Source organism: Microbacterium sp. CH-015 (genome assembly GCF_049707015.1).
Taxonomy (GTDB): Bacteria; Actinomycetota; Actinomycetes; order Actinomycetales; family Microbacteriaceae; genus Microbacterium; species Microbacterium aurum.
In genome coordinates this window covers 1-56,401 of record NZ_JBNAFJ010000013.1, presented here as the reverse complement: position 1 = coordinate 56,401, position 56,401 = coordinate 1, and the positions used below count along the sequence as shown (strand labels likewise).

Annotated in this window: 53 protein-coding genes (1 of these 53 cut by a window edge); 29 read left to right on the top strand and 24 right to left on the bottom strand. The window is 69.2% G+C overall.

Annotated elements, in window-relative coordinates:
- Positions 1 to 193, top strand: partial view of a hypothetical protein gene (locus tag ACPYN4_RS14335; RefSeq protein WP_424446739.1) — the end only. The gene continues 1,103 nt to the left of window position 1, outside the view; the window shows 193 of its 1,296 coding nt (coding positions 1,104-1,296); its start codon lies beyond the left edge, outside the window; it ends in the stop codon at positions 191 to 193.
- A gap of 10 nt (positions 194 to 203) precedes the next feature.
- Here ACPYN4_RS14335 and ACPYN4_RS14330 read toward each other — a convergent pair whose 3' ends face one another.
- The 3 genes from ACPYN4_RS14330 to ACPYN4_RS14320 are packed head-to-tail and all read right to left on the bottom strand — an operon-like array spanning position 204 to position 5,097.
- Positions 204 to 2,768: a DEAD/DEAH box helicase gene (locus tag ACPYN4_RS14330; protein WP_239279733.1), complete on the bottom strand. Its 2,565-nt coding sequence runs from the start codon at positions 2,766 to 2,768 to the stop codon at positions 204 to 206.
- 3 nt (positions 2,769 to 2,771) lie between these two features.
- Positions 2,772 to 4,775 (bottom strand): site-specific DNA-methyltransferase, encoded by a 2,004-nt coding sequence (locus tag ACPYN4_RS14325; protein ID WP_239279734.1) that lies wholly within the window; start codon positions 4,773 to 4,775, stop codon positions 2,772 to 2,774.
- 40 nt (positions 4,776 to 4,815) lie between these two features.
- Positions 4,816 to 5,097, bottom strand: coding sequence for a helix-turn-helix domain-containing protein (locus ACPYN4_RS14320; RefSeq protein WP_239279735.1), 282 nt, complete (start codon positions 5,095 to 5,097; stop codon positions 4,816 to 4,818).
- Between the two features lie 62 nt (positions 5,098 to 5,159).
- Here ACPYN4_RS14320 and ACPYN4_RS14315 point away from each other — a divergent pair, with 62 nt between their 5' ends.
- Positions 5,160 to 5,537, top strand: coding sequence for a hypothetical protein (locus tag ACPYN4_RS14315; RefSeq protein ID WP_239279736.1), 378 nt, complete (start codon positions 5,160 to 5,162; stop codon positions 5,535 to 5,537).
- 89 nt (positions 5,538 to 5,626) lie between these two features.
- Here ACPYN4_RS14315 and ACPYN4_RS14310 read toward each other — a convergent pair whose 3' ends face one another.
- The 4 genes from ACPYN4_RS14310 to ACPYN4_RS14295 form a co-directional block, all read right to left on the bottom strand.
- Positions 5,627 to 6,415 (bottom strand): zinc-ribbon domain-containing protein, encoded by a 789-nt coding sequence (locus ACPYN4_RS14310; protein WP_424446740.1) that lies wholly within the window; start codon positions 6,413 to 6,415, stop codon positions 5,627 to 5,629.
- A gap of 503 nt (positions 6,416 to 6,918) precedes the next feature.
- Positions 6,919 to 7,968 carry a TniB family NTP-binding protein gene (locus ACPYN4_RS14305; RefSeq protein ID WP_239279737.1) on the bottom strand — a complete coding sequence of 350 codons (1,050 nt, stop codon included), beginning with the start codon at positions 7,966 to 7,968 and terminating at the stop codon, positions 6,919 to 6,921.
- Positions 7,965 to 10,004, bottom strand: a complete 2,040-nt coding sequence (locus ACPYN4_RS14300) for a Mu transposase C-terminal domain-containing protein (protein WP_424446736.1) — start codon at positions 10,002 to 10,004, stop codon at positions 7,965 to 7,967. Before ACPYN4_RS14300 ends, ACPYN4_RS14305 begins: the two co-directional genes overlap by 4 nt.
- Positions 9,997 to 10,824, bottom strand: coding sequence for a TnsA-like heteromeric transposase endonuclease subunit (locus ACPYN4_RS14295; RefSeq protein WP_239279739.1), 828 nt, complete (start codon positions 10,822 to 10,824; stop codon positions 9,997 to 9,999). Before ACPYN4_RS14295 ends, ACPYN4_RS14300 begins: the two co-directional genes overlap by 8 nt.
- 186 nt (positions 10,825 to 11,010) lie before the next feature.
- Here ACPYN4_RS14295 and ACPYN4_RS14290 point away from each other — a divergent pair, with 186 nt between their 5' ends.
- Both ACPYN4_RS14290 and ACPYN4_RS14285 read left to right on the top strand, forming a co-directional pair.
- Positions 11,011 to 11,391, top strand: a complete 381-nt coding sequence (locus tag ACPYN4_RS14290; RefSeq protein WP_424446735.1) for an ArsR/SmtB family transcription factor — start codon at positions 11,011 to 11,013, stop codon at positions 11,389 to 11,391.
- 1 nt (position 11,392) lies between these two features.
- Positions 11,393 to 12,361: an SRPBCC family protein gene (locus ACPYN4_RS14285; protein WP_424446734.1), complete on the top strand. Its 969-nt coding sequence runs from the start codon at positions 11,393 to 11,395 to the stop codon at positions 12,359 to 12,361.
- Positions 12,362 to 12,688: 327 nt separating this feature from the next.
- On the opposite strand, the gene ACPYN4_RS14280 is transcribed toward ACPYN4_RS14285, so the two are convergent.
- Complete coding sequence (locus ACPYN4_RS14280; protein ID WP_424446733.1) at positions 12,689 to 14,053, bottom strand: NAD(P)/FAD-dependent oxidoreductase; 1,365 nt, start codon at positions 14,051 to 14,053, stop codon at positions 12,689 to 12,691.
- 107 nt (positions 14,054 to 14,160) lie between these two features.
- On the opposite strand from ACPYN4_RS14280, the gene ACPYN4_RS14275 reads away from it, so the two are divergent.
- On the top strand, positions 14,161 to 14,484 hold the full coding sequence (locus ACPYN4_RS14275; protein WP_239279743.1) for a YtxH domain-containing protein: 324 nt from the start codon (positions 14,161 to 14,163) through the stop codon (positions 14,482 to 14,484).
- Positions 14,485 to 14,625: 141 nt separating this feature from the next.
- On the opposite strand, the gene ACPYN4_RS14270 is transcribed toward ACPYN4_RS14275, so the two are convergent.
- On the bottom strand, positions 14,626 to 15,228 hold the full coding sequence (locus ACPYN4_RS14270; protein ID WP_239279744.1) for a zinc-binding alcohol dehydrogenase: 603 nt from the start codon (positions 15,226 to 15,228) through the stop codon (positions 14,626 to 14,628).
- Positions 15,229 to 15,296: 68 nt separating this feature from the next.
- Here ACPYN4_RS14270 and purM point away from each other — a divergent pair, with 68 nt between their 5' ends.
- From purM to ACPYN4_RS14255, 3 genes are all read left to right on the top strand, one after another.
- Entirely contained in the window at positions 15,297 to 16,421 is a 1,125-nt protein-coding gene (gene purM, locus ACPYN4_RS14265; RefSeq protein ID WP_424446732.1) for a phosphoribosylformylglycinamidine cyclo-ligase, read from the top strand.
- 27 nt (positions 16,422 to 16,448) lie between these two features.
- Positions 16,449 to 17,930 (top strand): amidophosphoribosyltransferase, encoded by a 1,482-nt coding sequence (gene purF, locus ACPYN4_RS14260; protein ID WP_424446731.1) that lies wholly within the window; start codon positions 16,449 to 16,451, stop codon positions 17,928 to 17,930.
- A gap of 133 nt (positions 17,931 to 18,063) precedes the next feature.
- A complete protein-coding gene (locus tag ACPYN4_RS14255) occupies positions 18,064 to 18,627 on the top strand; it encodes a hypothetical protein (RefSeq protein WP_424446730.1) in 564 nt (187 codons plus the stop codon).
- A 39-nt stretch (positions 18,628 to 18,666) separates the two neighbouring features.
- On the opposite strand, the gene ACPYN4_RS14250 is transcribed toward ACPYN4_RS14255, so the two are convergent.
- Complete coding sequence (locus ACPYN4_RS14250; RefSeq protein WP_076691886.1) at positions 18,667 to 18,846, bottom strand: DUF3073 family protein; 180 nt, start codon at positions 18,844 to 18,846, stop codon at positions 18,667 to 18,669.
- Positions 18,847 to 19,025: 179 nt separating this feature from the next.
- On the opposite strand from ACPYN4_RS14250, the gene ACPYN4_RS14245 reads away from it, so the two are divergent.
- Positions 19,026 to 19,553 carry a universal stress protein gene (locus ACPYN4_RS14245; RefSeq protein ID WP_281652800.1) on the top strand — a complete coding sequence of 176 codons (528 nt, stop codon included), beginning with the start codon at positions 19,026 to 19,028 and terminating at the stop codon, positions 19,551 to 19,553.
- Between the two features lie 12 nt (positions 19,554 to 19,565).
- Here the strand turns inward: ACPYN4_RS14245 and ACPYN4_RS14240 are convergent, their stop codons facing one another.
- Positions 19,566 to 20,189 (bottom strand): PadR family transcriptional regulator, encoded by a 624-nt coding sequence (locus ACPYN4_RS14240; RefSeq protein WP_076691884.1) that lies wholly within the window; start codon positions 20,187 to 20,189, stop codon positions 19,566 to 19,568.
- Positions 20,190 to 20,191: 2 nt separating this feature from the next.
- Positions 20,192 to 21,088, bottom strand: coding sequence for a DUF4097 family beta strand repeat-containing protein (locus tag ACPYN4_RS14235; protein WP_239279750.1), 897 nt, complete (start codon positions 21,086 to 21,088; stop codon positions 20,192 to 20,194).
- 137 nt (positions 21,089 to 21,225) lie between these two features.
- Between ACPYN4_RS14235 and ACPYN4_RS14230 the strand changes: the two genes are divergently transcribed.
- Positions 21,226 to 21,987 carry a MerR family transcriptional regulator gene (locus tag ACPYN4_RS14230; protein ID WP_424446729.1) on the top strand — a complete coding sequence of 254 codons (762 nt, stop codon included), beginning with the start codon at positions 21,226 to 21,228 and terminating at the stop codon, positions 21,985 to 21,987.
- Between the two features lie 78 nt (positions 21,988 to 22,065).
- Here ACPYN4_RS14230 and ACPYN4_RS14225 read toward each other — a convergent pair whose 3' ends face one another.
- Positions 22,066 to 22,227 carry a hypothetical protein gene (locus tag ACPYN4_RS14225; protein WP_424446728.1) on the bottom strand — a complete coding sequence of 54 codons (162 nt, stop codon included), beginning with the start codon at positions 22,225 to 22,227 and terminating at the stop codon, positions 22,066 to 22,068.
- Positions 22,228 to 22,345: 118 nt separating this feature from the next.
- On the opposite strand from ACPYN4_RS14225, the gene ACPYN4_RS14220 reads away from it, so the two are divergent.
- The 4 genes from ACPYN4_RS14220 to crcB are packed head-to-tail and all read left to right on the top strand — an operon-like array spanning position 22,346 to position 24,420.
- A complete protein-coding gene (locus ACPYN4_RS14220) occupies positions 22,346 to 22,615 on the top strand; it encodes a DUF7218 family protein (RefSeq protein ID WP_424446727.1) in 270 nt (89 codons plus the stop codon).
- 10 nt (positions 22,616 to 22,625) lie between these two features.
- Positions 22,626 to 23,588, top strand: a complete 963-nt coding sequence (locus ACPYN4_RS14215; RefSeq protein WP_424446726.1) for a DNA topoisomerase IB — start codon at positions 22,626 to 22,628, stop codon at positions 23,586 to 23,588.
- Between the two features lie 20 nt (positions 23,589 to 23,608).
- Positions 23,609 to 24,046 carry a fluoride efflux transporter FluC gene (locus ACPYN4_RS14210; protein WP_424446725.1) on the top strand — a complete coding sequence of 146 codons (438 nt, stop codon included), beginning with the start codon at positions 23,609 to 23,611 and terminating at the stop codon, positions 24,044 to 24,046.
- Positions 24,043 to 24,420: a fluoride efflux transporter CrcB gene (gene crcB, locus ACPYN4_RS14205; protein WP_424446724.1), complete on the top strand. Its 378-nt coding sequence runs from the start codon at positions 24,043 to 24,045 to the stop codon at positions 24,418 to 24,420. Before ACPYN4_RS14210 ends, crcB begins: the two co-directional genes overlap by 4 nt.
- Positions 24,421 to 24,436: 16 nt before the next feature.
- On the opposite strand, the gene ACPYN4_RS14200 is transcribed toward crcB, so the two are convergent.
- From ACPYN4_RS14200 to ACPYN4_RS14190, 3 genes are read right to left on the bottom strand one after another with little or no spacing between them, the layout of a single operon-like run.
- Complete coding sequence (locus ACPYN4_RS14200) at positions 24,437 to 24,994, bottom strand: GAD-like domain-containing protein (protein WP_424446723.1); 558 nt, start codon at positions 24,992 to 24,994, stop codon at positions 24,437 to 24,439.
- Positions 24,995 to 25,004: 10 nt separating this feature from the next.
- Positions 25,005 to 25,646 (bottom strand): polymorphic toxin type 15 domain-containing protein, encoded by a 642-nt coding sequence (locus tag ACPYN4_RS14195; protein ID WP_287271962.1) that lies wholly within the window; start codon positions 25,644 to 25,646, stop codon positions 25,005 to 25,007.
- Positions 25,643 to 26,344 (bottom strand): hypothetical protein, encoded by a 702-nt coding sequence (locus ACPYN4_RS14190; protein WP_239279760.1) that lies wholly within the window; start codon positions 26,342 to 26,344, stop codon positions 25,643 to 25,645. Before ACPYN4_RS14190 ends, ACPYN4_RS14195 begins: the two co-directional genes overlap by 4 nt.
- A 190-nt stretch (positions 26,345 to 26,534) precedes the next feature.
- Between ACPYN4_RS14190 and ACPYN4_RS14185 the strand changes: the two genes are divergently transcribed.
- The 3 genes from ACPYN4_RS14185 (at position 26,535) to ACPYN4_RS14175 (ending at position 32,995) form a co-directional block, all read left to right on the top strand.
- Positions 26,535 to 29,723 carry an efflux RND transporter permease subunit gene (locus tag ACPYN4_RS14185; protein ID WP_424446722.1) on the top strand — a complete coding sequence of 1,063 codons (3,189 nt, stop codon included), beginning with the start codon at positions 26,535 to 26,537 and terminating at the stop codon, positions 29,721 to 29,723.
- A 300-nt stretch (positions 29,724 to 30,023) separates the two neighbouring features.
- Positions 30,024 to 32,207, top strand: coding sequence for a DEAD/DEAH box helicase (locus ACPYN4_RS14180; RefSeq protein ID WP_287271966.1), 2,184 nt, complete (start codon positions 30,024 to 30,026; stop codon positions 32,205 to 32,207).
- Positions 32,208 to 32,350: 143 nt separating this feature from the next.
- The gene (locus ACPYN4_RS14175; RefSeq protein ID WP_287271968.1) at positions 32,351 to 32,995 is read left to right on the top strand and encodes a hypothetical protein; all 645 of its coding nucleotides are present in this window, start codon (positions 32,351 to 32,353) and stop codon (positions 32,993 to 32,995) included.
- 37 nt (positions 32,996 to 33,032) lie between these two features.
- On the opposite strand, the gene ACPYN4_RS14170 is transcribed toward ACPYN4_RS14175, so the two are convergent.
- Positions 33,033 to 34,118, bottom strand: coding sequence for an Rv2578c family radical SAM protein (locus ACPYN4_RS14170; RefSeq protein WP_424446721.1), 1,086 nt, complete (start codon positions 34,116 to 34,118; stop codon positions 33,033 to 33,035).
- A 130-nt stretch (positions 34,119 to 34,248) separates the two neighbouring features.
- Here ACPYN4_RS14170 and ACPYN4_RS14165 point away from each other — a divergent pair, with 130 nt between their 5' ends.
- Positions 34,249 to 35,412 (top strand): acyl-CoA dehydrogenase family protein, encoded by a 1,164-nt coding sequence (locus tag ACPYN4_RS14165; RefSeq protein WP_424446720.1) that lies wholly within the window; start codon positions 34,249 to 34,251, stop codon positions 35,410 to 35,412.
- A gap of 117 nt (positions 35,413 to 35,529) precedes the next feature.
- Here the strand turns inward: ACPYN4_RS14165 and ACPYN4_RS14160 are convergent, their stop codons facing one another.
- From ACPYN4_RS14160 to ACPYN4_RS14130, 7 genes are all read right to left on the bottom strand, one after another.
- Positions 35,530 to 36,096 carry an ECF transporter S component gene (locus ACPYN4_RS14160; RefSeq protein WP_281652508.1) on the bottom strand — a complete coding sequence of 189 codons (567 nt, stop codon included), beginning with the start codon at positions 36,094 to 36,096 and terminating at the stop codon, positions 35,530 to 35,532.
- Positions 36,096 to 36,977, bottom strand: a complete 882-nt coding sequence (locus ACPYN4_RS14155) for a siderophore-interacting protein (RefSeq protein ID WP_424446719.1) — start codon at positions 36,975 to 36,977, stop codon at positions 36,096 to 36,098. The genes ACPYN4_RS14160 and ACPYN4_RS14155 overlap by 1 nt, the downstream gene beginning before the upstream one ends.
- A gap of 11 nt (positions 36,978 to 36,988) precedes the next feature.
- Positions 36,989 to 37,798, bottom strand: coding sequence for an energy-coupling factor transporter transmembrane component T family protein (locus ACPYN4_RS14150; protein WP_424446718.1), 810 nt, complete (start codon positions 37,796 to 37,798; stop codon positions 36,989 to 36,991).
- A complete protein-coding gene (locus tag ACPYN4_RS14145) occupies positions 37,795 to 39,801 on the bottom strand; it encodes an ABC transporter ATP-binding protein (RefSeq protein WP_424446717.1) in 2,007 nt (668 codons plus the stop codon). The genes ACPYN4_RS14150 and ACPYN4_RS14145 overlap by 4 nt, the downstream gene beginning before the upstream one ends.
- A gap of 335 nt (positions 39,802 to 40,136) precedes the next feature.
- Positions 40,137 to 40,694, bottom strand: coding sequence for an ECF transporter S component (locus tag ACPYN4_RS14140; protein WP_239281955.1), 558 nt, complete (start codon positions 40,692 to 40,694; stop codon positions 40,137 to 40,139).
- Positions 40,695 to 40,752: 58 nt separating this feature from the next.
- Positions 40,753 to 41,718 carry a pirin family protein gene (locus ACPYN4_RS14135; protein WP_239281956.1) on the bottom strand — a complete coding sequence of 322 codons (966 nt, stop codon included), beginning with the start codon at positions 41,716 to 41,718 and terminating at the stop codon, positions 40,753 to 40,755.
- Positions 41,715 to 42,089, bottom strand: a complete 375-nt coding sequence (locus ACPYN4_RS14130) for a GNAT family N-acetyltransferase (RefSeq protein ID WP_239281958.1) — start codon at positions 42,087 to 42,089, stop codon at positions 41,715 to 41,717. The genes ACPYN4_RS14135 and ACPYN4_RS14130 overlap by 4 nt, the downstream gene beginning before the upstream one ends.
- 192 nt (positions 42,090 to 42,281) lie before the next feature.
- On the opposite strand from ACPYN4_RS14130, the gene ACPYN4_RS14125 reads away from it, so the two are divergent.
- The 11 genes from ACPYN4_RS14125 to ACPYN4_RS14075 all read left to right on the top strand — a co-directional run bounded on the left by ACPYN4_RS14125 (position 42,282) and on the right by ACPYN4_RS14075 (position 55,909).
- On the top strand, positions 42,282 to 44,567 hold the full coding sequence (locus tag ACPYN4_RS14125; RefSeq protein ID WP_424446716.1) for a carbon starvation CstA family protein: 2,286 nt from the start codon (positions 42,282 to 42,284) through the stop codon (positions 44,565 to 44,567).
- Between the two features lie 12 nt (positions 44,568 to 44,579).
- Positions 44,580 to 44,864, top strand: coding sequence for a YbdD/YjiX family protein (locus tag ACPYN4_RS14120; protein ID WP_424446715.1), 285 nt, complete (start codon positions 44,580 to 44,582; stop codon positions 44,862 to 44,864).
- A 40-nt stretch (positions 44,865 to 44,904) separates the two neighbouring features.
- Positions 44,905 to 46,164 (top strand): sensor histidine kinase, encoded by a 1,260-nt coding sequence (locus ACPYN4_RS14115; RefSeq protein WP_239281962.1) that lies wholly within the window; start codon positions 44,905 to 44,907, stop codon positions 46,162 to 46,164.
- Positions 46,161 to 46,889 (top strand): LytR/AlgR family response regulator transcription factor, encoded by a 729-nt coding sequence (locus ACPYN4_RS14110; protein ID WP_424446714.1) that lies wholly within the window; start codon positions 46,161 to 46,163, stop codon positions 46,887 to 46,889. The genes ACPYN4_RS14115 and ACPYN4_RS14110 overlap by 4 nt, the downstream gene beginning before the upstream one ends.
- A complete protein-coding gene (locus ACPYN4_RS14105; RefSeq protein WP_239281964.1) occupies positions 46,886 to 47,296 on the top strand; it encodes a heavy metal transporter in 411 nt (136 codons plus the stop codon). The genes ACPYN4_RS14110 and ACPYN4_RS14105 overlap by 4 nt, the downstream gene beginning before the upstream one ends.
- Positions 47,293 to 48,750: a cation acetate symporter gene (locus tag ACPYN4_RS14100; RefSeq protein ID WP_424446713.1), complete on the top strand. Its 1,458-nt coding sequence runs from the start codon at positions 47,293 to 47,295 to the stop codon at positions 48,748 to 48,750. Before ACPYN4_RS14105 ends, ACPYN4_RS14100 begins: the two co-directional genes overlap by 4 nt.
- A 68-nt stretch (positions 48,751 to 48,818) precedes the next feature.
- Entirely contained in the window at positions 48,819 to 49,997 is a 1,179-nt protein-coding gene (locus ACPYN4_RS14095; RefSeq protein WP_424446712.1) for a glycoside hydrolase family 3 N-terminal domain-containing protein, read from the top strand.
- 285 nt (positions 49,998 to 50,282) lie between these two features.
- On the top strand, positions 50,283 to 52,835 hold the full coding sequence (locus ACPYN4_RS14090) for a DEAD/DEAH box helicase (protein WP_424446711.1): 2,553 nt from the start codon (positions 50,283 to 50,285) through the stop codon (positions 52,833 to 52,835).
- A gap of 166 nt (positions 52,836 to 53,001) precedes the next feature.
- A complete protein-coding gene (locus ACPYN4_RS14085; RefSeq protein ID WP_424446710.1) occupies positions 53,002 to 53,397 on the top strand; it encodes a type II toxin-antitoxin system VapC family toxin in 396 nt (131 codons plus the stop codon).
- 469 nt (positions 53,398 to 53,866) lie between these two features.
- Positions 53,867 to 54,388, top strand: coding sequence for a hypothetical protein (locus ACPYN4_RS14080; protein WP_424446709.1), 522 nt, complete (start codon positions 53,867 to 53,869; stop codon positions 54,386 to 54,388).
- Positions 54,389 to 54,766: 378 nt separating this feature from the next.
- Positions 54,767 to 55,909, top strand: coding sequence for a PIN domain-containing protein (locus tag ACPYN4_RS14075; RefSeq protein ID WP_424446708.1), 1,143 nt, complete (start codon positions 54,767 to 54,769; stop codon positions 55,907 to 55,909).
- Positions 55,910 to 56,401: the final 492 nt, after the last annotated feature.

Below are 56,401 nucleotides of genomic sequence, written 5' to 3'. Positions count from 1 at the left end.
GGCCAATGCTCTGCCGAGCGTTCTGCCGCACGACGCCGACAGCTTCCTAGACTTCTACGACGCGCGACGCGATCTGCTCATTGCGCGAATCAAGGACAAGCTGCAGACGCAGGTTCGCACGGCGCCGACGTTCGAGTCGCGGCGCTCGACTGACATCGACGCAGAGCTTGGAGAGGGTGACCTCGACGATTGAGGGGCTGCGTTCAGTACGCGATCCCGTGCGACCGGAAGATGGCCTCAACGCTCTCGCCGGCATCCAGGGCAGCGCGCACGGTGGTGCGCGTCGCGGCGTCATGAACGGATAGCAAGAGCGTCTTCCCCTCGATCTGCGTGATGGGCCAAATCGCGCGGTACTCGACCGCGTGGTCGTCGGCATAGTCGAGATAGCCCCGCAGCTTGTCGGCTGAGTCCCCGAAGTGAATGCCGTGCGGATCGATGATCGTCGGTCGGATGCCGCCACCGACATCGTGGAACGTCACGAAATCGGGGAAGAGTCGGGCCCAAGACCCTGTTCCGCTGTCGCGGTAGGGGATGCACAGCGCTCGGTCGCCGCCAGTCGGGTTACGGTACCAAGCCACGAGGGTGGGTTCCTCGAGTTCGGTTGTGAGCACCTTCCGCTCGAGCCCGTCGGTCGCAGTTGGCTTCTTCCAATAGCGACCGTCGCCGTCCTGATAGAGGTGCTTCGGCCAGCGGTTTGCTTCATCGTCACGGATGTCGGCGCGGAGTTGTGTGTCGGATGAGTCGGGCTCCATCCGGATCGATACTGCGTCCTCGATCGTTCCGTCGACGATGATGCCCGGGCGCTGTGCCGGCTCCTTCGCTTCCGCCTGGATGCGTGCGTAACGCGACCGGTCAGCCTCAGGGAGAAGGGAGATCGCCTTCGCATGCTGCTTGAACCAATCAGCAACGAGTGATGCCGCCGCGGTCTCGACGTTGTCCACGACGTGTTCGGTGAGCGCGAGGGCTGCGACCGTGATCTTCGCTTCGATCGGGTCCTCGTCGGGATCTCTATCGACGAGGTAGGCCCAATACGCCTCGGCAGTGCCGTCCTTGAGCGCGCGGCTCGCACGCTTGAAGACATCATCGATGTTCTTGGCGTCGAGGCGGGTGCCGGTCACGAGTCGCTCGCCGTCGATGACCGACCCGTCGATCGAGGTCAGCAGTTCGAACACCGACGCGCTAGACACCGCCTCGCGCTTTGACTCGAGTTCGCCGGATGCGTCGAGCTTCCCTCGTTCATCGTCGAGCTTGCCATTGAGGAACGCTCGAGCGTGGGCGGCGGCGTTCGGCCGGACCCCATCGTTCTCGAGAAGTGTCGCCAGCGCATGGAGGCGCCGCACATCCGGTGCGGATGACTGAGAGGGGACCACATAGGTGGGCAGTTCAGCGAGCACCTTCAACGCCGCCTCCATCCCGCTGGGCGCGTGATAGTCAAGGGTCAGGCGCACGACCTCTGCGGTTGCGCCCGCCTCCCCTCCGGCGAACTGGCCAACGACCTGCATGACTGTCTTTCGGTCGAACCGCGGGAGGTACGCCTGGACACGGTTCAGCGACTCATCTGACGCGATCCGCCTGGCGAGCGGCTGACGAACGATCCGACCGATCAGCTGCGCGATCGGCGTGTAGTCAACCGACGCGCGGAGCGAGACGAGCACCTCCGCGCGAGGACAGTCCCAACCGGTCGTGATCGCATTCTTCGCCAGCACGACACGCACGTGAGTCGCATCCTGGATGTCCTGCGGGGGCATGTAGCGCACCGCCCGATGCGGTCCGAGATCGATCGGGGCACGTTCGGCGAACGTGTGCACGATGTTTGACGCGACGAGCCCGGGCCACTCCTGGGTGATGGCATCGATCACTGCTCGCACGAGCTCAAGGAACTCGCCATCGTCGGAACGCTGATCGGGGAGCTGGACGACAAGCGCCGGCTTCACCGCTGCCTCCCCCTGCTGCTCCGCGTAGGACGCCCAACGCTGCTCGAACTCGAGTGTCTTCTGCACCGCCAGACGAACGAACGTCGTGTCCGCGGTGACCTCTCCCTGCACGGCTGCCGGCGCGAGCACTATCCGGTCCTTGACGAGCCCGGAGTCACGCACCTTCTCGATCGGAACGACGTAGTTCTTTCGGAACCGATTCTGCTGCTCGAGTGCCTTGTTCAGTCGTTGTGCGGTGGCCGAGATCCCGACGAACACGGGGATCGGGACCTCGCCGTTGATGATCTTGCTCACGACGGTCGGAGAGCCGCCCGGCTTCTCCGTCACTCCGTAATGCGCCTCATCGACGACCACCAGGAAGCGGCTCCCGCGCAATCGCACGGTGTTGGCGATGGTCTCCCAGATCGTGTGTCGCTGATTGTCGGACCGTTTCGTGATGCGCGCAGACGCCGAGGCGGCCTGTGTGTTGAGGAAGTAGATGGCGCCTGCCTCGAAGTACTCCTCGTCAAACGAGGCGCCCTGCCCGATAAGGCGAATGTCGCTGATCTTCTCGCTGGCCTCCTGCATCTTGCGCGCCGTCTGGGCGTTGAGGCTCGGATCGTTCGTCACCCACAGGATGGTGGTTCCCTCGATGGGATCCGTGAAGTCAGACCCGAAGATCAGCTGCTCAATGATCGACGTGGCGATCACAGTCTTCCCGGCTCCCGTTGCCGCCTCCAACACGACCGCGCCGAGCAACTCCGAGTCGTTGTCGTAGCGCGCTTGCGCCTTCTTGATCTCCGTGATGAGCGCCTCTGATGCGGTGCGCTGAAAGTCGAGGAGGTGGAACTTCACGCCTCAGCCCTTCCCATTGATCTCGAAGGAGCGCAAGTAGTCGGCATACAGCCTCGTCGTCTCGAGCCGCAGATCGGGCGGCAGGTAGGCCACGGCTTCCTGAAACTCACTCTCCGAGTCCGTAACCACGAACACGTGCCGCAGGTCGCGATCATGCACCGCAATCAGTTCAGCGAACGCCCGCGCGTGGGCAGGTGCGAACAACACTCCGTAGACCGCACCGCTCGGGAGCGCCCAGAGCGCGTCTCCCCTTCGCCGCACAACCGGTCCGAACCCGCCAGCCTTCAGCCACAACAGCGGTGCTACCGCGTCGAACCGGCGCCCGAGCGCAACGAGGTTCTCGTCCTCGTACGTGAGCTTGAAGAACGCGACGTTCTCGTCGTGTCCGTCTGAGAAGACTGAGCCGTCGGCTCGGACGCCCGATACAACAGTCTCGATGCGAGGTCGGGTGACCTTGGCCGAGACGCCCTGCGCCTCCCACTCGGGGTCACCGGGGCGGTGGCCGCCTGCTCGCAGACCAGCGGCTGCCTTCGAGGAGAGTTCATTGTTCGTGACGACAATTGCCTGCCGCCGGCCGCCATCCTGCGCATTCAGACGCATGACGGCTTCTACGGTCGAACCCGTGCCGGCGAAGAAGTCGAGCACCACAGCCTCGGTCGATCGCTGGGTGGTGATGGAGATCCACCGCGCGAGAACGTCTACATCCTTCGGAAAGGGGAACTCCTTCGAGCCGAGCACGGAGCTCAAGTGCTGACTTGCTGAGCGCCGATCTTTGTAGAAGCTCGGCATCACGCTCCGCATCGACATATCGCGGAGCGGTGTTTTCAGTCGAGGGCGCACTCCGAACAAGACGCGGTTTGTGGCGATCATCTCGTCCATCAACTCGCGCTTGAAGCGCCACCCGTTCTCTGGGGGCTCGTAGACGACGCCCGTCGCAGGATCCGTGATCGAGTAGCGAAGGTTGGGCCTTGGCAAGCTGTTGCTCAAGTCACCAACCTTGATGGCGGTTCCGTCGCTGTCGACCTTGACGTTGTCGCCCAGCCCGGGATCGTACTTGGACTTGTTCCTGTTCCACCACGACGACAGCAGGCGCGACGCAGCTTCAGAGTCGTGCTCGGACTTCTCCCACGCTTCAGCAGCGGCGTCGAGAACGTCCTGTAGGCCGTCTTTTTCCACTTTCCAGCGCACGCCGGAATCGGTGAGAGCCGACATGTCGCGCGCGTATACGAGCATGTAGTCGATTCCGCCCGCGTGGAACCGTGAAAGTGACGACCCTCCTCCTTGCCACACGATGTTCCCGACGAAGTTCTGCTCGCCAAATACCTGATCGAGGAGCATCCGCAGCCGGTGGTGCTCGTCGTCTCCGATCGCGACGATGATCACCCCGGTGTCCGTCAATAGACGCTTTGCGTGAATGAGTCGCCGCTCCATGAACGACAGCCATTTCGAGTGCCTGTACGCGTCAGTGCTCGCAACGAACCGGTCGTTGTAGATCCAGTCATCCGCGCCGGTGTTGTAGGGCGGGTCAATGTAGATCAGATCGACCTTGCTCTCGTGGGTGTAGAGCAGCGTCTCCAGCGCATAGTAGTTCTCGCCCTCGATCACGACGTGTGTCGGCTTGTCGCCGCCCCGACTGATCTCGCCGAGCGCTTCCAGGCCGGGGTAGATCGGCACGCTGAAGTCCTTGACAACGACGAGTTCGTCGTGTGGGTGCGTTGCGGGTTCGCTTCCTTCGATCGTCTGCTTCGCCGCGTCCACTGCAATGACCGACGCGGCACCGCCCCGGGCCGAGAGCACGACGTAGTTCTGCTTGTCGGCATCGGCGCGAATTCGCACGATGTCGCCGCGCCGGGGCCTGGTTCCGGGAACCTCAAGGTCTTCGGGAAGGTGGCGCTGGAAGACGAGGCCGAAGTCCTTGTGCTCGACGAGCTTGGCCACCTCTTGAGCGATCTGCGCCCTGAGGTGAGGATCGGGGATTCGCTCGATGAGGTTGTCGACATGGGCCACGTGTTACACCGTACCGGCGCCGTTGGCGTGAGCCTGGCGGCTACCGCAGGGTCAGGTCGGGGGCGCGCGGGGGAAGCAGATCGCTCAGCTCCACGTCGAGCACTTGTGCAATCGCGAGTAGCGTCATCAGACGAGGATTGGCGGCTGAGTCCGGTCGAGACTCGCCCTTCTCGAGCTTCTGGAAGGTATACCTGCTGAGGTTCGCTTCGTATGCGACACGATCCTGGCTATATCCGCGAGTGAGGCGCTGACGTTGAATGTTCGTCCCGATCTCGCGGGCGTACGCACCCCAATCCGAGTCGGAGGACGGAACGTTGCGCACCCTTTCAGGCTGGCCGCGAGGCCTCCTCTGCAAGGCCTAACCTGTATGGCATTCTCTCGCTTATGGGATTCGACCTCGTCGATGTGCGGGCATTCCAGATGGTCGCGCGCGATCCGTTCCTTGAGATGCTGATCGGCATCGTCTCGGAGCCAAATGGGTCGTCCACAGCACGTCATGCGTACGAGGCCACCTGTGAGTGGTGGGACGAGCATCGAGAGGGACCAACGGCCACCGAGTTGCTCGACTCAATGTTCGAGCCGGACGACTGGTTGACTGTGATCGAAGACCCTGGACGGCCACGCGCCACTCAGGAGGCACAGTTGCAGCTGTTGCGGGACTGGCTCTTGCAGTACTGGACGCGGGTGGGCGCCATCAGCTTCATCTCAGGCGTCGATTCGGTCATTCGCCCTGGGAGCCCGGCGTTCGTGCAGCGCGACTAGGAGCGTCTGGTCGGAGTCACCGACCAGGGCTGCATTTGCGCTCCTGCGGCTTCTCGGCGGGCCCGGCCCTCCGCTTCCTACCTACAGGTTCACTCCGCAAGAGTGTGGGTGCTATCGCAGCATGGACACCCCGCGCCGTCTAACGCTCGCTCACGAATGGTTGCCTCCCAACGGTGCCCGCGCCGACACCGCCAGTGGATGCGGCGGTTCGATTTGGCCGCGACGTGATCGGGATCACCAGCGTTGCGGCGCACGCCGTCCCACTCGGCTGCGATGCGCGGATGAGTAGTGCGGAGATCAGTGTGTCCTGGCCATACTCTCTGGCCCGCGCAATATGGACATCCGCTCCCGGAGAGGCCGCGAACGGAGGGACTGGTCTTCCACCTGTGCCCTTCGTCGCAAGCCCAGACCGCAGTCTGCGAGATCCTATGCCCCTCCCAGGGGTCCGTTCTGGGGTCGCAGAGGCCCCAAGCCCACTCCGCGATCGCGGCTGGATTGCGCCTAATCCAAGACGGGTAGGGGGCAGTCACGTCAATGATGGCGGCAGCGTCGACGGCATCGAGTGGCTTAAAGAGAGTGGCGCATCTCGTGCGCTTGTTCTTTCTGCGGTGTGGCCGCAACCAGAGAACTATTCGCTCGATCAAGGTGTCTACGGGGCAGCCGAGAGGCGGCAGGTCCGCCGCGATGGCACCGCGCAGAGCTTCGGGCGGAAGCTTGCACCACCCCTCGACCGTCGTGGCATCGGAGAGCAGTCGAAGGACGGCAACGGTCGCTGGATAAAGCGATGCGCGGCCCACTGTCTCTCGGTCGTCGGCGACGTGAATCGGTGCGTGCTGATGGTGGCCGCGCTCCGTCAGGGATGCGTTGTCTCGTACCATCTCCCACACCCGTGCGTGGAGGCCGGTGTATCTGCGGGTCTGGGAGGCGATGCGCCGATACTCCCGTTCGGCGCGTGCCTGCGTTCGGTCGAAAACAAAGATCGGCTGTGATGTTGGTGAGGTACCTACTCCCGTCCAGACCATGACGCCGGAGTGTTTGAGGCACCAGTTCTCGCGATCATGAGGTACCTGCTCTATGTGCTCCCCAGCAGCGCAAAGCCTGCAGAGATACCGCTGCGGGTACGCTCCGTGAGGGTCGGGCTGCGCGAGCGACTGCAGTCTCGCGAAGTGGCCGACGGGGCGTCCAGCGGATACCTCCACGAGTGCCCCCGCAGCGAGTTGGTTTGCCCAGACTCGCTTCAGGTTCTGCTGTCTTGGTGTCGTGAGGCGTCTCTCGACGAGCTCAATCGGAACCCCAGACGCTTCGCATTGGCGTCTCGCGTATGAAGATGGCGACTCGTAGCGATGCCACTTCGGCCGAATGGGCCAGGCGAGATCGCCGCTCATGCGACATCGACCAAGTCGTCGATCTTGACTTTGTGTCGGACAGGGGTGGTGTGTCGCAACCCGTCCAGCACGTCAAACAGTCGTTCTCGGGTGACCATCTCGTCGGTGCGTGCCGCGTCGTCCAGAATGCTGGCAACCAGACGCTCCATGATCATCGCGAGCACGGACAGTTGGCCGCCCGCGGCATTGCGTAGGGCGTTGTCGTTGCGTGTGAGGGTGCCCGGTGAGTGGCCGCATAGGGGGAGATTGCGGTCGAAGATCGCGACCCAGCGCCTCCACAACGCCCTGTCTTCTTCCTTCTTGCCGTCAATCCTGCGGAGTTCAACCTTGTCGCACCTCATCGTGACCTGGAGGCCGTCGCCACCCCCGAACGCGGTCCTGCCTGCCAGGTCAATCCCCACCAGGAGGATGGTGGCGGCCGACTCGTTCTGCAGTGCCTTGATGATGCTTGAAGGCTCAGCGCCCCCCAGTTTGTGGGCCTCGTCGATGACCAACAGCTTGGTGCCGTGAGCGTGCAGGAGGTCTACGGCCACCCGCCGGAGCTTGTCGGTGTTGTCGTTTCGGTTCACCCCAACGGTGGGGCTGAGGAACTGGATGATTTGGCCAAGCAGCGCCTTCCCGGTGGAGTTATCCGTCATCTCGACCCACACCACGGGGACCTCTCCCCAGCGGGCGTATTCAGGGTGGCGGCGGGCATGCGCCTGCTCAATCGACCGGGCGAGGAGCAACGCCAACTCGGTCTTGCCATAGAACATCGGTGCGGAGATCATCAGCCCGCGGCGGGAGTTCTTCCGTCGCGGATTGGACGCGATGAGGCGGGTGAGGATCCTGGCGCACGTGTCCTGCTCTGGGGTGGGCACGCGCAACGTGAGGCGCAGAAAGTCATCACGCGCGAGATCGTATGTGTCGCGGACTTCAGCGGGCAGTGCAGCATATTCAGCAAACGACAGCGTTGGCGGTGAGGGTGGGAGAGCGGTGAATGCCTCGCGGAGCCCTGGCAGGGTGGTCTTGCGGTCGTGGTGAAGAACCAGAGGCTCGATGATCACGTTCCGATCTCCTTCACCGTGACGATGTCGTAGTCGGGTGAATCCCAGTCAATGTCGTTGACGTCCGCTGGGTCAGACCATCTGTCCAGGTCGATCGGCTCCGGCTCGGTCGCGGGATCCGCAGGACCGAGCGCTGCCGACGCGGCTGCCTGGGCTTTGACGTGCCGGTTGCGGGCGCGCTTGTCGCTGCGCCCTCGACGTTCGATCTCGTCAAGGAGTTCCACTCTTCGCGGCGTTTCGTCGGACTCGCCGGTGCCGAACTGTTCGACCAGCTTCACGGCGGCTTCGGCGGCCATCCACGCCACCTTGTCGTCGAGCGCGGTGTCCCAGCACTCGATCCATTCGTCGGTCTCGGGGTGGCGCACCCAGACGGCGTTGGAGTTGTAGGGGTCATAGCTGATGTCGAACTTGCGCGCCCGGGTAGAACCAGCGGCCGCACCGGTCAGTGATCGGTCTCGTAGTTCGGCGAGCAGCGGCGAGTCGTAGGTGCGGTTGTCGAGCTCGATGCCCTCGCTGCTGATCACGCGCGGCTTCGTTGGCAGTAGGGCGAAGAAGTCCTCCGCGCGGAACGGCAACTGCACGCCGGGGCCGACCTCGAACAGGGCTGCGTACATCTGGTTCGGAGTCCACTCTCGACCCGGGAACAACGGAGACTTCAACCCGCCGTGCTGCGTGTTCAGGTACACCGTCGTGATCCACGTCTCGAAGGCGAGCCGCACCGAGTCCAGCGTGAGCGTCGGCTTGTCCCGCTTGCCTCTGTTCGCGACCGAACTGCCAGTCGCGCCGGCCAGCCAGGTCGCGAAGCTCGTCGAAGTGGTTCCGAAGTTTCGCTCGACGTGCGGCTTCACAGTGGGGGTGTTCGGCGGAGCAAGCACCAGCGTGATGCCGAACGCGCGACACGCGGCCTCGAACGTCGCAGAGCGGAAGTCGGCGCCACCGTCGATGGTGATCGCGTGAGGGAAGATCCACGGCACTGCCAGCGAGTCGTCATCGAGGTAGGGGTTGACCTGCTTCATCAACGCGACCGGAAGCGTCGCCGATCCAGACAATACGGCCGCCGCCGATCCCGGGATCGCCTTGCGCCCTACGATCGCGCGAGCCAGCAGCAACGCGTGGTCGAAACCGTTCGGCGAGTCGGCGTGGATCGCCCACGCCAGAGGCACCCTACTCGCGACATCGAACAGCACGGTGGCCGTGGGGCGATACGTGTTGCCCTTGTCATCCCACACCTGCACATCCAGCAGCGTCGAGTCGATCTCACAGACCGCGCCAAGTCGGAAGGCGTTGCCGGAGAAGTGCTGACGATCCGGACTGTTCGCAGCGGTGCGCCGAGTCGTCGCCTTGTCAAAGCTGTACCGACCCGCGTCGCGCTCATTGATGTAGCCCTGCAACGTCGTGCCCTTGATATCGCAGACCGAGTCGCCCGGGTACATGCTCTCGAGCATCCGACGCACCAACAACGCGCAGTGCCGTCGAGTGGTTGTCGGCATGTCCCTGCGATCGTCGAGGACGCGGTCGATGACGGCGACCAAACGCGGGTCTGCCTTTGCGATCGCAAGCCTCCGAGTGCCCTTTCGGTGCATGCGGGCGTCGAGCCCGGCGACACCGTGCGATCGATACACGTTCCAAAAGTTGAACAGAGCCTTCCGAGAGCGAGCCAATGATGTGCCGGCCATCTCTGTGATCTTCGACGCGATCCGCTGCTCCTGTGTCGTGGCGGCAGGGTTGTACTGCGGGCGCGGTCCGATTGCAGTCGGATCCATCGGGATCCCCTGGAATGCTTCAAGCAGGTGCTTCTCCATGTCCAGCACATCGCTCGGCCAGTCGCCCGCTGAAGTCCGCAGCGGAACACCCGCATCACGTCTCGCGCTCCCCGCGTGCGCAAGTAACTCGGGAACCGAGATGACCATCCAGTCGTCGTCGGTCCCCTCGCGGCGCAGCTTGGCCTCGCTGCCGCGACGTACTCCTTCCCAAGCCCACGCCTCCCCGTCGATCTCTACGATGTCGCCGAGCCGCAGCTTGTGCTCCTCATGCATTGGTGCCGGCTCCCTCCCGGATTCGTGCCGATGTCGTGAAGATGGTGTCGCTGCTAAAGACCTTCGCGAGATCCAGGTGGAGAAGACGGCGCCACGCCAGGTTGTCGACCCAAGCGGCCGCAAGTGGTGGGCACTCGGGTGACGCGATCTCGCACAACTCCCGTCGCGTCCGCCCGTCCCTTGCGGCATCGAGGATCAGCGATTCGACTCCTGGAGCTGGTGCACAGCGTTCATGGCGCGAAGCCGACAAGCAGTCGAGGTTCCGTGTCGCAAGCGCGTCGTGACCGGCGAGTACGCGATAGTGCCAGCCGAGCGTCTCGCAGACCATCGCGGTCTCGTCGAACTGGAGACGCGTTTCGATCTTCAGCTGTTCCTGCGGGCGGACATCGAGCAGTCCGTAGCTGCCGTCTATGAGCTGCGCCAGGAAGTCAGGAACGTGCGAGTATCCGGCGAGCCGCGAACCGTGCCCAAACGCGATCGCCAGGGGCTGCGCCCACAGACGCTCGACCTGGCCGCCATAGTCGAGCCACAACAACTCCCAACGCTCCTCCTGGGACTCACACCAGACGTGACTACGCGTGCGTTGCCAGAAGTACATCGAGTTCGTGAAGCGATGCCGGACACCCTTCGACGTGCGAACACGCATTGGATCGATTGACGCCCAGTCCAGGTCTCCAACGTCGCGTCTGGCGATCGCGTACTCCTGGCGAACGGTGGAGCGACGAGAGGGGTGTTCCATCGAGCGCGGCACCCAGTGGACCTCAGTAAACGGCGAGCGACGCCGCATCGTGATCTGCTTCGCACTGTCGACCGGGCGCATCGGGACCTCCTGGCACCGGTCTATACGCAGCGACACGCGCGACACGCGCGACTCGCGGATCGAAGTGACATTCTGTGTCACCAAATCCCCGACCTATGTCAGGTAAAGAGCTCTTGTGTCACTCAAAGCGGTTCCCGACACGAGAAGGGTTGACACTCGGCATCCGCGGTCGTAACGTACAACCAAATGGTTGTACAAACTGAGTTGAGTGACGATGCGACCGACCGCGTGTTCCACGCCCTGGCCGCGGCGACGCGGCGCGACATCCTGCGGCGCACGATCGCCGCGGAGCAGTCCGTGTCGGCGCTCGCGGCGGACTACGACATGTCCTTCGCCGCGGTGCAGAAGCACGTGGCCGTGCTCGAGGCCGCCGGCCTCATCGTCAAGCGGGCCGAGGGACGCGAGCGCCTCGTCCGCGCGGACCCTGCCATGATCGCCCGCGCCCGCGCGCTGCTCGCCCGCTACGAAGAGCTCTGGCGTGCCCGCATCGACCGCCTCGATGCGCTGCTCGCCGGGCCCGACCCACACGCCACGTCCACCGACCGCACGCCCGACAAAGGAGACTGACATGCCCGTCACCGACATCACCACCGACCCCGAGAACCTCACGATGACGCTGGTGGCGGATACCGCGGCATCCGTCGATCGGCTCTGGAACGCGTTCACCGACCCGCGCCAGCTCGAGCGCTTCTGGGGTCCTCCCGGCTGGCCCGCCACGTTCACCACGTTCGACCTGCGCCCCGGCGGCCGCGTCGACTACCACATGACGAGCCCGCAGGGGGAGCGCTCCGGCGGGTCGTGGGAGGTCCTGAACGTCGACGAGGGCCGCAGTTTCGAGGTGCTCGACGCGTTCGTCGGCGAGGACGGCGAGAAGCTCGACGGATTCCCGTCGATGCGCATGACGTTCACGTTCGAGCAGACGGATGCCGGGTCGCGCCTCACCAACGTGACCTACTTCCCCTCCCACGAGGCGCTCGAGCAGGTCGTCGCAATGGGCGCGGTCGAGGGCTCGCGCATGGCCATGGACCAGCTCGATGCCGTGCTGGTCTCGCTCCGCGAATACGCGCAGGGCAAGGGCACGCGCACCGAGATCCTCGACGACCAGCACGTGCGGATCACCCGGCTGATCGACGGCCCGCAGGAACTCGTCTGGCGCGCGCACCACGAGCCCGCGCTGATGGAGAAGTGGATGCTGGGTCCCGACGGCTGGCAGATGGTCGAGTGCACCGTCGGCGACACCTACCGCTACGTCTGGCAGCAGGGCGACGACGAGTCGACGCGCTTCGGCTTCGAGGGCGAGACGGTCCTCAGCGAGCCGCAGTGGCGGGAGGTCACGACCGAGAAGATGATCGGGATGAACGGCCCCGGCACGCTCAACGACATGCAGCTGTACGAGGAGGACGGCGCGACCCTCGTCACCCTCGTGATCGAGTATCCGGACAAGGAGACGCGCGACATGATCCTCGCCACCGGCATGACCGACGGCATGGAGGCCTCGTACGCGCGACTGGAGGAGACGGTGCTCGCGGCGCGCTGAGGTCGGCCGGTCGGCTGGTCGGCGGGCCGGTTCGCGGCGCCGTGCCGTGCGAAAAGCAGGCTGGATCGACATCTCCCGGGGCCGTGCGCCCGCCGGAGGTTGATTCAGCCTGCTTTTGCGACGTCGGCGGCTCGATACGGGCTGGCGAGCGGGACGGCGGCGGATCCGGGATGCGCGGCTGACGTGGTGGCCGGGAGCGGTACGCGCGGCCGAACGTGGCACGCGCGGCCGAAAGTATCGATAGCGGATGCCGATTTCGATAGCGCGAGCGGGATGCGCTCGGCCGAGGCTCGCCACGCGCCGCGGCCTCGGCTCGGGTGTCAGGCGTCAGGCGTCAGCTGAGGCGCCGGGCGCCGAACCGGTGCGGGGGGTGCGGGCGACGCGGTGCGGGCGGATCGCGGGAACGTCGCCGACGATGGGCACCGGGGTGCGCCACAGGTGCGCACCGTAGCGCGCGATGAGCCCGACCATGACGGTGAGCTTGTTGCGAGGTCCGAGCAGGCTCGCGATGTGGACGAACAGCCAGACGAACCAGGCGATCGTGCCGGTCAGCGGGATCGTCGCGCGCAGCAGGGGAATCCGCTGCAGCGGACGGATGCGGTGCAGGATCGGCAGGTTCGCGATGCCGGGCACCTCGCCGATCGCGGAGCGGCGCCCGATGATGGCGAGCTGACCCTTGTCGTAGTAGGAGAACGGCTCGCCCTCCTCGCCCGCGATCGCCCGCAGGATCTGACGCGCGACGTGCGCGCCGCCCTGGATCGCCGGCTGCGCCAACTGGGGGAGCTGTTGCGGCGTGGCAGCGACATCGCCGGCGGCGTACACGCCCGGCATCCCGAACACCTGCAGATCCTCTCCGACGCGGATGCGGTCGCCGTCGTCGAGCGGCAGACTCCACTCGCGCACCTCTTCGTGCGGGGCGACGCCGGTGGCCCAGACGGTGAGGTCGGATGCCAGTTCGGTGCCGTCGGAGAGGATCACCGAGTCCTTCCGCACCTCCTGCACCCCGGCGCCCAGCCGCAGCGCGACGTCGCGGTGGCGCAGTTGCGCCGCCGCGTAGTCCCGCAGCTTCGGGGTGAACGGCTTCAGGATCTCGCTGCGCTGCACGAGGGTGATGCGGAAGGCCGCGCCGTCGAGCTCGGGGTATGCCGGCTCGAGGCCCTGATCGCGCAGCTCGGCGAGGGCACCGGCCATCTCGACCCCTGTGGGACCGCCGCCGATGACGACGACCGAGAGGCCCTTGTGCCGCTCGGGGCGCACCGCGGCGCGCTCGAGCCGGGTGAACAGCGCATCGCGGATCGCGATCGCCTGCGACCGGGAGTAGACGGCGAACGAGTTCTCCTTCGCGCCTTTCGTCCCGTGGTAGGCCGTCGTCACGCCGGTCGTGATGACGAGGTAGTCGTACGAGAGAGTCTCGCCGTCGAACAGGCGCACGGTGCGGGCGTCGTGGTCGATCTCCATCAGGTGCTCGTGCACGACGTCGAGGTTGCGCTGACGGACCCGCAGGCTCCTCAGGAAGTGGGTGACGTCGCCGGGGTTCAGGCCTCCGGTGGCCACTTGGTAGAGCAGCGGCTGGAACGTGTTGTAGACGCGGCGGTCGACGAGTGTCACCCGGACCGGAGCCTTGCGCAGCGCGCGGGCGGCCGAGATGCCGGCGAACCCGCCCCCGATGATGACGACGTGAGGGACTGCCATGCTTCCACGCTACTCTCGCCCGCCCGGTCCTCCCCAACGTGCCGCTGTCTGTTGCGCCGGCCGGACCCCCGCGCGCCGGATCCAGCGCGCGGTGGGACAATGGACTCATGACGTCCGCGCCCGAGCACCACCTCGAGACCGTGCAGCTGCGCCGCAGCCCGCGCTACGGGGTGTTCCTCGCCGCGGGAGCAGCCCTCGGCATCCTCGCCGCCCTCATCCTCACGTTCGCCTTCCACGGCACCGATCAGGCGAGCGCCAGCACCGGCGTGGAGTACTCCTCGACCCAGGTGTTCGGGTTCCTGTGCCTGTTCGGCATCCCGGTCGGCATTGCGCTCGGCGGCGCCGTCGCCCTCCTGCTGGACCGCACCGTCGGCCGCCGCACCCGCGACGTGCGCGTCGACGTCGAGCATGTAACGACGCCGGAGGGCTGAGCCGGCGGGCTACGGCGTTTCGTCTCGCTGCGCTCGCTCAACGACCGGGGAGCGGGTCGGGTCGGGCGTTTCGTCTCGCTGCGCTCGCTCAACGACCGGGGAGCGACCGCTCAACGACCGGGGGAGCGACCGCGACCCGGGCTAGGCGATGTCGGCGATGACCGGGCCGATGGCGGCGTCGAAGGCCGCGATGTCGCCGCGCAGCCCGTCGGTCACCGCGACGGTGAGCGCGCCGATCCACCACACCCCGCGCTGGGTCAACGGCAGCACCTGCACGTTGAGCTCGAACGAGTGCGCGCGCCGTCCCACGGCGCGCTCGTGCTCGGCGATCGCGCTGGCGTACGCACGGTAGGACGCTCCCGTGCCCAGGCCCGCCCGATAGCGCGCGTGGGCCGCTCGGGCGAACGCCACGGCATCCGCCCCGTGCGGCGCGATCGCCGCCTGCAGCTCCGCGAAGCCCTCCACCGGCAGCGCGACGAGCATGTCGAACCCGTCGACGAGCTCGAGCGGCACCGGCGACGGGTTCGCCTGCGGCTCGACCGTCATGTCCCAGTACGCGCGCCATTGCCGCTCCAGCGTCGCGGAATCGTCGTACTCGCCGGCCGTCGTGGGCGGAACGCCGCGCAGATGCGGCAGCTCCTCGGGGAAGCGGATCGCCAGCACCTGGCGCAGGTACAGCGCGACGAGCACCGGAAGTCCGGCGTCTTCGCGCACGACCCACTCCGGTCCCGCCGCTGCAGCCATGCCGACATCCTAGGCAGACGAGCGGATGCCGGGGCGAGTGCCTGTCCCGGGCCGGGTAGGCTGGTCGGGTGGCACAGGCCCCACAGAACCCCTATACCGAAGCCGGCGTCGACACCGCGGCGGGAGACCTCGCCGTCGAACTGATGAAGTCGGCCGTCCGGCGTACCCACGGTCCCGAGGTGCTCGGCGGCGTCGGCGGGTTCGCCGGCCTGTTCGACGCCTCCGCGCTGCTGTCATACACGAAGCCGCTGCTGGCGACGAGCACCGACGGTGTCGGCACGAAGGTCGCGATCGCGCAGGCCATCGACAAGCACGACACGATCGGGCAGGACCTCGTCGGCATGGTGGTCGACGACATCGTCGTGGTCGGCGCGAAGCCCCTCTTCATGACCGACTACATCGCGTGCGGCAAGGTCTTCCCCGAGCGCATCGCCGACATCGTCCGCGGCATCGCCCTCGGGTGCGAGCAGACCGGCACGGCCCTCGTCGGCGGCGAGACCGCGGAGCACCCGGGCCTGCTGGGCATCAACGACTACGACGTCGCGGGAGCGGCGACCGGCGCCGTCGAGGCCGATCAGGTGCTCGGCGCCGAGCGGGTCCAGCCCGGCGACGTGGTGCTCGCACTCGCCTCCAGCGGCCCCCACTCCAACGGATACTCGCTCATTCGGCACATCGTCGCCGGCAAGGGCATCAGCTACGGCGCGCACGCGGCCGACTTCGACCGCACGTGGGGCGAGGAACTCCTCGAGCCCACCCGCCTGTACACGCTGCCGCTCCTGCGGCTGATCGAGCAGGTCCCCGGCGCCATCCACTCTCTCAGTCACGTCACGGGGGGCGGCATCGCCGCGAACCTCGCCCGCGTGCTGCCGCAGGGCACCTGGACCGAGCTCGACCGCTCGACGTGGTCGCCGCTGCCGGTGTTCCGCGTGCTCGCCGACCTCGGCGGGCTGCGGCTGGAGGACACCGAGGGCACCTGGAACCTCGGCGTCGGCTTCCTCGCGGTGGTGGCGGCCGAGAAGGCGGATGCCGCGGCATCCGCGCTCCGCGCCGAAGGCATCGCGACCTGGCAGGTCGGCGTCGTGAGCGACGGCGCGCGCCCGGGCGACGCCCACGGACACTTCGAAGAGGGCGCCAAGGGCGTCGGCGGCGGTGCCGTGCGCCTCGTCGGCACGTACGCGTCATCGGCGCTGTAGGCGCAGAAACGGACTGAGCAACAACCCATGTGCGGAATCGTCGGCGTCGTCGGTCAGGCGGGCGTCAACCAGGAGATCTACGACTCCCTGCTGCTGCTGCAGCATCGCGGACAGGACTCCACCGGCATCGCCACGGCGGAGCGCAACGGCGTCTTCCACCTGTTCAAGGCGAAGGGTCAGGTGCGCGAGGCCTTCCGCACCCGCGACATGCGCGCCCTCCTCGGCAACATCGGCCTGGGGCACGTGCGCTACGCCACGAAGGGCACCGCCTCCAGCGAGGAGGAGGCCCAGCCGTTCTACGTCAACGCGCCGTACGGCATCGTCCTCGTCCACAACGGCAACCTCACGAACACCCGCGAGCTCACCGAGGAGCTGTTCCGCACCGACCGCCGGCACCTGAACACCAGCTCCGACACCGAGCTGCTCGTCAACGTGCTCGCGAACGAGCTGCAGGCCGGGATCGCCGGGCTCGAACTCGATCCGCAGCAGATCTTCCAGGCCGTCTCGCGGGTGCACGAGCGCGTCGAGGGCTCGTACGCGGCCATCGCGCTGATCGCCGGCTACGGTCTGCTCGCCTTCCGCGACCCCTTCGGCATCCGCCCGCTCATCCTCGGCACGCGTCCCGCGGTCGACGCCGAGGGCGCTCCCACCGGCAGCTACGAGTGGATCGTTGCGTCGGAGTCGCTCGTGCTCGAGAACGGCGGCTTCGAGGTCGTGCGCGACGTCGAGCCGGGAGAGGCGGTGTTCATCGACCTCGACGGCCGACTGCACACGCAGCAGTGCGCGTCGAACCCGCAGCTCGTGCCGTGCTCGTTCGAGTACGTGTACCTCGCCCGTCCCGACTCGGTCATGAACGGCATCTCGGTGTACGAGGCGCGGCTGCGCATGGGCGAGCGCCTCGCCGACACCATCGCCAAGTACACGCCGGCGGGAGCGATCGACGTCGTCATGCCGATCCCCGACTCTTCCCGACCCGCCGCGATGCAGGTCGCGCGCAAGCTGGGCGTCGAGTACCGCGAGGGCTTCTACAAGAACCGCTACGTCGGCCGGACGTTCATCATGCCGGGCCAGGCGGTGCGCAAGAAGAGCGTGCGCCAGAAGCTCAACGCGATGTCGAGCGAGTTCAAGGGCAAGAGCGTGCTGCTCATCGACGACTCCATCGTCCGCGGCACGACGTCCAAGGAGATCATCCAGATGGCGCGGGATGCCGGGGCGCTCTCGGTGACCTTCGCCTCGGCCGCCCCGCCGGTGCGCTACCCGCACGTCTACGGCATCAACATGCCGTCGCGTCACGAGCTGGTCGCCCACGGCCGGACGATCCCCGAGATCGCGAAGGAGCTCGGCGCGGACTACATGGTCTACCAGGAGATCGACGACCTGAAGGCGGCGATCCTGGAGGGCTCTCCCGACGTGGAGGACCTCGACATGAGCTGCTTCGACGGCCGGTACATCACCGGCACCGTCACCGACGAGTACCTCGCCTGGGTCGAGGGCACTCAGGAGTCTTGACGACCCGTTCGCTGTGGCGCGGGCGCGCGCTGGCCCTGGCGGGCGTCGTCCTCGTGGCGTTCTCGCTGCGCTCGGCGGTGGCCGCGCTGTCGCCCATCCTCACCGAGATCCAGGCCGACTTCGCCGTCCCCGCGTGGGTCGCGGGCCTCATCGGCACCGCACCGCCGGTGTGCTTCGCGGGCTGCCGGCGATCCTCGTCGAGCACGCCGGGGTCTCCCACGCCGCCGCCGGCGCTCTGCTCTCGCTGTTCGGCGCGATGGGTCTGCCGTGGTCGATCCTCGTGCCGATCGTCCTCACCCGGTGGCGCCGGGTCGGCGTGCTGTACGCGGTGGCGCTCGTCGCGGGTCTCGCGGGCGTCGCGGGCATGGTGTTCGCCCCGACGGCGGCGACGGTGCTGTGGGTCGTGCTGCTCGGAACGCCGCAGGGGCTGTTCTCCGCGGTGCTCGTCCTCATCCAGCTGCGGGCGCGCACGCACGAGGGCGCCGTCGCGCTCAGCGGGTTCACGCAGAGCGTCGGCTACGCGATCGGGGCGCTCTTCCCGCTGTCGTTCGGCATTCTGCACGAGGCCACGAACGGATGGCCGCCCACGCTGCTGCTCCTCGGCATCCTGTTCCTGGCGACGATCCCCGCGGGGATCATCGTCGCGCGACCGCACACGATCGAAGACGAGTGGGAGCGCCGGCACGGCGCATGGTGAGAAGTCCCGCGCGGGACGCGCCGGACGGATGCCGCGAGGTCAGGCTTTTTCGAGCTCGTCCTCGTCGTCGGCATACTGATCGGCCCACTTGTCGACGTACGGATCGTCGTCGTGGTGACCGAGTTCCTTCTCGAGTGCGGAGTAGTTGACGTTGTAGGTGTCGTACTTCAGCTCGCGAGCGATCTTGGTGTGCTTCGCTTTCTGACGGCCACGCCCCATGCGAGACCCCCTCATTTCTGAGTCACGGGCTGTGCGGCGGCCCGTCACATTGCCCGGCGTTTGCCTCGTGCATTCACGATGCGGTTTACGATCCGGCTGGAAACCGGCAAGAGTAGCATTCAGGATAACACGGTGCCCTCCAGGCCTCGCTGTGGAGGGCCGATGACAGAGAGGGCGTCATGAGCGATTCCGAAGCGGGCCCGGTCCCTCAGCATGCCGTGATCGTGGGGGTCATTCCCGATCAGCCGCCGCGCGTCCTCAAGGAGGCGGCGCGCTACGCACAGCTGTTCGGTGCGCCCCTGATCGTGGCGCACGTCGACGTCACCCGCTTCGTCACGTACGAGGATCCGGACGGATACGTCCACTCCGCGCCGATCGATCTCGACATCGCGGTCGGGGAGGCGCAACTGGGGTCGGTGACGGCTGCCGCGGCATCCGTTCTCGACGGGACCGGGGTGGACTGGTCGGTGCGCCAGCTCGTCGGCGACCCGGCGCTGGCGATCAAGCAGCTGGCCGAGCAGTCGCAGGCGCGGCTGATCGTCGTCGGCACCCGCCGCCGCGGGTTCGGCGAGTCGATCCGGGAGTTCTTCACCGGGTCGGTGGCCGCCCGGCTCGCCCACCGGCAGTCCCGACCGGTGCTGGTCGTGCCGCTGGAGGAGCCCGCCGCGGACGACGAGCCCCTCTGGCCGCACGACGACGCCGGCTGACGCCGCCCCGGTTCAGCGGCGCAGCGCCTGAGTGAGCGCGCGGGAGGCGTCGTCGAGCGCGCGGGACAGGTCGTCGATGATGGATGCCGCGAGGCTCCCGCCGTGCGCGAGGTGTGAGCGCAGGTCGGCGCGGACGTTCGCGCGGAACTCGCCGACGAGCGCCTCCGCGCGGCGCACCTGCTCGCGCGAGGCCGCGCGGTCGTCGTCCGCCGAGGCGGATGCCGACGTGGCGCGCTCGCTCGCCGTGTGCCGCTCCGACTGTGCGGAGGCCGCGAGGTCGGCGCGCAGGCTCTTCATGGCCTCGCGGACACTCCCGCGCACCTCCTCGGCGATGAGCCGGACGCTGTCGGCGAGACCCGCCTCGATGCCCTCCAGCTCACCCGCACGAGCGGCGACCTCGGCGCGGCCGGCGTCGGTGATCTCGTACACGGTCTTGCGACCGTCGACCACCTTGGTGACCAGGCCCTCCTCCTCGAGCTTGGCGAGGCGTGGGTAGATGGTGCCGGCGCTGGGCGTATACGTGCCGCCGGTGCGATCGGACAGCGCCTGCATGAGGTCGTAGCCGTGTCGGGGCGACTCGTCGAGCAGATTCAGCAGGTACAGGCGCAGATCGCCGTGCGAGAACACGGGGGCCATGCTCAGACCTCCTCGGGGAAGGACGGCTCGGCGGGCTCGGGCTCAGGGCTCGGTGACACGGGGGCGGATGCCGCGGCATCCGGCTCCTGCGTCGCCGCACGGCGCAGCACCGTCACGTCGCCCGAGACGGAATTGGCGCGCACGTCGACGAAGCTGCCGCTGAGTTCGCCGACCGAGTCGACGTAGTTGGACGGCCCGGACGTCGAGCGCTTGATGCCGTCGACAGTGAGGCGGCCGCTGACGCTGCGCAGCACGAAGTTCGCCGGGTGACCCTCGTCGATGCGCACGGTCGCGTCGCCGGAGACGGTGTTGAGGCTCACGGCATCCACCCGGCCGGTGGAGTCGACGAGCATGTTGCCCGAGACGGTGTCGATCGTGGCCTTGCGGATGCTGCCGGTCGCCGCGACCTCGCCCGAGACCGAGTTGGCGTTCAGCGTGCCGGTGAGGCCGCGGATCTGCACGTCGCCCGAGACGGCGTTGGCCGACAGGTCGCCGGTGATGCCGTCGACGATGATGTCGCCGGACACGGTGTTGAGGCGCGCGTCGGTCTCGAGGCCCGACACGAGGGCGCTCGCGGAGACGACGCCGAGGGTCAGCGCGATCTGGCGGGGCACGGCGACGCTGATCTCCGCCTTCGGCCCGGAGGCGCTGAAGTTGCGGAACACCTCGAGGAAGTTGTCCCAGCGCAGCTGCGGGTGGTCGATCTCCACGACATCGCCCGAGGCTTCGATGCGCAGATCCTTGATCGTGACGGCGTGGACTTCGATGCGCACGCCCGGCTCGTCGTGGGCGACGACGTCAATCTGACCGCCGATGAGGCCGACCTTGAGCTTGCGGACGTCTTCGAGGTCGATCACCCGGGTCTCGCCCGGCTTGATGAGCCACTTCTCGAGAGTCATGGGGGTTCTCCTGTGTTCGGTCGCGAATCGAGATATATCGCGTTGAGGAGACGGTAACACGATATATCTCGATTTGCCAGAGCGTGGGAAAGGATGCGCTTGACCTTGACGTCGCGTCAACCTCTACCGTGGTCCCCATGAAGGAATGGTCGATTCAGGAGATCGCGAAACTCGCCGGCACGACGAGCCGGACCCTCCGGCACTACGGCGAGCTCGGCCTGCTGACGCCGTCGAGCGTCGGGGCCAACGGCTACCGGCGGTACGACTCCGCGGCCCTGCTGCGGCTGCAGCGCATCCTGCTGCTGCGCGAGCTCGGTCTCGGGCTGCCGCAGATCGCCGAGATCCTCGCGCGACCGGCGGCCGCCGAAGCGGCTCTCGCCGCGCACCTGGCCTGGTTGCGCGACGAGCAACACCGGCTGGCGCGGCAGATCGCCTCCGTGGAGAAGACCATCACGACACTCGAGACGGGAGAGGAACCCATGGCTGAGGACATGTTCGACGGGTTCGACCACACGCAGTACGAAGACGAGGTCACCGAGCGCTGGGGAGAGAAGGCCTACGCCGACTCCGACCGGTGGTGGCGCGGGATGGACGTCGCGACGCAGGCGGACTGGAAGGCGCAGACCGCCGCGCTGAACGCCGCGTGGCAGGATGCCGCGGCATCCGGCCTCGCCTCCGACAGCGCCGCGGCGCAGGAGCTCGCGGCGCGTCATGTCGCGTGGCTGCGCGGCATCCCGGGCACGCCCGCCGCCGACCCGCACGCCGACATCGCCGGGTACATGCGAGGTCTCGGCGAGATGTACGTCGCCGACGAGCGCTTCGGCGCCAACTACGGCGGCGTCGCCGGCGCGACGTTCGTCCGCGATGCCCTCGCCGTCTACGCGGACCGGAACCTCTGAGCCCGGGCGGGGAGAGCACGGTAATGGCCGGGGGCCCGAGGGCTCCCGGCCATTGCCGTGTCGTGTGCGGGGTGGGGACTAGGCCCGGCCCCCGCGCACGACTCGCAACAGGAACGCGATCAGCGCGATGAGTCCGACGACAATTGCCACCCAGAGCAGCCAGTTGAGGGCCTGGGACATGCCTCCCACGATCGCGAGCACGATGGCGACGACGATGATGATGATCAGAGCGATGTTCATGTGATTGCTCCCTTTCTCCGGGATGTCCGGGGACTCCATGACGCACCGAATCTAGCCCTGACCGGGCACGGTGGCACCCCCCTTGCCACCCGGACCGAATCTGCGATAGGGCCGTTATATGCCCCAGAATCGCACGCCCAATTCCCTGAAGGACCCCGAGCTCTACGAGGAGCTGCGCAAGGACGGCGCCTCCAAGCAGAAGGCCGCGCGCATCTCCAACGCCGCCGCCCGCGACGGGCGCAAGAAGGTGGGTGAGCGCGGCGGTGAGGCCGGGTCGTACGACGACTGGACGGTCGCCGACCTGCGCGCCCGAGCGAAGGAACTCGGCATCCGCGGCTACTCCGGCACGCGCAAGGCGCAGCTCATCGACATGCTGCGAAACTCCTGACGGCGCCGGCGTGGTGCGTCTGAAGAAGGTCCATCCCGGGGTGGACCTCGGGTACCGGCGTGTGCGTTCCGGCTCCGGTTTCCGCTACACGGATGCCGACGGGGCCGCCCTCCCCGCGGCGGAGCGCGACCGTGTGGTGGCACTCGTGATCCCCCCGGCCTGGAGCGATGTCTGGATCAGCGCCGCGGCGAACGGGCACATCCAGGCGACCGGGGTGGACGAGGCGGGGCGTCTGCAGTACCTCTATCACCCGGACTGGTCCGCGGGGCGAGACAAGGGCAAGTACGCGCGGGCGTTGCAGCTGGCCGAATCGCTGCCGCGGGCGAGAGGGCGGGTGACGACGTCGATCCGCCGCGAGGGGCTGGACCGGGAGCGGGTGCTCGCGACGGCGTTCCGCTTGCTCGACCAGGCGGCGCCGCGCGTCGGCAGCGAGCGCTATCTCGCCAAGCACGGCAGCCGCGGGCTCACGACGCTCCGGCGGCGGGATGCCGCGGTCGAGGAGACCGTGACGAGCCTGCGCTTCCCGGGGAAGAGCGGCAAGCGGCAGAGCCTCGAGATCGACGATGCGGAACTCGCCGCCGTCATCGCGCTGCTGGTCGCCGGTCGCCCCACCTCACCTCTTCTCGCGTACGAGCGCGGCCGGCGGCGCGTGCCCCTCACGCCGAAGGAGGTCAACGCGTACGTGCGGACCATGACCGCCGGCGCCTTCACCGCGAAGGACTTCCGCACGCTGCGGGGCACGATCCTCGCCGCCGAAGCTCTCGCGCGCATCGGCGCCGTCGACACCAAGACGCAGCGCAAGCGCGCCGAGGTGCTCGCCGTGAAGGCGGCCGCCGAGGCGCTCGGCAACACCCCCACGGTGGCGAAGAGCTCGTACATCGATCCGCGGGTGTTCGCGCGCTACCGGCAGGGGAGGATGCTCGATCGCACCGTCTCGCCCGAATCGGCGATCCGCTCCCTGATCCTCGGCTGATCGGCCGATAATCTCGGCTCGTGGCCCGCGCGGGATGGTTCTCACCGGCCGCCCTCGTGCTCGTCATCGTCGGCGGTGCGGTCGGCGTCGCCGCCCGGGCGCTGCTCGTCGTGCCGCTCACGGGCGGCTCGGCCGTGCATCCGCTGGCCGTTCCTGCGGTGACCCTCGGGATCAACCTCGTCGGGTCGCTGCTGCTGGGGGTCATCATCGGCTGGCTCGACGACCGGCATCCCCTCGGCCGTCTCTTCCTCGGCACGGGCGTGATGGGCGGGTTCACCACCTACAGCGCGTTCGCGGTGCAGTCAGTCACGACCGCGAGCGCCTCGCCGTTCGTCGGCCTCGCCCTCGTCGCCCTGTCGCTGTTCGGCGGCGCTCTCGCCGCGGCGGCGGGACTGGCCGTCGGGCGGCGCATCGTCGACCGGCCCGGCGAGGTCGAATCGCCGGAGGAGGCCGAGTGAACGGCCTGGACTGGACCCTGCTCATCGCCGGCGGCGCGCTCGGCGCTGGCCCGCGCTACCTGCTCGACGGCGCGATCATGCGCGGTCGCAAGGGCGCCTTCCCCGTCGGCATCCTCGTCGTCAACATCATCGGGTCGTTCCTGCTGGGCCTCATCACCGGCCTCGGTGCGCTGGTGTCGCCGACGTGGGTCGCGATCATCGGCGTCGGCGTGCTGGGCGGTTTCACGACCTTCAGCACGGTCTCGGCCGAGACGGTGCTGCTCGCCCAGCGGGGGCGACGCGACTGGGCGTGGCTGAACCTGCTCGGCACCCTCGCGCTGTGCCTCGTGGCGGCGGCGCTTGGCCTTCTGCTGGGCGGTCTGCCGCCCCGCTGACCCGGTCGCCGATGACTCAGTGGCCGATGATGCCTTGGAGGTCGACGGCGACCTTGATGGAGGCGATGGTGTCGCGCTTGTGGAGGTTCTCGACCTTCGCCTCCCCTCCCATCGACAGCAGCGGGACGAAGATGAACGACTGGTCATACGGCAGCTCGCCGTGCGCCGCGACCGCCTCGGGGAAGATGTCCCAGTTCAGCGTGTCGGAGAGGTGCTCGGCACCGTCGAGATAGGTGAGCGTGAGAAAGGCGTCCATGCTGCCGAGCCCGACCGTCCGAATCTCGCGGTAGAGGATGCCGATGACGCCGGCGCTGGGCTCCCAGGTGATGAGGTCTCCGAGGCCGGTGGTCATGACCGGGATGGCGATGCCGTCGCCTTGGGTCTTGCCGATGCAGTCGCCGACCTCGGCCTCGTAGAGCTTCGGGTCGATGATCCGCAGGAACCCCTCACCGAAGGTGCCGTAGCCGTAGTTCTCCCAGACCTCGATCAGCTCGTCGGGCACCCGCCCGCGATACTCGTCGACGATCTCCCGGGGGACGGGCGCGTGCGGGACGAAGTCAGCGATCTCGACCATGGATCCCAACCTATCTGAACAGCACATTGATCGAGATCTTGTTCAGATCCACGCCGGGGTGTGCATTGACGTAGTCGATGACGGCCCGGTCGATGTCGTCCACACGCGAGCGCCACTGCGACCCGAGGGAGGAGTTCACCCGCGCGTCGCCCACGCCGGAGATGTCCGTGATGTCGCCGCCCGCGATACCGTCGAGGCGGTGTGTTGCCGCTTGGGTCGTGAGCCATTCAAGCGCGTTCTGCTTGGCTTCGTCGCGTGACTGGCCTTCGCGGCGAAGCTCGAGGATGCGCTGCTGCAGGGCGTAATCGCGGGCGTTCTGCTGCGCACGCACCGAGTCAGGGGTACGTCCGTTCTCGAGATACTCGATGCGGTTACGCAGCCAATCGGCGGCGGACATGTTCTGCAGCGTGTCCATCTGCTCGTTGTACTGCCGGTGATACTCGGCAGAATCGTGCTTCTTGTTGCGCTTGAAGCGCTTGAGGTTCACGTCGATGGCGTCGTCGAATCGATCGGCATCCCTTACCCTGCGCACCACCGTATCGAGACGGTCGTTGATGTTGCGGGTGAGGTGGGGCAGCTTGTCCTTCGCGTGCGCGCCGCCGCGGAGAGCGGCCTCCTTCAGCTCCCGGATGATCGGCTTGAGCGCGCTCATCCGTCCCCGCCGAAGTCCAGCGCCGAGAACTCGGCGAAGAAGGTGGACGTCAGCGACTGGATGTCGGCGCCGTGCAGCTTCATCGTCGACTGCGCGTCTTCGAGCGCGGCGAGGTCGGCGTGGAACTCGTCGGTGTCGCCGACGGCCCCCTCGACCATCGGAGCGTCGAGGATCGCGTCGATCACCGCGGGCAGCTGCTCGGCGAGCGGCTCGATCGCCATGGGGGCGACCTGGGCGATGAGCTGCTCGACAGCGATGTCGACCGCCGCGTTCAGCAGCTTCTTCTTGATCAGCAGCATGGGGCCGGCCCCGGCCGCGGTGATCGGGTTCGTCAGCATGGCCACTAGGGTGACCAGGGTCGTCGTCACGTCGACGATGACCTTGACCTTCAGCGCTGTGATCGCGCCGGCTCCGATGTCCATCGCCGTCGCCGCCGGCGGCATGATGTCGACGAGCCGCTGCAGGTTCTGCGAGCGGTTGGTGTTCCACGCCGACAGGGTCGCCGGTCCCGCGTTGCCCTGCAGCGCTGCCGCGATGTCGCCGTTCATCTTCCGGTCCACCGCCTGGATCACGTCTTCCAGGTCGGTGCCGAGGTTGCGCACCAGGGTCGCGCCCTTGCGCACCTCGTCCTCGTCGATATCCGGCCACTCGAATCCGAGCTTCTCCATCACCCAGACGAGCTCGTTCGGCAACATCATCCCCATCGCAGCACCTCCGTGTTCACCGTAAACGGCCCACCCCCGGTTGGACCATGGGGAGAACTACCCATCGGCCGCGCAGACCGCCGGCTGCGACGGCGAGGCATGCGACAATGAACTGGATACATTCGTGTATCGACAGCGTCCGCACCCGTCTGCAGCCCACCGGCATCCACAGCAAAGGCCCTCCGTGTCGAACCTCGCCGTCCTGAGCATGAAGAATCGCGCGCTCATCGCGCTCATCACGATCGTCGCGGCGATGTTCGGCGGGCTCGCGCTGACGAATCTCAAGCAGGAACTCATCCCCTCGATCGAGTTCCCGCAGCTGTCGATCCTCTCGACCTACCCCGGCGCGTCGCCCGACGTCGTGAATAACGACGTGTCGACCCCGATCGAGACGGCGATCCAGGGCATTCCGGGGCTGGAGTCCACCACCGCGACGAGCACCACGAACGCCTCCATCATCCAGGCGTCGTTCACCTACGGCACCGACCTCGCGACAGCCGAGCAGAAGATCCTGCAGGCGATCAACCGCATCAAGTCGACGCTGCCCGACAGCGTCGAGCCCAACGTCGTCTCGTTCTCGATCGATGACCTGCCCGTCATCGCGCTCGCCGTCACCGGCTACGACGACGAGGAGACCATCCAGGCGCAGCTCGAAGCCACCGCGATCCCCGACCTCGAAGACGTCGCGGGCGTCAGCGCAGCATCCATCATCGGCGGTCAGGGGCAGCGGGTGACCATCACCCCCGACCAGGCGAAGCTCGCCGCCGCCGGTTTCACGCAGACCGCCATCACCGACGCCCTGGACCAGAACGGCGTGCTGTTCCCCGGCGGGTCGGTCACCGAGGGCGACCAGACCCTCACGGTGCAGACCGGCGCGAAGCTCACCAGCGTCGACGAGATCGCCGCGCTGCCGCTCGTCCCGACCTCCGCGGAGCAGCTCGCCGCGGGCACCGTCACGATCGCCGACGTCGCCACTGTCGTCCTCGGCCAGGACCCGGTGACGTCCATCTCCCGCGTGAACGGCGAGCCCGCCCTCACCATCTCGATCACGAAACTCCCCGCCGCCAACACCGTCGACGTCAGCCGCGCGGTCACCGCACTGCTGCCGCAGCTGCAGGACTCGCTCGGCGACAAGGCCGAGTTCACCGTCGTGTTCGACCAGGCGCCCTACATCGAGCAGTCCATCGAGTCGCTCGCGCAGGAGGGGCTGCTCGGCCTCGTGTTCGCGGTGCTCGTCATCCTCGTCTTCCTGCTGTCGGTGCGCTCGACGCTCGTCACCGCGATCTCGATCCCGACGAGCGTTCTCATCACCTTCGTCGGCATCCAGGCATTCGGCTACTCGCTGAACATCCTCACCCTCGGTGCCCTGACGATCGCGATCGGCCGCGTAGTCGACGACTCGATCGTCGTGATCGAGAACATCAAGCGGCACTACGTGGAGGGGGCGGAGAAGCTGCCGGCGATCCTCCTCGCCGTCCGCGAGGTCGCCGCGGCCATCACCGCCTCGACGATCACCACCGTCGCGGTGTTCCTGCCGATCGCCTTCGTCGGCGACATGACCGGCGAGCTGTTCCGGCCGTTCGCGATGACCGTCACGATCGCCATGTCGGCGTCGCTGTTCGTGGCGCTGACGATCGTGCCGGTGCTGGCGTACTGGTTCCTGCGTCCCGGCAAGCCGGTGCGGGATGCCGACGGCAACCCGATCGACCCGGAAGACCCCGCCGCGCCGCCCTCGAAGCTGCAGAAGGCGTACCTGCCGATCCTGTCGTGGACGCTGAAGCACTCCTGGGTCACCGTCATCCTCGCCGTGCTGGTGCTCGGCGGCACCCTCGCGGCCGCCCCCTTCATGAAGACGAACTTCCTGGGCGACAGCGGGCAGAACACGTTCACGGTCACGCAGGAGGTCGCGCAGGCCGCGTCGCTCGACGCGGAGGACGCGGCGGCGAAGAAGGTCGAGGACGTCCTGCTGGGCGTTCCGGGCGTCGAGACCGTGCAGACCTCGATCGGGTCGTCCGGCTCCGCGATCCGCGACGCGTTCTCCGGCGGCGGCGCGGGCATCACCTACTCCATCACCACCGACCCCGACGCCGACCAGGTCGCCGTCCGCGAGGACGTGCAGTCCGCGCTCGCCGACATCGACGATGCGGGCACGATCACCGTGGCCGCCGGCCAGGGCGGCTTCGGCTCCAGCGACGTCGAGGTGGATGTGACCGCGCCCGACGCCGACGCGCTGCAGCAGGCGACGGATGCCGTGGTCACCGCGCTCGAGGGCAAGGAGGGCCTCGGTCAGGTCACCTCGAACCTCTCGGCATCCCTCCCCTACGTCGCCGTGTCGGTCGACCGCGACAAGGCCGCCTCGCTGGGACTGTCGGAGGTCGCCGTCGGCGCGCTCGTGTCGAACACGATGCAGCCGCGGCAGGCGGGCACGGTCGAGATCGACGGCACGTCGCTCACGGTCTACCTGCAGGCGGCGTCGGTGCCCGGCACCATCGACGAGCTGCGCGCCCTGCCGATCGCCTCGGCGGCGGGTCTCATCCGCCTGGATGAGGTCGCGACGGTCGAGCAGAGCCAGGGCCCGACCTCCATCACGACGCAGCGCGGACAGCGCACGGCGACCGTGACGGTGAGCCCGTCCACCGACGATCTGAACGCGGCATCCGCCACCGTCACCACCGCTCTCGACGGAGTCGACCTGCCGACCGGCGCCGACGCGAAGATCGGCGGCGTGCTCACCCAGCAGCAGGACGCGTTCGCGCAGCTGGGTCTCGCGATGCTCGCGGCGATCCTGATCGTCTACATCGTCATGGTGGCGACCTTCAAGTCGCTGCGGCAGCCGCTCTTGCTGCTCGTCTCGGTGCCGTTCGCGGCGACCGGCGCGATCCTGCTGCAGATCGCCACGGGCGTGCCGCTGGGCATCGCCTCGCTCATCGGCGTGCTCATGCTGATCGGCATCGTCGTGACGAACGCGATCGTGCTCGTCGACCTCGTCAACCAGTACCGCGAGAAGGGGCTGAACGCCCACGACGCCGTCCTCGCCGGCGGATCGCGACGTCTGCGGCCGATCCTCATGACGGCGCTCGCGACGATCTTCGCGCTCACGCCCATGGCGCTCGGGATCACCGGCCACGGCGGGTTCATCTCGCAGCCGCTCGCGATCGTCGTCATCGGCGGTCTCGTGTCGTCGACCGTGCTGACCCTGCTCGTGCTGCCGACGCTCTACAACCTCGTGGAGGGTGCGCGCGAGCGCCGCGCGGCCCGCCGGTCGCGGGCCGCGAGCCCCGACCTCACCCCCGTCGACACGAGCGACCTGCACCCGCGCCGCGCGCTACGCGCATCACCGGGACAGGAAAAGTCGCCGACACAGGAGGCGTGAGCGCTCACACGTCCTGTCTCGGTGAGATCTCCTGTCTTGGTGCGCTGCGGGCCGGGTGCTGTGGGGCCGGGTGGTCTCACAGGTGGGACCGGTACAGTGGTGCGGTCGGCTCTGAACACCGCGCATGCGCGGATGGGTGTGTGAGTCCCGTTTGTATGTTCATGGGGCCGATGGTGAGCGTCACTCGATGCACATCACCATCACTGTGAATGGCCCCCGGCCGACGATTGTCCGGGTTGCTCTGCGCCGTCTCGGCGTCGAGCGCTGTTCTCGCACGAGACAACCCAGAAGGACACTCCCATGCCCAAGAACAAGAAGCCGGCCGGCGGCCGCGCACAGAACTTCGAGCCGCGCTACGGCGCGAAGAAGACCTCGTACCATGACCGGTCGGTGGGCGAGACGAAGCGCACCCGCCCTGGTCAGGCCTCCGCCGGCACCGCCGGCAGCAAGAGCCCGAAGCACCGCGGGTACCGTCCCGCCGACGAGCAGGCGCCCGAGAAGAAGCAGCGCTGGACCGCGCAGGAGCGCGCCGGCCGCGACGAGGCCCGCGGCATCCGCAACCAGGCCCAGGGCGCGCGACGCGACGACCGCGGGGGTCGGCCTGACCGGGGTTACGGCGACCGGCCCGACCGGGGTTATGGCGACCGGCCCGACCGGCGTTATGGCGACCGGGACCGCCGGAACTCCACGGATTCGCGCGCAGATCGCCGCGAACAGTCCGATTTCGGCTCTCGTGGCACGGATCGGTGGAGTTCCGACCGCCCGGCGCGTCGCTTCGACGACCGCCCGCGTCCCGCACGCAACTCCTTCGATTCGCGGGGAGACCGGCCTGATCGTGCCGATTTCGGCCGGAACGGCACGGATCGAAGGAGTTACGAACGCCCGGCCCGGGGCGAGCGCCAGCCGCGCGACGACCGCCGCACATTCGGTGACGCCCGTCCGTCGTTCCGCGACGACCGCGAGCGTCCCGCACGCAACTCCTTCGATTCGCGGGGAGACCGCCCTGATCGCGCCGAATCCGGCCGGAGCGCCACGGATCGAAGGAGCTACGACCGCCCCCGCCGCGACGACCGTCCGCGCCGCGACGACCGTCCGGCTCGTTCGTACGACGACCGTCCGCGCCGCGATGACCGTCCGGCTCGCGACGACCGCGCCCGCCGCGATGACCGCCCCGCTTACGGTGGCAACCGGTCGGACTGGAAGCAGGACGAGAAGGATGCCGCACGTCGCGCCGCGTACGAGCAGCACGCCGACACGGTCCACGAGAAGCTGCAGGCCGAGGCCGTTCAGGCCGAGGCGGTCGCCGATGTGACGTTCGCGAGCCTCGGGCTCGGCGACAACATCGTGCGCGTGCTGAGCGATCTCGGCGCGGCGTCCCCGTTCCCGATCCAGGCAGCGACGGTCGTTCCGATCCTCGAGGGCAAGGACGTGCTCGCGCGCGGGCGCACCGGATCGGGCAAGACGATCGCCTTCGGCGCGCCGCTCGTGGAGTCGATCCTCCGCAGCCAGGCCGGCAAGCGGCGCGAATTCGGCCGCAGCCCCAAGGCCCTGATCCTCGCGCCGACGCGCGAGCTTGCGCTGCAGATCGACCGCACGATCCAGCCGATCGCCCGGAGCGTCGGCCTCTTCACGACCCAGATCTACGGCGGCGTGCCCCAGGCGCGCCAGGTCGGCGCGCTGAAGAAGGGTGTCGACATCATCATCGGCACCCCGGGCCGCATCGAGGACCTGCAGAACCAGGGCAAGCTCGACCTCTCCGAGATCCGCATCGTCGTGCTCGACGAGGCCGACCACATGAGCGAGCTGGGCTTCCTCGAGCCGATGCAGCGGATCCTGCGCCTGGTCGAAGACGGCGCCCAGAAGCTGCTGTTCTCGGCGACGCTCGACCGCGAGGTCGCCGCGCTCGTGGACGAGTTCCTCGTCGACCCGGCCGTGTACGAGGTGGCCGGAGAGGACCAGGACTCCGGCACGATCGACCACCGCGTGCTCGTGATCGACCACCGCGACAAGGCCGAGATCCTGACGAGCCTCGTCGACCGCGACGGCAAGACGCTCGTCTTCGCGCGCACCCGCGCCTACGCCGAGATGCTCGCCGAGCAGTTCGACGACGCCGGCATCCACGCCGTCGCTCTCCACGGCGACCTCAATCAGGCCAAGCGCACGCGCAACCTGGAGCGGCTGACGTCGGGGCGCGTGAATGTGCTGGTCGCAACGGATGTCGCGGCGCGCGGCATCCACGTCGACGACATCGACCTCGTGATCCAGGCCGATGCCCCCGACGAGTACAAGACGTACCTGCACCGCTCCGGCCGCACCGGGCGCGCCGGCCGCAGCGGCACCGTCGTGACGCTCATCACCCGCCAGCGTCGCCGTCGCATGACCGAAATGCTGGAGCGCGCCGAGATCGACGCGCCGTTCGAAGAGGCCCGCATCGGCGACGACGTGCTCGAGGAGCTGTCGGGACGTCAGGTGGTCCCGGCGTAGCAGCGGTTCGTCGGGGTCTCACGCAGGGGCCGGATGCCGAGAGGCTGCGCGTCGGAACGGGACGAGCGGCCGAGGGTACCCGAGCCCCTGCGGAATCCGCAGGGGGTCGTCTGCGGTGCGGCGGCGTCCGTAGGGTCGGGCGCATGCGACTCCGATATCGACATCGAACCACCGCATCGCTGACGCTCGCCGCCGCTGTGCTGACGGCATCCCTCACCGGCTGCACCGGCCCGCAGTCCTCACCGACCGGCGAGCCCACGCCGACGGAGACCGTGACGGTCACGGCGTCGCCGTCCCCCGCGGCGCTGGTCATCCCCGATTGCGGGCAGCTCGTCCCCATCGAATCCGTCCGGCAGGTCGAGCGGTGGAGCGAGGTCATTCTGATCCAGACGATGGAGGGCACGGCGCTCGCCGGCAACCTGCCGGGTCCCCTCGCACGGGATGCGGCGAGCCGCGCGCAGCAGAACCGAGGGTGCCTGTTGGGCGTGCCGCAGTCGGATTCTGCCGTCGGCGTGTACACCCTCGACATCGACGCCCCGACACGGGACAACCTCATCGACGCGCTGCGCGCGGACGGCGGGTACGCCGAGTCGGAGATCGACGGGGCGCCGTCCTTCGCCATCGCGACGGACGAGGGGCTCGGGGGCACGACCGTCTCCTACACGTTCGTGGGCGACGCGTGGCTCATCCTCCGGGGCAGCCTCATCGATTCCGAGACGGCCGCACACGTCGCAGCGCCGGCCGTCGCGGAGCTGCGTGCGGCCAATCCGGGCCTCGACGACCGCTGACACGCGCGGTGCGCCCGACGGCGCATCCGACCGAGCGTCAGAACAGCCGGGCGGGTGCGAGGGTCGCCGCCGCGGCGGACGCGCGGGCGCCGCGCGCTGTCGTCCGCACCGGGCCAGGTCGGGCGGGTCGCGTCTCGACCTCTTCCTCGGCACCCCCGCCCAGCCGGTGCCTCCGCAGCAGCGGGCGCACTCGCGCGGCGAGCCACTTCCGATAGCCGGCCGGTGCGTAGACCGACGCACCAGGGTAGAGCCCGCGATACGCGGGCACGAGTTCGGGGTGCTCGCGCTCCAGCCAGGTCCAGAACCACTCGCGCGCGCCTGGCCGCAGATGCAGCGCCCCGTAGACGACGCGCACGGCGCCGGATGCCGCGATGCGCGCGAGCGCGTCGTCGAGCACCGCGGTCAAATCGGTCAGGTGGGGCACGATCGGCATGAGGAAGACGGTCACCGGGAACCCGGCATCCGTCGCCGCGCGCACGGTGTCCAGGCGCGCCTGGAACGTGGGGGCGCCGGCCTCGAGGGTCTGGCGCAGCGCCTCGTCCGGCATGGCGATCGACATCGCGATCGAGACCGGAACGCGCGACGCAGCATTCTGCAGCTGCGGCAGGTCGCGCCGCAGCAGCGTCCCCTTCGTGAGGATCGAGAACGGCGTGCGGCTGTCGGCCAGCGCGTCGATGATCCCGGGCATGAGCCGATAGCGGCCTTCGGCGCGCTGGTACGGGTCGGTGTTGGTCCCGAGGGCGACCGACTCGCGCGACCAGCTCGGCGCCGCGAGCTCGCGCCGCAGCACGTCGGCGACGTTGACCTTCACGACGATCTGGCTGTCGAAGTCGCGCCCCGCGTCGAGGTCGAGGTAGGTGTGCGTGTTCCGAGCGAAGCAGTAGGCGCAGGCGTGACTGCAGCCCCGGTACGGGTTGACGGTCCAGTCGAACGGCATCGCGGAGGCGCCGGGCACGTGGTTCAGGGCGGACTTCGCGTGGACCTCGTGGAAGGTCATTCCGGCGAACTCGGGCGTCGTGACGGTGCGCACGTGACCCGTCATCGCTCGCAGACCGGCCATCGAATCCAGACCGGGCAGGGCCGCGGCATCCACGCCATCGATCATTTGTCCCTGCCACCGCATACGAAAAGTAGAACATAAATACGATGGGGACGACAATCCCCGCCGCGTGACGCCGCGTGAAACCGAGTACCATTGCTGCTGGGATTGCATCCCACATCTTCGACACTCGACGACGAGAGGCAGGCGCAGCATGGAGCGCGAGATCTACGACGAGGACCACGAGGCGTTCCGCGACGTCGTCAAGGAGTTCCTCAAGCGCTACGCGACCGAGGAGAAGCGCAAGCAGTGGGAGGCGGACGGCGAGATCGACCGCGCCACCATGCTCGCCGCCGGTGAGGCCGGCATCATCGGACTGTCCGTGCCGGAGGAGTTCGGCGGCGCCGGGATGCTGCAGGACTACCGCTTCCGCGCGATCGTGCTCGAGGAGACGATCGGCGCCGGACAGGGCTCGCTCGCCGGCGCGTTCGGCATTCAGGACGACCTCGCCGTGCCGTACATCGTGCACATGGGCACGCAGGAGCAGAAGGAGAAGTGGCTGCCCGGAATGGCGACCGGCGAGATCCTCGGCGCGCTCGCGATGACCGAGCCGGGCGCCGGGTCCGACCTCCGAGGCATCAAGACGACCGCCAAGAAGGTCGACGGCGGCTACCTCGTCAACGGTGCCAAGACCTTCATCTCCAGCGGCAAGACCGCCGACATGGTCGTCACGTTCGTGAAGACCGGCGAGGGCAACCGGCCGGACGCCTTCAGCCTCCTCATCCTCGAAGACGGCATGGAGGGCTTCGACCACAGCAAGAAGCTCGAGAAGATGGGCTTCCACGGCTGGGACACCGCCGAGCTCAGCTTCACCGACGTCTTCGTCCCCGACGCGAACCTCATCGGCGGCAAGGAGGGCATGGGCTTCATCCAGCTCATGATGAACCTGCCCCTGGAGCGCCTCTCGATCGGTGTCGCCGCTGCCGCCGCCGGTGAGGCGGCCTTCGTCTGGACGCGCGACTACGTGCTCAGCCGCGAGGCGTTCGGCGAGCGCATCGCCGACTTCCAGAACACCCGCTTCCGCCTGGCCGACATGGCCACCACCGTCGACGTCATGTGGGCCTACAACGACCGCGCGATGTTGCTCTACAAGGACAAGAAGCTGACGGCCGAAGAAGCGGCGAAGGTCAAGTTCTGGTCGACCGACCGCGAGGCGGAACTCCTCGACGTCGGCGTGCAGCTGCACGGCGGCTACGGCTACATCACCGAGTACCCCATCGCCCGCGCCTACCTCGACGCCCGCGTACACCGCATCTACGGCGGCACGAACGAGATCATGCGCGATCTCGTCTCGCGTCAGATCGTCGGCAAGAAGTAGCTCGCGACGCCGGATGCCGCGACCGCCCCGCCGGGCGGGCGCGGCATCCGGCGTTTCGCGTTCGGAAAGCAGGCCGGATCGACCGAAACGGGCGTTGCGGCATCCGGATCGGCCGGTTCAGCCTGCTTTTGCGACGTCGGCGGGCCGCCGCCGGGCGAGACGCGCGACGCCCGCGGCGCGCAGCCGGTCGGCGATGACGAGGCCGAGGGCCACCGCCCCGAACTCCGACGCGACCAGGACGACGACGTAGAGCGCGACGACCCACCCCTGGAACGCCTGCATGTCCGCGGCCGTGACGGTCCAGACGGAGTAGAACGCCGCCAGCAGCGTGGCGCCCACGAGATACAGCCACCGCGACCAGCGCCGGTACAGCGTGACCAGGAACGGCAGCTCGATGAACGCGGCGAACATCACGTTCGTGACGACGATGGCCGCGCCCGTCGTCGACAGCGGGGTGGCCACGAGGCCGGAGATCAGACCGGTCAACAGGGCCGCGCCGGGGCGCTCGATCAACCGCATCGCGACGACGAACCCGATGACCCACGCACCGGCGACGATCGCGGAGACGGGTGGCATGGTCGCGTAGGTCGCCGTCGAGAAGGCCGTCGCCGGGATGATCAGCAGGCCGGTCGCCACGCCGATCGCGGCGCAGGTCAACAGGTACGCCGTCGTCACCTTGCCCATCAGTGCGCTCCGCCGACGGCGGCCTGAGCCTGCTGCGACTTGGGGGCGGGCGACGCCGCCCCCACGCGCCAGTAGCCGACGAAGCTGATCCGGTCCTTGTCGACGCCCTGCGCGACGAGGTGGCGGCGCGCGGCGGTGGGAAGGGACTGCTCGCCGACGATGAAGCAGTGCGCGTCGGATGCCGGTGTCTCGAGCTGCTGCAGCGTCTCCAGCGCGAGGGAGCCGGGCTTCGCCGCGGCATCGCGCACCAGCCACCGCACCTCGACGCCCGCCGGCGCCGGGAATTCCAGCACGTCGTCCGCCGACGGCGCCTCGATCAGCGCGACTCCGGTGGCCGAGTCCGGCAGCGACGCGCAGATGCCGGCCACCGCGGGCGCACCCGTCTCGTCGGCCACCAGCAGCACGCTCTCGACGCCGCGCTGCGGATTGAAGCCGAGACCCTCGTCGATCACGACGACAGACTCGCCCGGCACCGCGGCATCCGCCCACCGCGATGCGGGACCGGCCGTCGGACCCGAGGCGTGCAGCACGAAGTCCACATCGATCTCCGGGCCGCCGCTCGGACCGGACGCGCGGTACGCGCGCACCGTGTAGTTGCGCATGACGGGGCGGACGCCGTCGGGGATCCGGAGGTACTTGAGGTACCCGAAGATCTTGTTCGCCTTCGCGGGGATGCGCTCGAGCCCCTCATCGCCGCCCTCGCCGCTGTGTGGCAGGAAGATGCGGAACCACTGGTCGTAGCCCATCGGCGTGAAGCGCGCGATCTCGCCGCCGCCGAGCGTGATGCGCATCCAGTGCGGCGTGAGGCGCTCGGTGCGCACCACCTGCAGGTGGATGAGTTCCTGCGATGCGGGCTTCACGAGGCTGGAGAAGCGGGCCATGGGGTGTCCCTTCAGAGCGTCCAGGGGAAGAAGGCGATGAGGATGCCGGCGCTCAGCGCCCAGAACGCGATCACGAACGCGGTGTCGCGGCGGCGCCAGGGCACGAGGTGGCGCTCGGTGCGGTCGGGGTGCGCGCCGAAGGCGCGGGCATCCATCGCGAGGGCGACGCGCTCGGCGTGGCGGATCGCCCCGGCCAGCAGCGGCACGATGTAGCCCCACCACCGGGCGAGCGCCGCGAACGGGCCGCGCCCGCCGTGCGATCCGCGGACGCGATGCGCCTGCCGGATCACCTCGAGCTCGTACCCGAACCGCGGCACGAAGCGGAACGCCGCCAGCGCGGTGTAGCCGATGCGGTACGGCACGCGCAGCTGCTGCACCATCGCGCGGACGATGTCGGGGCCGGTGCTGGTCAGACCGGCGATGAGCGCCAGCGCGATGATCGCGGCCAGGCGTACGCCGGTGGCCATGCCGATGAGCAGGGTACCGCCGTACAGCGACCAGCCGCCCACCTGCAGGATCGTGACGGCGGTGTCGACCCGCGAGGCGTCGATCCACACCGCCATGCTCGCGCCGATCAGCGCGGCCCCGGCGGGGAGCGCGACGAGCAGCAGCAGCGCGAGGCGCCCGGTGAGGCGGGCGCCCGCCAGCAGCACGACGTAGGCCAGCGCGAGAAACGCCAGCGGCGTCGCGATGTCGCGGACGAACACGAGCAGGATCATCGCCGGGACGGGCGCGGCGAACTTGGCGAGCGGATTCAGGCCGTAGAGGAACCGGCCGGCCGGCGCCTCGACCGCCCACGGGTCGACCACCGCGGCCGTCACGACGCCACCTCCCCGGTGGGCGTGCGGGCGGCGGCAGGGCCGTGGTCGGGCGCGGACGGGTGATCGGGTGCGGACGGCAGGTCTCCCAGGCGGACGACGCCCGCGAGCGACGGATGCCGGCGGAGGCCGGCGAACGCGCGACGCAGCGGCGGCTGCCGCAGTCCCGCGGCGCGCAGCAGTGCATCGTCGGCGAAGACGGCGGAAGTTTCGGCATCCGCCACGATGCGACCATCGCCGACGACGATCGTGCGGTGCGCGTACTCGGTGACCAGCTGCATGTCGTGGGTCACGACGAGGATGGTGGTGCCGGCCCCGCTGAGCTCGCGGAGGAGGTGCATGAGCTCGTCGGCGCGCGCCCGGTCCTGTCCGAACGTCGGCTCGTCGAGGGCGAGCACGGGAGCCCCCGCGACGAGCGCCGTGCCGACGGACAGTCGCCGTTTCTGCCCGCCGGACAGGAGGAACGGGTGCACGTCGGCCTTGCCCTCGAGGCCGAACCGGCGCAGGACGTCGAACGCGTGCTCGCGCACCTCGGGCTCGGGCAGCCGCTGCAGCCGCAGGCCGTGGGCGAGTTCGTCGTACACGGTGTGCGCGATGAACTGATGCTCGGGGTTCTGGAAGACGAACCCGATGCGGCGCGACAGCGTGCGCAGGTCGGTGCGTGCGACATCGACGCCGTCGACCGTGACCTGGCCGCGCGGCACCCGCACGACGCCCGCGATCGACTGCAGCAGGGTCGTCTTGCCCGCGCCGTTCGCGCCGACGATCGCGACGAACTGCCCGGCGGGCACGTCGAGGTCGATGCCGTGCAGGATCTCGGCGCGCCCGCGGCGGGTGCGCAGGCCGGTGACCCGGATGATCGGTTCCGAAAGCAGGCTGGATTGCGCATTCGGGCCGGGCTGCGGGGCAGAAGTGTCGATCCGGCCTGCTTTTGGAACGGAAAGGGCGGATGCCGGGGTGCTGGATGCGGCGGATCCGGGAGCCGGGGTGCTGGCTGCGGCGGCTGCGGCAGATCCGGGGGCCGCGGATGCCGGGGATGCCGGGGCGCCGGATGCCTGCGTGCTTGCGGCGGATGCGGCGGATCCGGGGGCCGCGGGAGCCGGGGCCGCCGCGGCCTCGAGGGCGGCGTGCAGCTCGGCGGGCTCCAGCGGCAGCGGATCCAGCGTCCAGCCGGCGGCGCGCAGGCGCAGCGCGGCGATCGTCGACACCGGCAGCCATACCCCCATGGCGTGCAGCTCCTCGGCGCGGGCGCGCAGGACGGCGTCGACGGTCCCGTCGGCGTACGTGCGGCCGTCGTGGTCGAGCACGACGACGCGGTCGGTGATGCCGACGACGGCGTCGAGGTTGTGCTCCACGAGCAGGATCGCCCGGTCGCCCGCGGCGACGAGCTCGCCGAGCGCGGCGTACACCTCCTCGATTCCCTGCGGGTCGAGATTGGCCGTCGGCTCGTCGAGCACCAGCAGCGGTGAGCCCATCGCGAGCGCACAGGCGATCGCGAGTCGCTGCTTGCCGCCGCCGGACAGCCGGTCGGGGTTCTCGTGGCGCCGGTCCCACAGCCCGACGCGGCGCAGGGCGTCTTCGGTGCGGGCCAGCACCTCGTCCACCGGAAGGCGCAGGTTCTCCGGCCCGAAGGCGACCTCGTCGAGAAGTGTCCCCGTCACGAGTTGCGCGTCGGGGTCCTGGAACACCATCCCGACGTGCGTGCTGAGCTCCGACACCGGCGTCGTGGCCGCGTCGCGTCCGTCCACGAGCACCGTCCCGGTCACGGTGGCCGGCACGGCGTGCGGGATCAGCCCGTTCAGCGCCAGCGCGAGCGTCGACTTGCCGGCGCCGCTGGGGCCCAGCAGGAGCACGACCTCGCCGCGGGAGACCTGGAACGACGCGGATGCCGGGGCCGCGGCATCCGCCCCGTCGTGACGGATGCCGAGGTCGTCGACGCGCAGCAGCGGTGTCGGCGTCGTGGCGGGGTCGGCCGTGACGGCCGCTCCGGGGACGGCAGAGGTCACGGGAAGTCCCAGCGGTCAGAACAGAGGAGTCACCTTAGGTTAGCTGAGCCTAAGTTCCGCGCCAACACTGCGCCGTCGACCCCGCCCGCCTTGCCGCCTTGGCCGCCCTGGCCGCCCCGGCACCCTCGACGCCCTCGGCGCCCCGATCCCGGCGCCCCGCCCCGATCCCGGCGCCCCGCCCTGACGGATTCCGAGGAGACGACGGATGCCGAGGAGCGAACCCCGGCATCCGGTCCTCGGAATGCGGCTTTCTCCTCGGAATCCGGCGCCCACGCCGCTACGCCCACGCCGCCGACGACCCGGCGCCCGACCCGGCGCCGCACCGCCCGCCGGCGTCAGCGCGCGGCGGTCTGCCGGGCGACGCCCGCCCGCCGCAGCGAGGCGCCGATGCCGAGGCCCAGCGCCGTCCACGCCACGGGGCCGAGCACCGACAGGATGAGGTAGGCCACCTGCGCCCACGGCGCGAACGCGCTCAGATGCGCCGCGAAGAACACCGCGACGGCGACGATGACGCCGATGATCACGGCGGAGATGAAGAAGCGCCACGGCCCCCAGGCGCGGTAGCGGGTGAGGGCGGCCACGCCCTCCTGGATCGCGCCGAACAGCAGCGCCGTGCCGATGAACCGCAGCGCCCACGCCGGGTTGAACGCCGTCGCGACGAGCGCCGCGAGCACGTGGGTCAGGATCGCGACGAGCGGCATCCGCAGCACTTCCTGCGCGACGATGCCCGGCAGCACGTGCGCGCCGAGGACGAAGCCGTAGGCGATGGCCAGCGGCGAGGCGAGGATGAGCGGCGTGAGGATGCCGGCGATGCCGCCGACGATTCCGGTTGCGACCCCGATCGCCGCGCACACGAGCAGCACGCGCGTCGAGAGGAGCGTGTGTCGGGCCACCCCTCCAGCGTAGCCGTCCGCCTCCGCCGGTCCGGCCGTGAAAACCCGTCCGCGCGGGTCAGCCCCGCCGCCGGCGCTGCGTGAGGCGCACGGCGGGCAGCGGCGGAGCGGGGATGCGCTCGGCGCCGTGACCGACCACGTGACCGAACCGCGGCGCGCCGGCCTCCCAGTCCTCGCGCGCGGCGACGATCTCCTCGTGGGTGCGGCCGACGAAGTTCCACCACATGACGATGTCCGCCTCGAACGGCTCGCCGCCGAGGACGAACAGGGTGCTCTCGCGCTCGGCGCGGACCTCGATCTCATCGCGACGGATGCCGAGATACAGCAGGCTCTGGTCGGCCAGCGTCACCGGTTCAGGGGTCGACACGATCGGTGCGCCGTCGACCCCGACGAGGGCGTACTCCCACGCCGGTTCCAGCGGCAGGAGCACCCGCCCTCCGGCGGGGATGCGCACCTCGGCCCCCGCGATCGGCGTGTACATCGCGGCGGGTGAGGTCGCCCCGGCGAACGCGCCCACGACGACCGTCGCGGTGGCGCCGTCGCCGAGCTCGACCACGGGGAGATCCTCGTGCCGCTCGAAGGCGGGCGCCCCGTGGCGCCGCGTCTCGGGCAGAGCGACCCACAGCTGCAGGGCGTCCAACGCCACGGCATCCTCGCCGACGGAGTACTCCGAGTGCGCGATGCCCGCCCCGCTGGTCATGAGGTTCAGCGCCCCGCGCCGGACGAGGACGTCGCTGCCGAGGACGTCGCGGTGCCGGACCTCGCCGACGAAGGGCCACGTCACGGTCTGCAGGCCGATGTGCGGATGCGGCTCGACCCGCATCTTCGCGACCTGCGGCCCGAACCGGTCGAGGAAGCACCAGGCGCCCACCATCGGCAGCTCCCGCTGCGGGAGACTGCGGTGCACCTCCATCGCCCGGACGCCGCCGAGCGGCACCTCGCGCGCCTCCAACAGCAGCGCCCGCGGGCCGTCGCAGGCCTCCTGCCGGAGGGCGTCCTCGGGCCCCGCGTCGAGTCTCGTCATCCCCGCATGGTCCCGACGCCCTCGTCGCCGGGCAGCCGATCCTCCAGCGGTGCGGCGTCGGCGGTCTCGACGTCGCGCGGACGCCACCGGACCTCCAGGCCCGGGACCTCGTGCTTCTGCAGGTACTTCACGACGAACGGGCACACCGGCACGACGGCTTCGCCGCGCGCGGCGACATCGGCCATCGCTCCGCCGACGAGGGTCGAGCCGAGGCCCCGGCCCCCGAACGCCGGGTCGATCTCGGTGTGCGGGAAGACGAGCCTGCCCTCGGCATCCGCCTCGAATTCGGTGAACCCTGCCACCGTGTCGTCGACGATCACCTCGTACCGGTGCTTGTCGTCGTTGCGGACGATGCGGACCTCGTCGGCCATGTCGGCTCCCTCCGTCGGTGTGTGTGTCCAACGTAAGCGCGCGGGCTTCTGTTCCGCCAGGGAGGGAGGTGCGGATGCCGCTTGTCGCGCCATCGGCGCCGTTCGTCGCATCGTGCGCACTCCGCCCCGACACCCGGACGTCGTCCTTCTTACCCTGGTGCGGCGCGATGATGCGCCCTGTGAGGAGATCCGATGAGTGCACCTTCATCACGCCGCGGTTCCGCCGTGGCCGACGACCCCGAGATCGTCACCGACCCGTCCCTTCCCCCCGTCGCCGTCACCGACGAGCAGGAGCGCGAGGCCAGCCGCTGGACCTGGCCGAAGATCGTCCTGTGGGTGGCGATCGCGCTGCTCGGCGGCCTCGCGTGGGTCATGCTCGCCGTCGTGCGCGGCGAGACCGTCAACGCGATCTGGTTCGTCTTCGCGGCCGTCTGCACCTACCTGATCGGCTACCGGTTCTACTCGAAGGTCATCGAGCGCTACATCACGCGCCCCGACGACCGGCGGGCGACTCCGGCCGAGGTCCGCTCGGACGGCAAGGACTACGTCCCCACCGACCGCCGGGTGCTGTACGGCCACCACTTCGCCGCCATCGCCGGCGCCGGACCCCTCGTCGGCCCCGTCCTCGCGGCGCAGATGGGATACCTCCCCGGCACGATCTGGATCATCGTCGGCGTCGTGCTCGCCGGCGCGGTGCAGGACTACACGGTGCTGTTCTTCTCGATGCGCCGCGGCGGCCGCACGATCGGCCAGATGGCCCGTCAGGAGCTCGGCCGGATCGGCGGCACGGCCGCGATCATCGCGTCGCTGCTCATCATGCTGATCATCGTCGCGATCCTCGCGCTCGTCGTGGTCAACGCCCTGGGCGAGAGCCCGTGGGGTGTGTTCTCGGTCGCGATGACGATCCCGATCGCCCTGTTCATGGGCGTGTACCTGCGTTACCTGCGCCCCGGCAAGGTCACCGAGGTCTCGCTCATCGGCTTCGTCCTGCTGATGTTCGCGATCGTCGGCGGCGGCTGGGTCGCCGGCACCGAATGGGGCCAGGCGATCTTCCACCTCGACCGCACCACGATCGCCGTCGGCATCATCATCTACGGCTTCATCGCCGCGGTGCTGCCGGTGTGGCTGCTGCTCGCCCCCCGCGACTACCTGTCGACGTTCATGAAGATCGGCGTCATCGTCATGCTCGCCGGCGCCATCGTGCTGGTGCGGCCGGAGATCTCCGTGCCCGCCGTCACGATCTTCGGCGAGAACGGCCTGGGCCCGGTGTTCGCCGGACCGCTCTTCCCGTTCCTGTTCGTGACGATCGCCTGCGGCGCTCTGTCGGGCTTCCACGCGCTGATCGCCTCGGGCACCACCCCGAAGCTCATCGAGAAGGAGAAGCAGACCCGCTTCATCGGGTACGGCGGCATGCTCATGGAGTCGTTCGTCGCGATCATGGCGCTCGTCGCGGCCGTGTCGATCGACCAGGGCATCTACTTCGCGATGAACGCCTCGGCCGCCGCGACCGGCGGCACCGTCGAGGGCGCCGTCGCGTTCGTGAACTCGCTGGGCCTGACCGGAGTGCATCTCACCCCCGAGATGCTCACGACCACGGCCGCCAACGTCGGCGAGGAATCGATCGTCTCGCGAACCGGCGGCGCGCCCACGCTCGCCCTCGGACTCGCGCACATCATGCACCAGTTCCTCGGCGGAACCGCCCTGATGGCGTTCTGGTACCACTTCGCCATCATGTTCGAGGCGCTGTTCATCCTGACCGCGGTGGATGCCGGGACGCGCGTCGCGCGCTTCATGCTGCAGGACTCGATCGGCGCCTGGGTGCCGAAGTTCCGTGACGTGACGTGGCGGCCGGGCGTCTGGATCTGCACCGCCATCATGGTGGCCGGCTGGGGCACGATCCTCATCCTCGGCGTCACCGACCCGCTCGGCGGCATCAACACCTTCTTCCCGCTGTTCGGCATCGCCAACCAGCTGCTCGCCGCGATCGCGCTCGCCGTGGTCATGGCGATCGTGGCCAAGCGAGGTCCGAGCTACGTGAAGTGGCTGTGGATCATCGCCGTGCCGATGGTGTTCACCGCCGTCATCACGATCACGGCATCCGCCTACAAGATCTTCTCGCCGGTCCCGGCGATCGGATACTGGGCGAACAACGCGAAGTACCGCGCAGCGCAGGCGGCCGGCGACGGCTCGCTCGGCACGCCCGAGGTCGTGAACGCCGTCATCCGCAACACCGCGGTCCAGGGCACGCTGTCGATCATCTTCGTGATGCTCGCGATCATCGTGATCATCGCGGCGTCGGTCGTGACGATCAAGGCGATCCTCGCCGGCGGCGGCGAGAACACCGAGGACGTCCCCGTGCCCTCGCGCCGCTACGCGCCGGCCGGGCTCATCCCGACCAAGCCCGAGCGCGAGCTCGAGAAGCAGTGGGAGCCGATCCTCGCCGAGGAGCGGCGCGAGCTCGCCCACCGCGGGCACTGAGGGGCGGCGGGCGTGGCTAACTCCTTCGATCTGCACACCGATGCGGCCGATCCGGCCGGATCCGGGCCTGTGCGCACCCGATCGAAGGAGTTCGCCACACGGCTCGGCGCGCACCTCACGCGGGCTGCCCGCGGCATCCGCTGGTACATGACGAGCCTGATGGGCGACAGCGCCTACGCGACGTACGTCGCCCATCAGGCTCGCCACCACCCCGGCGCGCCGGTGCCCACCGAGCGCGAGTTCTGGCGGCAGCGGATGGACGATCAGGACCGCAACCCCGGCGCGTGGTGCTGCTGAGGGCCGATGCCCGCGGCAGGGGACTGCTTAGGCTGGCACCGTGACCGATGCCGTCGTCCTCGCCGCCGTGCTCGGCGTCGCGGGCGGCGCCGGCCTCGTCATCCTGCTGCTGCTGGCGCGGCGGCTCGGCCGCGGCGGCGCTGACCTCGGCAGCGACGCCGAGCAGGCCGCCCACCGCGCGCTGCACGAGGCGGGTCTGGCCGCGGTGCATCTGCGGGGCGGGCTCGGCGCCGATGACGTCGGCCGGGCGGCACGACACCTCCGCACTCTACTGGGATCGGCCGCCGTCGCCCTCGTGCAGGACGGACGGGTGGTCGCCGCCGACGGTCCGGTGGACGAAGCCGCCGCCCGCCGGGTCGCGGCGCGCGTCGTGGAGACCGGCCGGCGGCAGGTCCTCCGCGCCGGCGAGGCCGCGGGCGCCGGCGGCGCGGACGGGGATGGCGCGGGCGTCCCGGGCGGGGGCGGTCCCGGCGCGGGCGGTCCCGGCGCGGGGGATGCTGCGGCCGCCCCGATCGTCGTCGACGGCGCGCTCGCGGGCGTCCTCGTCGCCTTCGCCGCCCCGGTGCGCGCCGCCCTCGTCCGCGCGGTGGCCGAGGTCGCCGACTGGTGCGCCGCCCAACTCGCGCTCGGCGAGCTCGACGCCTCGCGCACCGCGCTCGCCGAGGCGGAGCTGCGCGCCCTGCGGGCACAGATCTCGCCGCACTTCATCTACAACGCGCTCACCGCGATCGCCTCGTTCATCACGACCGACCCGGCCCGCGCCCGCGAGCTGGTGCTCGAATTCGCGGACTTCACGCGCTACTCCTTCCGCCGCCAGGGCGAGTTCACGACGCTCGCCGAGGAGCTGCGCAGCATCCACTCCTATCTCGAGCTGGAGCGCTCCCGCTTCGGCGATCGCCTTGCCGTGACGCTGCGGATCGCGCCCGAGACGCTGTCGACGGTGATCCCGTTCCTGTCGGTGCAGCCGATCGTCGAGAACGCCGTGCGACACGGGCTCGAGCCCGGGGAGCGCGGCGGCGGCATCCGCATCGAGGCGCGCGACGACGCGACGCACACCGAGATCACCGTAGAGGACGACGGCGTCGGCATGGATCCGGAGCAGCTGCGAGCGCTGCTGAACACGGATGCCGACGGCGCGCACGTCGGCATCCGCAATGTCGACACGCGGCTGCGGCAGCTGTATGGCCCCGGCGGCGGACTCGTCGTGGAGACCAACACCGGAGCGGGGACGCTCGTGCGGATGCGGATCCCGAAGTCGCAGCCGCAGCACGCGCTCGACACGGCGGGAGCCGGCGCATGATCGACGTGCTCATCGCGGACGACGAGGCGCCGGCCCTGGCGGAGCTCGCGCATCTGCTGCGGGCCGATCCGCGCATCGGCGACATCGTGCAGGCTCGCTCGGGCGCCGACGCGCTGCGGCACCTGGCCGAGCGGGCCGTGGCGGTCGCGTTCCTCGACATCCACATGCCAGGGCTCGACGGCTTCGCGCTCGCCGCCGCGATGAGGGGACTGGCGGCACCGCCGGCGATCGTGTTCGTCACGGCCGATGACGCGCGCGCCGTCGACGCGTTCGAGGTGCGCGCCGTGGACTACCTGCTGAAGCCCGTGCGCGCCGAGCGGCTGCGCCGTGCCGTCGACCGGGCCATCGAGCTGGCGGGGACCGGCGCCGACGGCGACGATGAGCTGCTGCCGGTCACCGTCGGCCAGGCGGTCCGGTTCGTCCGCCGCCGCGATGTGCGCTGGGTGCACGCGCAGGGGGACTACTCCCGGCTGCACACCGACGACGGTGCGCATCTCATCCGGGCGCCCATCTCGGAGCTGGAGGAGCGGTGGGCGCCGCACGGCTTCGTCCGCGTGCACCGCTCGTACCTCGTCGCCGTCGGAGCGATCGCCGAGGCGCGGCTGAGCGGCGCGGAGCCGGCGATCGTCCTCGTCGGGACCGTGCCCGCGACGATCCCCGTCAGCCGGCGGATGCTGCCCGCGGTGCGCGACGCGCTGGTGCGCGCACGGGAGACGGGACGATGAGCGACGCGCCGCGGCGGGTGCCGCCGCGCGTGCGCGTCAGCGCCGATCCGTCGCCGCCGCGAGGTCCCGGCATCCGTCGCCCCGTCACGCGCTCCGTCCCCGTCCCCGCGTCGGCGTCGCCCGGCGCGTTCGACGAGGCGGATGCCGTGTACGACCGCGCCCTGCGGCGGTCGCAGCTGCGGCTCGCGCTCGGCGCCGTCGCCGGGTTCGTCGTCGTGGTGGTCGCGCTCACTCTCGCCGTCGCCCTCATCCCCGAACTCGACCGGTGGACGCTCGCGGGCGTGCCGGTGTCGTGGCTGCTGCACGCGTTCGCGTTCTACCCGGCGATCGTCGTCTTCGCGGTGCTGTACACGCGCGGCGCGACGCGCAACGAGCGCCGCTACCGGACGCTGCGGGAGCGCGAGTGAACGCCCTGCTCGACCTCGCCGCGGTGGCCGCGGTCATCCTCGCGACGGTGCTGATCGGCGCATACGGCCTCCGGATCTCGCGGACGACGAGCGACTTCTTCGTCGCCTCGCGCACGGTGCGTCCGGTGTGGAACGCGTCGGCGATCAGCGGCGAGTACCTGTCGGCGGGGACCTTCCTGGGCCTGTCGGGACTGGTCCTGCTGGACGGTGCGCGCGGATTCTGGTTTCCCATCGGCTACGCCGCCGGGTACCTCCTCGTGCTCGCGTTCGTCGCCGCGCCGCTGCGCCGGAGCGGCGCGTACACGATCCCCGACTTCGTCGAGGCGCGGCTGGAGTCGCCGCTCGCTCGCCGGGTCACAAGCGTCGCGGTGCTCATCATCGGGTGGCTCTACATCGTGCCGCAGCTGCACGGCGCGGGGATCACGCTGCAGGTCGTCGCCGATCTGCCGCCGTGGACCGGCGCGGCCGTCGTCGCGGCGCTCGTCGCCGCGCTCGTGGCCGCCGGCGGGATGCGGGCGATCACGTTCGTGCAGGGCTTCCAGTACTGGCTCAAGCTCACGGCGCTGCTGGTGCCGGTCGTCGTCATGGCGTTCGCGCTGTACGGAACCCCGCACGAGTTCGATCCGGCCGTCGCCTTCCCGAGCTCTGCGGGGCCGGCGGGGATCGACGCCTACGCGACCGGCTCGCTGCTCGTCGCGCTCCTGCTCGGCACGATGGGCCTGCCGCACGTGCTCGTGCGGTTCTACACGAGTCCCGACGGCGTCTCGGCGCGCCGCACGACGGTGCTCGTCATCGTCATGGTGAGCGCGTTCTACGCCGTCTCGAGCGCGATGGGCCTCATCTCCCGCGTCGTCGCGCCGGATCTCGCCGAGCCCGGTGCGGCCGACACCGTCGTCCTCGTGCTGCCGGCGCGGGTGTTCCCGGGGATCGTGGGCGAACTGCTGACGGCGCTCATCGTGGCGGGGGCCTTCGCGGCGTTTCTTGCGACCTCGGCCGGTCTCGTCGTGTCGCTCGCGGGGGTCGTGAGCCAGGACGTCTTCGGCGGATCGGTGCGCTCGTTCCGCGTGTCGGCGCTGCTGTGCACCGCCGTGCCCTTCGTCATCGCGCTGGTGACGGCGCCGGCGGGCCTCGGCTCGAGCGTCGGGATGGTGTTCGTGTTCGCGGCATCCTGCCTCTCGCCGGTGGTGCTGCTGGGTGTGTGGTGGTCGGGGCTCACCGCCCGCGGGGCGGTGGCCGGGATGGTCAGCGGCGGCGTGGCGTGCGGGCTGTCGCTCCTCATCTACGCCGCCGTCGGGGGTGTGGGGGTGGCGGCGCCGTACCTGGCGCAGCCCGCAGCCTGGACCATCCCGCTCGCGACCGCGGTGACGGTGGTGGTGTCGCTGACCGACCGCCGCGGCGCCCCGCGCACCGCGGAGCGCTACCTCGCGCGGCTGCACGCCCCCGAGCGGGTGTGACGCGGGGTGGCGGCCGCGCGCCCCCGACGCCCCTATCGCGTCGGCGGCGCAGCCGGGAGGATGGGCGCATGCCCCGCACCGCGTCCGACCCGCGCCGCACGGTCGGCGCGCTGATGGTGGCGGGGATGCTGGTGCTCGCCGGGTGCGCCCCGGCATCCGCCCCCTCCCCCACCGCGACGACCGCCGCACCGACCCCGACCTCGACCCCGACGCCCACGCCGACGGCGGACCCGCTGGCGGGGCTCAGCCTCGAGGAGCGCGTGGGCCAGCTGTTCATGGTCGGCACCGACGTGTCCGCCGCGACGCCGGCGACGCTGGCGGCGATCACCGACCGGCACGCGGGCAGCATCTTCCTGCACGGGCGCACGCAGAGCGGGACGGCCGCCGTCGCCGCCGTGGTGGACCAGTTCACGGGGCTGGTCGGGAGCGGGGCGACCGGCGGCATCCGGCTCTGGGTCGCCACCGACCAGGAGGGCGGCGAGGTGCAGGTGCTGCGCGGTCCCGGGTTCGACGACATGCCGTACGCGATCCGTCAGGCGGACCTTCCCGACGATCAGCTGCACGCGCAGGCGGCGGTGTGGGGTGGTCAGCTCGCGGCGGCCGGTGTGGACATGAACCTCGCGCCCGTCGCGGACATCGTCACGAGCCACGACACGCGGTTCTCCAACCCGCCGATCGGCGCGCTCGGCCGCCAGTACGGCTACGACGAGGCGACCGTGGCCGCGAAGGCGGGCGCGTTCGCGCAGGGGATGAGGGATGCCGGGGTGCTCCCCGTTTTCAAGCACTTCCCGGGCCTGGGCCACGTGACGGCGAACACCGACACGACCGCGAACGTCGTCGACACGACGGTGACGGCGGACGGTCCGGATGTCTCGGTCTACCGGTCGTTGACCGCGGCCGGCCCGTCGGCGGTGATGCTGTCGACGGCGATCTACCAGAACATCGACCCCGCCGCGCCGGCGGTGTTCTCACCCACGGTGGTCGGGCTCGTCCGCAGTACGGTCGGCTTCGACGGGGTGATCATGACCGACGACCTTTCGGCGGCGGTCGCCGCGCAGGCGTGGAGTCCGGGCGATCGCGCCGTCCTCGCGCTGTCGGCGGGGGTCGACCTGGTGCTCGCGTCGGCCGACCCGACGGTGTTCGCGGCCATGTACGACGCCGTGCTGGCCAAGGCGCAGTCCGACCCCGCGTTCGCCCGCCGCGTCGACGAAGCCGCCGCCCGCATCGTCGCAGCCAAGGCGCGGTAGCGACCCGGCCCGGCGGCCCGCTCGGACTGCCGGGCCAGCCCGCAGTGCCGGCCAGCCCGGGTTGCCGGTCCTGCCGGGGCCTGCCGGGGCCGCCAGGTCCTGCCGGGCCCGCCAGTTCCCGCCGGGTTTGCCGGGTGCGGCGCGGGCACGGTCCCTAACTCAGTCTGCGCGAGCCCGCTCCGCCGGGCCGGGCGCGCCATTGCGGGGCCGCCGCGGAGTGGCGGCCCCGTCCAGACTGAGTTGTGCCCGTGACGGAGGGAGCAAGGGGGCTGGCAGACTCGAGGGATGACCGACCAGCCGCGCCTCGTCGACCTCGTGCCGGCCGGCGCCGGGGCGGATGCCGCCTACGACGGGTTCGTGCAGTGGGCGGCCGGCCGTGGGCTGACGCTCTACCCGGCGCAAGACGAGGCGGTCATGGAGCTCGTCTCGGGCGCGCACGTCATCCTGTCGACGCCGACCGGGACGGGCAAGTCGCTCGTCGCGATCGCCGCCCACGCGGCGGCGCTCGCCGCCGGCGGTCGCTCGTACTACACGGCGCCGATCAAAGCGCTGGTGAGCGAGAAGTTCTTCGCCCTCGTGGACGTCTTCGGCGCCGAGAACGTCGGCATGGTCACGGGCGATTCGTCGGTGAACCCCGACGCGCCGATCGTGTGCTGCACGGCGGAGATCCTCGCGAACGTCGCGCTGCGGCTCGGTCCCGACGCGCCCGTGGACCAGGTCGTCATGGACGAGTTCCACTACTACGGCGACCCCGACCGGGGCTGGGCCTGGCAGGTGCCCCTGCTGCTTCTGCCGCGCGCGCAGTTCCTACTGATGTCGGCGACGCTCGGCGACGTCACTCCGATCGCGGACGATCTCGAGCGGCGCACCGGCCGCCCCGTGGCACTCGTGACCGGCGTGGAGCGGCCCGTGCCGCTGCACTTCTCCTACGAGCGGCGCCCGGTGCACGAGGTGCTCACGATGCTCGTCGACGAACGCGAGGTGCCCGTCTACGTCGTCCACTTCGCGCAGGCGGCGGCGCTGGAGAGGGCGCAGGCCCTGGCATCCGTCAATCTGACGACGCGCGCGCAGCGCGACGAGATCGCCGACGCGATCGGCGGATTCCGCTTCACGACGGGCTTCGGCAAGACGCTGTCGCGTCTCGTGCGGGCGGGGATCGGCGTGCATCACGCCGGGATGCTGCCGCGCTACCGGCGACTCGTCGAGACGCTCGCGCAGCGGGGACTGCTGAAGGTGATCTGCGGCACCGACACGCTCGGCGTCGGGATCAACGTCCCGATCCGGACCGTCATGATCACGGCGCTGTCGAAGTACGACGGGACCCGGATGCGGCAGCTGACCGCGCGGGAGTTCCACCAGGTCGCGGGGCGTGCGGGCCGCGCCGGCTACGACACCTACGGAAACGTTGTCGTGATGGCGCCGGAGTGGGAGATCGAGAACGCCGTTGCGCTCGCGAAGGCCGGTGACGACGCCGCGAAACGCAAGAAGATCGTGCGCAAGAAGGCGCCGACGGGCGTCGTCAACTGGGGTGAGGGGTCGTACGAGCGCCTGATCGCGGCGGCGCCCGAGCCGCTCGTCCCGCAGCTGAAGCTGTCGGCGGCGATGCTCATCAACGTCATCGGCCGGGGCGGCGACGTGTTCGCGAACGTGCGCGCTCTCGTGTTCGACAACCACGAGCCCCGCGCGCGGAAGTACGAGCTGGCGCGTCGCGCGATCGCGATCTTCCGCACGCTCGTCGACGCCGGGATCGTGGAGGTGGAGCGCGACGCGGCATCCGCCCCGCGAATCCGGCTCACTGTCGACCTGCAGCCGAACTTCGCACTCAATCAGCCGCTGTCGCCGTTCGCGCTCGCCGCCATCGGCCTGCTCGACCCGGAGGCGCCGCCACGGTCGAGCACGGAGGGCGGCGTGGGCACGGGCCACTACGCCCTCGACGTCGTGAGCGTCATCGAGGCGACGCTCGACGATCCGCGTGCGATTCTGAGCCAGCAGGAGTACAAGGCGCGCGGCGAGGCGGTCGCCGCGATGAAGCGCGACGGCATCGAGTACGACGAGCGCATGGCGCTGCTCGAAGAGGTCACGTGGCCGAAGCCGCTCGCGGAGCTGCTCGCGCAGTCGTTCGAGGTGTTCGCGTCGAGCCAACCGTGGGTGCGCGATTTCGAGTTGAGCCCCAAGTCGGTCGTCCGCGACATGTTCGAGCGGGCGATGTCGTTCGCGGAGTACGTGTCGTTCTACCAGCTTGCCCGCAGCGAGGGTCTCGTGCTGCGCTACCTCTCCGACGCGTACCGCGCGATCCGCCAGACCGTGCCGGCCGATGCCCGCACCGATGAGCTGATGGACATCATCGAGTGGCTCGGCGAGCTCGTGCGGCAGGTCGACTCCAGCCTCGTCGACGAGTGGTCAGCGCTCATCGACCCCGCCGCGCATCTGCCCGAGGACGACGTCGCGGTCGTGCCGCCGGCGCCGCCGTCGATCCTCACCAACCGGCGCGCGTTCACGGTGCTCGTGCGCAACGAGCTGTTCCGGCGCGTGCAGCTCGCGGCCCTCCAGGACGATGACGCGCTCGTCGCGCTCGACCCCGACGTCGGCTGGCCCGAGGTGCTGGATCGGTACTTCGACGAACACGACGAGATTCTCACCGGCGGCCCCGCGCGCTCGCCGCGGCTGTGCGTCATCGACGACACGGATGCCGCGGCATCCGGGATCTGGCGCGTCGAGCAGACGATCGACGACCCGGCGGGCGACCACGACTGGCGCATCCGGGCCGAGGTCGACCTCGCGGCATCCGTCGACGAAGGCTCCGCCGTCGTGCGTGTTACTGAGGTGCTGAGGCTCTGAGGGTAGAAAGTCGGAGCGCGAGGGTAGAACTGGACGCGGGAGCGGCGCAGGAGGCGAGGGTCGCGCGCATCCGGGCGGCGGTCGCCGCCGCTCAAGAGGCCTTCCGCGGGGTGGACCTTGATCCTTTCGCTCGCGAACTCTACGACTCCGAGACGGGACTGCCCGCGTGATCGTCGACAGCTCGGCGCTCGTCGCGATCGTGAAGGGGGAGGCGGATGCGGAAACCCTTCTCGAATCCCTGTTGACAGTGCCTCGGCCCGCGATTTCTGCGGCGACGCTGGTGGAGGTATCCATCGTGATCGACGGGACGCGCGACCCCGTCCGCGTCACCAGGTTCGAGGAGCTTCTCGCCTCACTCGAACTCGACGTCGCGCCTCTCACGGCCGCTCAGGCGACGATCGCCCGGCAGGCCTACCGCGACTACGGCAGAGGCTCGGGCCATCCGGCGCGGCTGAATCTTGGCGACTGCTTCAGCTACGCGCTCGCCAAGGACCGCGGCGAGTCCCTGCTGTACTTCGGCGATGATTTCGCGCGCACGGATATTGCCTCCGCCTCCGGGTGACTGCTCGGGGCGGCGGTCTTGGGGTGGCGGCGAGCGTGCCACCGGTCAGCATGCGCAACGGTGTCGCAGTTGGGCTACCGCCATCGCGCATTCCACCGTGCGGGTCTTGAGAGCATCAGCAGCCTGACAGGCGTCACCAACTGCGATGATGTCGTGGACTGAACGGTGAGGGACCGGCCGGCGGGCGCTGGATGGCGGGCTCCGAAAAAGGAAGCCCCGACTGTTACCACACAGCCGGGGCGAGACGAATGAGAAGTTCGCCTATCGCGACCAGTCTACGTTGCGCGCCTGGGAGGCGGCTCCGCGTCGGGCTGGTGGACCCAGGTCATTCGTCCAGCCGGACGCGACAGAACCTGCTGCCGTTCGCCGCGGGCGAGGCGCCACGCCGCCGCCTCAGTCAACATCTCCCATGTCGGAGGGTCGCGCCAGGATCTGTGTCAAACCGTTCATGGGTTGGGGAGGAGTTGTGATGTCCGAGGTGATCGCTGCGACGGTGGGCTCTTTGGCTGGTGCGGGAGTGGAAGCCCTGCATGGCGGGAAGCGCGATCGTGCGCGTGACAGCCGCGAACGACGTCGAGCCGGCGCGGACGAAATCTTGCGGGCCCTCCGCCCGCTTCATCGGCGAATGCGCAAGGTCCAGTTCTCACGCAACGTAAAGAAGTGGGTGAAGACGATAGATCGCGCGCTCAGGACTATCGAAGTTCATCGAGACTTGCTGCCCGATGGTTGGCATCTCCATCGAAACGTTCGGGACGCGGTCGGAACCGCTACCGGGCTCGGCTTGCATGAGCTACTCGGCGGGGACCCTCGCGAGCTCGCTTCTTTCGATCGACTCTGGCTCGAGCGTGGCGCGAATTACCTGGACTACGCGATGTACGTCATCGAGCGCTGGCAGTCCGCGTACAAGGAGTCCACTGCAAACCGGATGCAGCTCATGGACTTTGATCCATGGCTTCGAGAAGTCGAACGACGGTCCACCATCGGACCCTGACCCCGAGCTGTGATTGACGCTGGCGCTGGCATCTCCAGTGAAGAGTCTCCGCGGCGGGGGACCGGCTTGCGGACGGAGGCGGATACCCCCGTGCCTCCTCGCTCACCCCGTGCAGACGTCAGTGCTGGAGAGCCAAATCGTTGAGCTGCACCACGAGTCGGAAGACACTCCCGCCCAATCAGGCGGTGAGGGGTCGCAGGGTCTGATCGGTTTGCGTGCTGTCGGGTGAGAGCACCGGCCCCCTTCGTGCCATCTCCTGTCGCCTGAATGCACAGTTCCGGTCATGATCGTGTTGGAAGAGGACGCTCAGCGCTGGAGCGGTGATGAATTTGTGTCCTGCCCTGTCGTGAGGATGCGGCTGGCCAGCATGATGGACTCATGATCGCGGTCGTGCTCGACGCCAACTCCATCCACTCTGATCCGTGGTTGGCCGGCGATCCAGGGAAGAAACTGCTCGATCTGGCAGCAGCGGGATCCTGTGTCGTCATCTACCCGGAGGTCGTCATAGACGAGCTGCTCAGGCAGCGGCGCGAGGCCGCGCAGCGTGCGCACGATCAGGCAGCCAAGGGCATCAGCGACATGGGTAAGGCCGGCATTGACGTGAGCCAGACTTCTTCTGACTTGGAGGCTAGCTTCGAAAAGATCGGTTCTGATCTGGACTCTGCTTTCCAGGCATTGCTCGATCGAGACGGAGTCAGGTCCGAGCCCGTGCCCAATGTGCCACTCGAGGACATCATCGAGCGCGACCTCGCACGTCGGCGTCCCTTCAAGGAAGTCGAACTGGGCCAGAAGCCTGTGTCGGTCGGGTTCCGAGACACGGTGATTTGGGAGACGGTGCGCGAGGTTGTGGACCCGGCCAGAGGCTACGACAGGGTGCTGTTCGTGACCGCTGACAAGGGCTTCCTGTCTGACGACTCGAAGTCGCTCCACCAGGATCTGCTCGATGACCTCGACGAGCGGGGCGTCGATCGTAGCCGCGTGGTGAGCGTCAAGAACGTGCCTCATGCGAACTCCGAGGTCGAAGAGGCGGCGGCTCGCGCTGCGCTTGTGACTGCGGCCACCAACGCGCTATACGAGCTGGTGGGCGAGGACATCTCAATGCAACTCGTCTATGGCGGCGACTACGACTACCCGGACTTTGTCAGGTTTGGAGTCCCCGCGATGGAGAGCGGCTCGATCAGTGCCATCGATCAGACCTCGGAGTTCGAGTTGACAGAAGCAGGAGCGACGGTCACGGCGACAGCCGATGCGCTGCTCTACATCGAAGGCGCTGTCTTCAAAGGCGATTGGTTCATGGACGATGGTGAAAGTGTGAGCATCTCCGGGGAGCTCAACGACCACTATTTCGAGGCGAGCAGCGAGGTAGAGGTGCGGGTCGTCGTTGAGATGGACACAGGCGAGGGCAGTCCTCAGGTCCTGAGCATCGTGCTTGAGGATCCGCTGGATGAACAGGCTGCGGTTGGCGGCGCCGAGGAGAGCGCGGAAGGTGCGTCGTCGACAGGTGACTCGGCGGCCGGCTAACACCTCGATGCGCACCCGCTGACGATCGCCGGCGACTGGCACCTCGCCGGAATACATTCAGCGGCGCAGATACCGAGACAATAGTGGTGGAAGGCGTGACGAACACCGGAGTCCGACCGTGCGATGCACCGACTTCAATCTGCCTAGGCGCCTGACACGAACTACGGCGCGGCCACGCGCCATTGGGTGGATCCCACACGCACCGGCGGAGCCGTTTACCAGCTGCCTCAACCGCGCGGTGCACGAACATGGATCCGAGACGCTCATGAGCCATTCGGCCAGGTGTCGCTGCCGCAGCGATAGAGTCGTCGCGCTGGACTGACGCCGGGACGAACATGGCTGCAACTCGTATGTTGACTCAACTGCGAGTCGGTGGCGTCCGCCCGATTCCCGACGACCTTGAAACCAGCGAGACTGTTAAGCCGGCGCTTCGGGTAGCGCCGGTGTAACGATCCGGTAGCGTGCGTGCGGGGATACGGTAGCGTTCCGACG

Excerpts from the sequence above, each read along its gene's own strand:
- ACPYN4_RS14300 (WP_424446736.1), bottom strand. The coding sequence starts at position 10,004 with ATGCATGAGGAGCACAAGCTGCGGCTCGGCGACATCGTAGAGATCGAC.
- ACPYN4_RS14230 (WP_424446729.1), top strand. The coding sequence starts at position 21,226 with ATGAAGGAATGGTCGATTCAGGAGATCGCGAAACTCGCCGGCACGACG.
- ACPYN4_RS14125 (WP_424446716.1), top strand. The coding sequence starts at position 42,282 with ATGAGTGCACCTTCATCACGCCGCGGTTCCGCCGTGGCCGACGACCCC.
- ACPYN4_RS14240 (WP_076691884.1), bottom strand. The coding sequence starts at position 20,189 with ATGGCCCCCGTGTTCTCGCACGGCGATCTGCGCCTGTACCTGCTGAAT.
- ACPYN4_RS14270 (WP_239279744.1), bottom strand. The coding sequence starts at position 15,228 with ATGGCTGCAGCGGCGGGACCGGAGTGGGTCGTGCGCGAAGACGCCGGA.
- ACPYN4_RS14165 (WP_424446720.1), top strand. The coding sequence starts at position 34,249 with ATGGAGCGCGAGATCTACGACGAGGACCACGAGGCGTTCCGCGACGTC.
- ACPYN4_RS14135 (WP_239281956.1), bottom strand. The coding sequence starts at position 41,718 with ATGACGAGACTCGACGCGGGGCCCGAGGACGCCCTCCGGCAGGAGGCC.
- ACPYN4_RS14105 (WP_239281964.1), top strand. The coding sequence starts at position 46,886 with ATGAGCGACGCGCCGCGGCGGGTGCCGCCGCGCGTGCGCGTCAGCGCC.
- ACPYN4_RS14160 (WP_281652508.1), bottom strand. The coding sequence starts at position 36,096 with ATGGGCAAGGTGACGACGGCGTACCTGTTGACCTGCGCCGCGATCGGC.
- ACPYN4_RS14130 (WP_239281958.1), bottom strand. The coding sequence starts at position 42,089 with ATGGCCGACGAGGTCCGCATCGTCCGCAACGACGACAAGCACCGGTAC.
- ACPYN4_RS14285 (WP_424446734.1), top strand. The coding sequence starts at position 11,393 with ATGCCCGTCACCGACATCACCACCGACCCCGAGAACCTCACGATGACG.
- ACPYN4_RS14245 (WP_281652800.1), top strand. The coding sequence starts at position 19,026 with ATGAGCGATTCCGAAGCGGGCCCGGTCCCTCAGCATGCCGTGATCGTG.
- ACPYN4_RS14315 (WP_239279736.1), top strand. The coding sequence starts at position 5,160 with ATGGGATTCGACCTCGTCGATGTGCGGGCATTCCAGATGGTCGCGCGC.
- ACPYN4_RS14220 (WP_424446727.1), top strand. The coding sequence starts at position 22,346 with ATGCCCCAGAATCGCACGCCCAATTCCCTGAAGGACCCCGAGCTCTAC.
- ACPYN4_RS14250 (WP_076691886.1), bottom strand. The coding sequence starts at position 18,846 with ATGGGGCGTGGCCGTCAGAAAGCGAAGCACACCAAGATCGCTCGCGAG.
- ACPYN4_RS14175 (WP_287271968.1), top strand. The coding sequence starts at position 32,351 with ATGCGACTCCGATATCGACATCGAACCACCGCATCGCTGACGCTCGCC.
- ACPYN4_RS14180 (WP_287271966.1), top strand. The coding sequence starts at position 30,024 with ATGCCCAAGAACAAGAAGCCGGCCGGCGGCCGCGCACAGAACTTCGAG.
- ACPYN4_RS14200 (WP_424446723.1), bottom strand. The coding sequence starts at position 24,994 with ATGGTCGAGATCGCTGACTTCGTCCCGCACGCGCCCGTCCCCCGGGAG.
- ACPYN4_RS14195 (WP_287271962.1), bottom strand. The coding sequence starts at position 25,646 with ATGAGCGCGCTCAAGCCGATCATCCGGGAGCTGAAGGAGGCCGCTCTC.
- ACPYN4_RS14075 (WP_424446708.1), top strand. The coding sequence starts at position 54,767 with ATGATCGCGGTCGTGCTCGACGCCAACTCCATCCACTCTGATCCGTGG.
- ACPYN4_RS14090 (WP_424446711.1), top strand. The coding sequence starts at position 50,283 with ATGACCGACCAGCCGCGCCTCGTCGACCTCGTGCCGGCCGGCGCCGGG.
- ACPYN4_RS14290 (WP_424446735.1), top strand. The coding sequence starts at position 11,011 with ATGGTTGTACAAACTGAGTTGAGTGACGATGCGACCGACCGCGTGTTC.
- ACPYN4_RS14280 (WP_424446733.1), bottom strand. The coding sequence starts at position 14,053 with ATGGCAGTCCCTCACGTCGTCATCATCGGGGGCGGGTTCGCCGGCATC.
- ACPYN4_RS14170 (WP_424446721.1), bottom strand. The coding sequence starts at position 34,118 with ATGCGGTGGCAGGGACAAATGATCGATGGCGTGGATGCCGCGGCCCTG.
- ACPYN4_RS14310 (WP_424446740.1), bottom strand. The coding sequence starts at position 6,415 with ATGGTACGAGACAACGCATCCCTGACGGAGCGCGGCCACCATCAGCAC.
- ACPYN4_RS14155 (WP_424446719.1), bottom strand. The coding sequence starts at position 36,977 with ATGGCCCGCTTCTCCAGCCTCGTGAAGCCCGCATCGCAGGAACTCATC.
- ACPYN4_RS14225 (WP_424446728.1), bottom strand. The coding sequence starts at position 22,227 with ATGAACATCGCTCTGATCATCATCATCGTCGTCGCCATCGTGCTCGCG.
- ACPYN4_RS14275 (WP_239279743.1), top strand. The coding sequence starts at position 14,161 with ATGACGTCCGCGCCCGAGCACCACCTCGAGACCGTGCAGCTGCGCCGC.
- ACPYN4_RS14295 (WP_239279739.1), bottom strand. The coding sequence starts at position 10,824 with ATGCGCCCGGTCGACAGTGCGAAGCAGATCACGATGCGGCGTCGCTCG.
- ACPYN4_RS14235 (WP_239279750.1), bottom strand. The coding sequence starts at position 21,088 with ATGACTCTCGAGAAGTGGCTCATCAAGCCGGGCGAGACCCGGGTGATC.
- ACPYN4_RS14080 (WP_424446709.1), top strand. The coding sequence starts at position 53,867 with ATGTCCGAGGTGATCGCTGCGACGGTGGGCTCTTTGGCTGGTGCGGGA.
- ACPYN4_RS14110 (WP_424446714.1), top strand. The coding sequence starts at position 46,161 with ATGATCGACGTGCTCATCGCGGACGACGAGGCGCCGGCCCTGGCGGAG.
- ACPYN4_RS14190 (WP_239279760.1), bottom strand. The coding sequence starts at position 26,344 with ATGATGTTGCCGAACGAGCTCGTCTGGGTGATGGAGAAGCTCGGATTC.
- purF (WP_424446731.1), top strand. The coding sequence starts at position 16,449 with ATGTGCGGAATCGTCGGCGTCGTCGGTCAGGCGGGCGTCAACCAGGAG.
- ACPYN4_RS14095 (WP_424446712.1), top strand. The coding sequence starts at position 48,819 with ATGCCCCGCACCGCGTCCGACCCGCGCCGCACGGTCGGCGCGCTGATG.